The sequence below is a fragment of the Streptomyces sp. NPDC029152 genome, assembly GCF_055564355.1.
This window is the reverse complement of record NZ_JBVHWR010000005.1, coordinates 256,252-311,595: the sequence shown is the minus strand read 5'-3', so window position 1 is coordinate 311,595 and position 55,344 is coordinate 256,252. Positions and strand designations below refer to the sequence as shown.

The following is a 55,344-nucleotide window of genomic DNA, read 5'->3' as shown; positions in this document are numbered from 1 at the left end:
CCCGGCCGCCTCCAGGGCCAGCGACCGCTGCCGTCCGGCGACGGCCAGCCGGTGGGCGACCCCCGCGGTGGTGAACACGGCGGACACGAGGAACGCGAGCGCGGACGGCCGGCCGAACGCCGTGAAGCCCTCCTCCACGACGAGCCCCGCCAGCCCGACCGCGAGCCCCGCGACCGCGAGCCGCGGCTGCCGCCACACCCAGTACAGGGCCGCCACCAGCACGACGGCCGTCCCGAGGCCCGGCCAGTCGGTGCCGCACGGCGCGGCGGAGGTACAGGGGGCGACGGGACCCGCCTCCAGTTCCCACACCAGCGAGACGACCGACGCCAGGAACGCCCACAGGGGGTGCGCCCACGGGGCGGGTACGGCGGCGAGCCAGCGCTGGGCGTCGGGAGTCCGCCAGTCGGCGGTGCCGGGCGGTATGTGCTCGGCGGGCAACGGCACGGGGTGTCTGGACACCCGCGCATTATGATCACACGCCCGGTCCGCCCGGTTCAGCCCTCGACGGCGTACGGCACGAAGCCGGCCCAGGCGGCGGGCGCGAAGGCCAGACGGGGACCCTCGACGTTCTTCGAGTCACGGACGTGAACGGTGCCGGGTTCGGTGGCGATCTCGACGCAGGAGTCGGTCTCGGCACCGCTGCTGTAGCTGCTCTTGAACCACGCCAGGTCGGAGGCGTCCCCGGACGAGGTCGTGTGCATCATGTCTCCCCCAGCAGTCGGTCGATGAAAGCAGTCGACTCACGCGGTGTGAGGGCCTGCGCCCGGATGATGCCATACCGAAGTTCCAGGATACGGAGGTGCCTCGGATCGGTAACCGGCCGTCCGTTGGCGACTGCCGGGGAACGCCCCACCGCCGTTCCGTCGTCGAACTTCAGCACCTCGATCCCACCGTCCGCCCCGGCGTGCTCTTCGCGGTCCATCGGCATGACCTGGATCTCGACGTTGGGCAACTGTCCGACCACCAGAAGGTGTTCGAGCTGCCGACGCACCACCTCCGTTCCCCCGAGGCGTCGCCGGAGCGACCACTCGTCCTGGACGAAGCTGAGTTCAGGCGCCGAGTCCCGATCGAAGACCGTCTTACGGGCCATGCGAGCGGCCACACCCCTTTCGACCTCCTCGTCGGCGTACCGGGGCCGACGCATCCGGAACAGGGCTCGCGCGTACTCCGGCGTCTGCAGGAGGCCATGGATGTTCACGGGGTCGTAGAGCTGAAGCTCGACCGCCCGCGCCTCCAACTGCGCCAGATCCCGCACCTTCTTCGGGTACCGGACCTTCTTCACGTCCTCCTGCATCGCCGCGACGAGACCACCGGCGCGCAGCACCTCGTCGGCCACGAGCAGGTACTCGGGCCGGGGGATCCGCTTGCCGGCCTCGATCTTGTAGACGAGGTCCTCGCCGTACCCCACGGCCACCGCGAACTCGCCGACCCGCAGCCCCGCCGCTTCCCGCCGGAGCCTCAACTGGCGTCCCACCGTGGCCACCACGGCGAGCGCCCAGTCGTCGTCCGGGTCCACCTCCCAGCCCGGCTCGTCCGTCCGGTCCGTCTCGGCCCCGGCCCGCACCGCCTCACCGTTCACCGACATGCGCCCCTCCGCAGTGCTGCCGCGTACTGTCCCGCTCCGCTCGCAGGCGCGGACTGTGGCTCTGCGTGACGGGATGGTCACTCATCACGGTACGTTCGGTCGGCCACGCCCGGTGACGTGAATCGGCAAATCACCGGAACCCGCCGCCCCGGCCGCGGTGCGCCTCGACGCCCGCGAGGGGAGCGACCCGCGGCGCCGGGCCCGCGGACCGGCCGGGCGCCTCATAGGCTGGTCCCATGACGGAACTGCCCCCCTCCCGCTCCGGCCGGCGTCTGCTGCTGGTGCACGCTCACCCGGACGACGAGTCGATCAACAACGGCGCGACCATGGCCCGGTACGCCGCCGAAGGCGCCCATGTGACGCTGGTCACCTGCACGCTCGGCGAGCGGGGCGAGGTCATCCCGCCCGAGCTGGGGCACCTGAGCGGGGCCGCCCTCGGCGGGCACCGGCTGGGGGAGCTGAAGGAGGCGATGCGCGCGCTCGGGGTCGAGGACTTCCGGCTGCTCGGCGGGGCCGGGCGGTACAGCGACTCCGGGATGATGGGGCTGCCCGACAACGACGACCCCGGCTGCTTCTGGCAGGCCGACGTCGACCGGGCCGCGGGGCTGCTCGCCGAGGTGGTCCTGGAGATCCGCCCCCAGGTCCTCGTCACCTACGACGACGACGGCGGCTACGGCCACCCCGACCACATCCAGGCCCACCGCGTCGCCATGCGCGCCGTCGAGCTCGCCGCCGAGCAGGGCTGGGACGTCCCCAAGGTCTACTGGAACCGCGTGCCCCGGACCGTCGCCGAGGACTCCTTCGCCCGCCTCGAGCGCGACCTGCCCGGCCTGCCCTTCGAGAAGGCGGCCGCCGTCGGTGACGTGCCGGGCGTCGTCGCCGACGAGCGGATCACCACCGAGATCGACGGCACCCCGTACGCCGCCGCCAAGGCCGCGGCGATGCGGGCGCACGCCACGCAGATCACGGTGGCCGAACCGTACTTCGCGCTCTCCAACGAACTCGCGCAGCCGCTCTTCACCACCGAGTACTACGAGTTGGTGCGCGGCGAGCGTCCCGCGCGGCGCGAGAGCGACCTGTTCGCCGGGACCGGGGGAGCGTCGTGAGCGGGCGTACCGAGCCGCCGGCCTCCGCCCTGGCCCGGCCCCTGCGACCGCCGTCCCCCGGGCGGGCCGCCCTCTACCTCGGGCTGCTCGTCCTCGGCGCCCTGACCGGAGTGGCGGGGGCGCTCGTGCAGGGCGCCTGGTTCCCCGGCGGGCTGCTGCTCGCGCTGGCCGCCGAGGCGGGCCTGTGCCTCGGCGCCGGACGTGCCGTGGGCCGCCGCGGCGGGGCCGTGGCGCCCGCCGTCGGCTGGGCGGTCGCCGTCGTGCTGCTCACCACCAGCCGCCCGGAGGGGGACTTCGTCTTCGCCGCGGGCAGCGGGTCGTATCTCTTCCTGCTCGGCGGCATCGCCGTGGCTGTGATGTGCGCCACCCTCGCGCCGGTGCGGCAACCGGACGGCGGCGACGCCCGACTTGGGAAATGACGTACCACTTCGCCGTGGCGCGGGCGTGCGAGTCCGGTGGGGGTTTCCCCGGCAGTCACGGGATACGCGTGAGAAGTGGCCAGTATGGTGGTGCGCGCCGCCGGGCCGCCCGCTTTCTGGTGTGCCGGGCGGCGGAGCCAACCGGGAGAACCTGCCTTGAGTCGTGAAACTGACAGTCCGTCCTCCGGGCCTCACGGGCGCGGTGGAGCCGCGTACCCGTCGGGCACCCCGCCCTACGGGACCCCCGTGGTTCCCGGAGCCGGCGCGGACGCGGGCCGTTCGGCCGCGCGGCCGGAGGAGCGCAAGACCGAGACGACGCTGACGACCCGGATCCGGATCAACATCCCCGGGTCGCGTCCCATTCCGCCGGTCGTCGTGCGCAAGCCCGTCGCGGACGCCGACGGCGACACCGCGGACACGGAGACGGCCGAGCACTCCGGGCCGGGCGCCACCGCGCCCACGGGCACCGTCGAGGCTCCCGCCGACCCCGCCCGGCAGGCCGAGGAGAAGCCGACCAGCGACTGGTTCGCGCCCCGCAGGTCCACGCAGGGCAAGGGCGGTCAGGGCGGTGGCTCCACCAACGGCGCCGGTCTGCCCGGCGGTTCCGCCGCCGGCACCCCCGGCGCGGGCACCGGCCCGGCCCCGGCGGCCCCGGGCGCCGGAGCCTCCGGCGGTGCGCGACCGGGCGGCGGGAGTGGCCGGCCCGGTGGCGTGGCCGGCTCCGTGAACGCTCCCGGCGGCCCCCGGCCCGGCTCCACCAACGGCGCCGGTCTGCCCGGCGCGACCGGCGGTCCCGTGGCGCCCGGACACGGCGGCGGCACCGGCTCCTTCGACGTGACCGAGGCGCTGGCGGCGGGACCGCTCGGCGGCAACGGGACGCGTCCGGGCGGCGACGACACCGCCGAACCGGGCCGCGACGCCCTGCCGTTCTCCCCGCAGAGCGGTCGCGGCGAGCAGAACGTCCTCGGCGGACCGGGCGGCCGGAACCGGCAGAACGGGCAGTCCGCTTCCGGCGGCCCCCAGGCACCCACGGGCCCGACGACCGGCCCCGTCACCGGGGACGGCCCGCCGGTGCCGCCCGCGCTCGCCGGGCCGGGCGCACCGGCGCGGCCCGGCGGACAGCGCGGCCCCGCGCCCACCGGTCCGCACGGCCCCGGCGGCCCCGGCGTACCGGGCGGGCCCCAGGGCCCCGGGCACGGCCCCGGCGCCGCACGTCCCGGTCCCGGCGGCGGGCTGAGCGACGACACCGCGATCCTCACCCCGCAGCGGCCCGCCCCGGAACCGCCGGGCGGCGCCCGCTTCGGCACCCCGGACAACGTCTCCGGCAACACCGTCACCAGCGGCGTCCCCGTCGTACCGGGCGACCGCGACACCCCGTTCCCCGGCGCTTCCCCCGACGGACCGCGTCCGCACACGCCCGCGCCGGCCCCCACGCCCCCGGCGGCCTCCGCCAAGCCGGCCGCCAGGAAGAAGGGCCGGAAGAAGCTCCCGCTGCTCGTCGGCGGCCTGATCGTCGTCGCCGGCGGTGCCTACGGCGCCGGTCTGCTGATGAACCACTCCGACGTGCCCAAGGGCACCACCGTGCTCGGTGTCGACATCGGCGGCGGCACGCGCGACGACGCCGTCGAGAAGCTGGACGCCGCCCTCGGCGACCGGATGAACAAGCCCCTGAAGCTCACGGTGGGCGGCGACACCGTCTCCCTGAAGCCGGACCAGGCGGGGCTCCAGTTCGACACCCAGGCCACGGCCAGCGCGGCGGCGACCAGCGACTACAACCCGGTCTCCGTGATCGGCTCGCTCTTCGGCAACCACCGCGTCGTCGAGCCGGTGATGCCCGTCGACGAGGAGAAGCTGCACGCCGCGCTCCAGGACGCCGCGGGCGGCGCCGGCTCGATGACCGAGGGCACGATCGAGTTCAGGTCCGGCAAGGCCGTTCCGGTGTACGGCAAGGCGGGCAGGAGCATCGACGTCGCCAAGTCCACCGAGGCGGTGGAGAAGGCGTACCGCACCCAGGTGGAGACCGGCACCTTCACCGCGGTGAACGTGCCGACGACCGAACGGCGGCCGACGGTCTCCGACGCCGAGGTCGACCGGGTGCTCAAGGAGTTCGCCCAGCCGGCGATGTCCGGCCTCGTCACGGTCAAGGCCGACGCGGCGCACAGCATCCCGTTCGGCCCCGTCTCCCTGCCGAAGATCCTCAGCTTCAAGGCCGTCGACGGCAAGCTCGTGGAGAAGTACGACCTCGAGGAGCTCAAGAAGGCGTACGGCAGCACCTTCGACGGAGTGCAGATCGAGGGCGCCAGTGGGAAGCGCGACGTCATGCCGCAGGACGTCGTCGCCGCGCTGCGCAAGGCCCTGCGCGGCGACACCCCGGCGGAGCGCGTCGGAGTCATCGAGACCAACCCGACCTGACGCCCGGTCGCCCGTGCGGACGGGGCCGCCGCCCGGCCGGGCGGCGGCCCCGTCGTCGCACCCCGGCGCGACAGCGGACCGCTGTGCCCGCGGGAGACCCTGTCGCGCGCATGAGCGGCGAAGGCGGCCGGCGGATGCCCACGGCCACCTTCCCCGGCCGGTTGCGGAACACCGCCGAACGGCTGCCCACGCACGCGTACGCTGCCCCGGGGCGGTCGATCGAACGGAGTCACGCCCCGCACGCGAAGGATCTCGCCGTCCTCGCCGTCTCCTTCGTGTTCCTCGCGGGTGGCGCGGCGTGGCTGTACCGGAAGGACACGCTGGAGGAGTGAGCGGCGTCGGCATCGGGCAACGCCCGGAGAAACTCAGGCAGAAGGCCGTCAAGTCGCTGTGGGCCGGCATCTGGCTGGTCTACCTCAGCGCCCCCGTCGTCGACCTGCTGAACGGCGGCCACGGCACGGGCGCGCGGATCCTCGGCTGGACCGGCCTCGTCGGCTTCGTCGTCTGGTACATGCTGCTGATCTTCCGCACCGGACGCGGCGACCGCACCGACGTGGTCCTGGCCTCCCTCACCGCCCTCGCGGCCGAGTCCACGCTCCTCGCCCTCACCCTGGGCCGGGAGTGGCTGGTCCTGTTCGTGTACGTCTCCATCGCCTCCGGCGCCGCCCTGCCGCTGCGCCTGGCCCGCTGGACGATTCCCGGCGCGTCCGCGCTGATGACGGCGCTGGCGTTCGTCGTGCCGGACGCCCGCTCCTTCCTCGGCGGGCTGCTCGTCCCGGCGCTGCTGGGAGGCTTCGCCATGACCGGCGTGCGCGAGCTGATCCGGACGACGATCGCGCTGCGCGAGGCCCGGGCCACCGTCGCCCACCTCGCCGCCAACGAGGAGCGGCTGCGGCTCGCCCGCGACCTGCACGACCTGCTCGGCCACTCGCTGTCCCTGATCACGCTGAAGAGCGAACTCGCCGGCCGCATGCTCCCCGGCCACCCGGAGAAGGCCGCCCAGCAGGTCGCCGACATCGAACAGGTCAGCCGCCAGGCCCTCGTCGACGTCCGCGAGGCCGTCACCGGCTACCGGCGCGCCCGTCTGGCCACCGAACTCGCCGGTGTCCAGGTGGCGTTGACGGCCGCCGGTGTGGTCCCCGAGCTGCCCGCCGAACCCGACCTCACCGGTGTCCCCGAGGAGTCCGAGGCGGCCCTCGCCTGGGCGCTGCGCGAGGCGGTCACCAACGTCGTACGGCACAGCGGCGCCCGGCACTGCACGGTGGAACTGCTCGGACGCCGGACCCCGGACGGGCGGGTGCTCGAACTGTCGGTGGAGGACGACGGCTCCGGGGGCCCCGGGCCCGGAGCCCCCGGAAACGGTCTGACCGGACTGGCGGAGCGCCTCGAGAAGGCGGGCGGCGAGCTGGAGACCGGCCGGACCCGGCGCGGATTCCGGCTGGTCGCCCGCGTGCCGGCCGGCGCGGTCGCGGACGTAGGATCCGGGGCATGAGCCGCACGATCAAGGTCCTGCTGGCGGAGGACCAGGCGATGGTCCGCGAGGCACTGGCCGCCCTGCTCGGCCTGGAGGAGGACATCGAGGTCGTCGCCCAGGTGGCGCGCGGCGACGAGGTACTGGACGCCGCCCGCGCGCACGGCGTGGACGTGGCGCTGATGGACATCGAGATGCCGGGCGCGACCGGCATCGAGGCGGCGGCCCTGCTGCACCGCGAGCTCCCCGCGGTGAAGCTGATCGTCCTCACCACCTTCGGCCGGCCCGGCTACCTGCGCAGCGCCATGGAGTCCGGCGCCGACGCCTTCCTGGTCAAGGACGCCCCGGCGGCCCAACTGGCCGAGGCCGTGCGGAAGGTCCTGGCGGGGGAGCGGGTCATCGATCCCACCCTGGCGGCGGCCGCCCTCGCCGAGGGCGCCAACCCCCTCACCGACCGCGAGCGGGAGGTCCTGCGCGCCGCGTCCGACGGCTCCACCAACGCGGAGCTCGCCCAGGCCCTCCACCTCTCCCAGGGCACGGTCCGCAACTACCTCTCCACGGCCATCCAGAAACTGGCCGCCCGCAACAGGACGGAGGCGGTCCGCATAGCGCGGGAAAAAGGCTGGCTGTAACCCCGGCCACCTGCCTATCCGCCCCCCAGCCTGCGGGCGATCGTGCCTTCCCCGGTGCCTGAACGGCCTGGGAAGCATCCCCAGGGACGGGCACGGGTGGGCGCTGGGGTACCCCTCCGGGGGAGACACCCCGTGACGCCGGGCCGTCCTCCCCGCCGTGACGCCGGGCCGTTCCCCCGCGACGCCGGGCCGCCATCGCGCACCGGCGCTCAGTTCAGCAACGCCCGCGCCGCCCGCGCCTCCCCCCGCGCCTTCTCCGCCGCCCCCTCGTCCACCGCCCCGACCACGTCGGCGTACGCCTCCAGCTCCACCGCCCCCGCCACGAACTCCCCCCGCAGCACCAGCAGCCGCGCCCGCTCGTACCGCAACCGCGCCGCGTGCGAGGGCAGCAGCAACGCCAGCTCGATCGCCCACAGCCCCACGTCCGACCGCTCCGGGCGGGCCGCCGCCCACGCCCGGACGTTGTTCAGGATCCGCGTCACCACGTCCAGCGGCGCCGCGGGCTCCAGCATCGACGGACGCAGCCCCGCCCCGGTGGCCCCCGCCACCAGCACCTCCGCGTCGTTCCCGCTGAGCACCCGCCCCCCGTCGAACGGATCGGCGAGCACCCGGTCCCCCTCCGGCCCGAACCCGACCACGAAATGCCCGGGCAGCGCGACCCCGTACACCGGAGCCCCCGCCCGCCGGGCCACCTCCAGCCACACCACCGACAGCAGGATCGGCAGCCCCCGCCGGCGCCGCAGCACCTCGTGCAGCAGCGACGACTCCAGGCGCCGGTAGTCCGCCGCGGTCCCGTGGAACCCGTACCGCTCGCCGAGCAGGTCCCGCAGCGCGACCGCCCAGGCGCGGGGCGACCCGGGCCGGAACGGCACCTGCCCGGCCAGCCGGTCGAGCTCCATCTGCGCGGCGTCCAGACCCGCCTCGTCCAGCGCCCCGTCCGCCACGGCGCCCACCAGGAGGCACAGCGTCGACAGATCGGGCCGCTCGGACCGCGCCTCTTCGGCGAACCGGCGCCGCACCTCGGCGGAACGCTCGGGGGACGGCGGGTGGGGGAGGTGACGCATATCAGGCTCGTGCCCTCTCACGGCGATCGGCGAACGACGGACGGCGTGAGGCGGGCCGGGGCTCAGCCCCGGCCCGCCCCGGCGCCGCCCTCCGGCGCGCGGTAGTGGTGGTACGCATGGTGCGCCGAGAACCCCATCCCGGCGTACAGCGCCCGCGCCCCCGCGTTGTCCGTCTCGACCTGCAGCAACGCCGCCGAGGCGCCCTCGTCGAGCGCCCGCCGGGCCAGCGCGGCCATGACCTCGGTGGCGAGCCCCCGTCGCCGCTGCCCGGGATCGACCTCCACGGCCGCGAAGGAGGCCCACCGCCCGTCCACGGCACACCGCCCGATCGCGGCCGGCGCCTCCGCTCCGGGCACCGCCGCGAACCACACCGACGGCCCCGCCCCGCGTCCGGCTCCGCTCGCGCGGGAGGACCCCGAGCCCAGCACCCGCAGCGCCGCCTCGCTCACGCCCTTGCGCCGGTACCGGGCGAGCCACGCCTCGTCGGCCTCCCGGGACAGCACCACACCGGCGCCCCCGGCCCGGTCGGCGACCGGCGCCAGGGGGCCGGTCCACACCTCGGCCGTCACCTCCCGCACCCAGCCCCGCCGCTCCAGCTCCGCGCACAGCAGCTCCTGCGTGCCCTCGGCCCCGGTGGCGGTCTGGACGTACGCGGGCAGCCCCCGCGCGCCGTACCAGCGGCGTACGGCGGCCAGCGCGTCGTCGAGCGGCAGCCCCGGATCGCCGAGCGGCAGTACGGAGTTGGCCCGCCGGGTGAACCCGGCGGCGGCCCGCAGCTCCCACTCGCCGAGCCACTCGCTCTCGACGGGCCGCCAGGCCCGCGCGGCGACCCGCGCCAGCTCCTCGTAGGACGCGGCGGGCCCGCGCCGACGCGCCGGGGCGGCGGGCACGACCTTGCCCGCCACCAGTGCGGATTCCGCGATCCGGACCGACTCGCCGCTCTTCCGTGTGATCAGCAGCACACCGTTGTTCCATGATGTGAGAACACCGACCGTGTCGGTGAACTTCTCACCCGCGACACCAGGATCGCTCAAGCGCCGCACGGAGACTCGTTTGCCCACGTCAGCAGCCGTAATGCGGACCTCGAGTCGGCCGGCGGCAGAGATTTTCACGGGTCGGTCCACCCCTCCTGTTCGGATCATGCCCAAGAACGGAGATACTAGGGGCGGGCATCGACGACGCCGCGCTCCCGCGCGCCAGGCGGCGGAGCCTGAGGAGGCCCGCCAGCGCCCAATCGAGGAGGAACGACAGCGTGACCTACGTCATCGCGCAGCCTTGTGTCGACGTGAAGGACAAGGCGTGCATCGAGGAGTGCCCGGTCGACTGCATCTACGAGGGCCAGCGGTCCTTGTACATCCACCCGGACGAATGCGTCGACTGTGGTGCCTGTGAGCCGGTCTGCCCGGTCGAGGCGATCTTCTACGAGGACGACACTCCGGAGGAGTGGAAGGACTACTACAAGGCGAACGTCGAGTTCTTCGACGAGCTCGGCTCGCCCGGCGGCGCCAGCAAGCTGGGTCTGATCGAGCGCGACCACCCCTTCGTCGCCGCGCTGCCGCCGCAGAACCAGTAACGGCGGCCCGCACGCGCGCCGCCTCGGTCCCGTGCGGCCCGGTCACCCCGACCGGCGCCGCACGGGACCGAGGCGTTTGCCGTACCGGGCGCCCACGACGAAAGTGAGCCAGTAACGTGTCCGCAGTCTCCGACCGCTTGCCCACCTTCCCCTGGGACAAGCTGGAGCCGTACAAGAAGACGGCCGCCGCGCACCCGGACGGCATCGTCGACCTCTCCGTCGGCACCCCGGTCGACCCGGTCCCCGAGCTGATCCAGAAGGCCCTGATCGACGCGGCGGACTCCCCGGGCTACCCGACCGTCTGGGGCACCCCGGCACTGCGCGACGCGATCACCGGCTGGGTCGAGCGCCGCCTCGGCGCCCGTGACGTCACCCACCGCCACGTCCTGCCGATCGTCGGCTCCAAGGAACTCGTCGCCTGGCTCCCCACCCAGCTGGGCCTCGGCCCCGGCGACCGCGTGGCCTTCCCGCGCCTCGCCTACCCGACGTACGAGGTCGGCGCGCGCCTGGCCCGTGCGGAGTACGAGGCGTACGACGACCCGACCGAGCTGGACCCGGCGGGTCTGAAGCTCCTCTGGCTCAACTCCCCGTCCAACCCGACCGGCAAGGTCCTGTCGCAGGCCGACCTGACCCGGATCGTCGCCTGGGCCCGCGAGCACGGCGTCCTCGTCGTCTCCGACGAGTGCTACCTCGAACTGGGCTGGGAGGCCGACCCGGTCTCGGTCCTGCACCCGGACGTCAACGGCGGCTCCTACGACGGCCTCGTCGCCGTCCACTCCCTGTCCAAGCGGTCCAACCTCGCGGGCTACCGCGCGGCCTTCCTGGCGGGCGACCCGGCCGTCCTGGGCCCGCTCCTGGAGATCCGCAAGCACGGCGGGATGATGACCTCGGCGCCGACGCAGGCGGCCGTGGTGGCGGCCCTCGGCGACGACGAGCACGTCCGCGTCCAGCGCGAGCGGTACGCGGCCCGCCGCGCGGCCCTGCGCGAGGCGCTCCTCGGCCACGGCTTCCGCATCGAGCACAGCGAGGCCAGCCTCTACCTGTGGGCCACCCGCGACGAGTCCTGCTGGGACACGGTCGCCCACCTGGCCGAACGCGGCATCCTCGTGGCCCCCGGCGACTTCTACGGCCCGGCCGGCGAGAACTTCGTCCGCGTCGCCCTCACCGCCACGGACGCCCGCGTGGCGGCGGCGGTGAGCCGCCTGTAGCCGCACGGCAGAGCGACGGGGCCCGGGAACGAATCCCGGGCCCCGTCGCCGTACGGCCGACCGTCAGCGGAGCGACAGCCCCTTCGCCGGCAGCGCGTCGCCCGCCGGCAGCCCGCCCTTCGTGGCCGTCGCCGTCGTGCCACCGACGACGCCCCCGGCGGAGTCCGTCGCGTCGGCGGCGGCCTTCTGCGCCACGGGCGTGGTCTTCTTGACGACCGAGCCGCCCGTCCTGCCCGCGGCGGGCACGGTCTTCTTGACGGCCTTGCCACCGGTGTCGCCCGCGACCTCGGTGACGTCCTGCGCGGCGCCGTCGACGGCCTCGCCGACGTTCGCCCCGTCCAGCGCGGTCAGCCCGCCGAGGTTCGGGGCGGCCGACAGCTCGGGAGCCGCACTGGCGGAGCCGGCCGCACCGACCCCGGCAGCCGCTCCCGCAGCGACGAGCAGCGCGGCACGGGCGATCCGGCGGGTCAGGGGGAGGGACATGATGCTCCTTCGACGGAAGTCGACGATGGGGTTCCGGCCGTGCCCGGTGGGTGATCGTCGGGCACGGACGCAGTGACTACCGCTCGAAGGCCATGAAGGTTGCGGCGGCGCGACGTAAAGAGTTGGCAATGCGTCGCATTATCGGTTACGCGGAAAAGCGGGCAAAAGGGTTCCGGCCGGGAAGCCCGCCGCATCCTCGCAGCCCTTTGTCCTCCCGGGTTCCGGCGGCTTCGGGGGTGGGGACGCGAGAACCCGCGCACCCCGTCGGCCTCCGCCGGTGCGGCTCCCTCCCGCGAGTGACGCCTCGTACTACCGCGCGGACGTGATCCGCACCGGGCCCGTGCCCCGTTCCGCGCCGTGGGCGCTGCCCGCGCCCGTCGGGGACCATGTGCTGTCGGTGTTCCCGGCGGTCCACTGCCGGCCGGCGTAGGCGACCCGTTCGATGCGCAGGGCGGAGGCGTTGGCCACCGCCCAGTGCGCCAGCTGCCAGCCGCGCCGCTCGGCGTCCCGGTTCCCGCCCGAGCCGTTGCCGTCGCCCACGGGCAGTGTCACGGTCCGCCCGTCGGAGCCGGCGCGGGCGCTCGGGGACGGTGCGGCACCGGGCTCCTTCGCGGCGCCCGCCTCCGCGCCGGCCGGCTGGAGCACCTCGCGCCCGAAGTCCCGCACGAGCGCCGCGCGGACCGCGTCCGGCCCCTCGGCCCGGTGCGCGCCGGGGCGCCCGTCGCAGGTCAGCGTCGCCGCGGACCGCCCGGTCAGGGCGGCCGCCAGCAGCGCGGCGTCCGGCTCGTGCTTGGCGTACGCGTCGGGGAAGGCGCTGCGCTGCACGCGCTGCGCGGCGACCGTCAGGGGCAGTCGCGTGTAGCCGGGCACCTCGACCAGGTGGTCGTAGAACATGCCCGCCGAGTACGCCGGGTCCATGATCTCCTTCGCGCTGCCCCAGCCCTGCGAGGGCCGCTGCTGGAACAGACCGAGCGAGTCGCGGTCGCCGTAGTCGATGTTGCGCAGCGCGGACTCCTGGAGGGCGGTCGCCAGGGCGATCGTCACCGCCCGTTCGGGCAGGTTCCGCGCGGTGCCCACCGCGGTGATCGTCGCCGCGTTCACCGCCTGCTCGGGCGTGAACTCGTAGGCGGTCCGGCCGTCCTCGCCCGAGACGACCTTGCAGCCCGGCGCGCCGGCGCCGCCGGTGACGTACTGGACCGCGAGGTAGCCGGCGACCGCGAGCAGGACGACGGAGGCAGCCCCGGCACGGAGGAGACGGCCGCGGCGTTTGCGGGGGGAGGACGGCTCAGGCACGCGTACAAGGTACTGGAGAGTAGGGCTCCTGGGGCGTCGGGTGCGGACGATGCGCGGGGGGACCGCCCACGGCCCGGCGGGTAGGGTCGACGGCATGGCCGATACCCCGCTTGACCTCACGCTGGACGCCGCGGAGCTCACCGCGCGGCTCGTCGACTTCCCCTCCGAGAGCGGCTCCGAGAAGCCGCTGGCGGACGCGATCGAGAGCGCGCTGCGCGCCCTGCCGCACCTGACGGTCGACCGGTACGGCAACAACGTCGTGGCCCGCACGGACCTGGGCCGCGGCGAACGCGTGATCCTCGCCGGTCACATCGACACCGTGCCGATCGCCGGCAACGTCCCCTCCCGGCTGGACGAGGACGGGGTGCTGTGGGGCTGCGGCACCTGCGACATGAAGGCGGGCGTCGCCGTGCAGCTGCGCATCGCGGCCACGGTCCCGGCCCCCAACCGCGACCTGACCTTCGTCTTCTACGACAACGAGGAGGTCGCCGCCGAGCTGAACGGCCTGAAGCACGTGGCCGAGGCCCACCCCGAGTGGCTGGAGGGCGACTTCGCGGTCCTCCTCGAACCGTCGGACGGCCAGGTGGAGGGCGGCTGCCAGGGCACGCTGCGGGTGCTGCTGAGGACGACGGGGGAGCGCGCGCACTCCGCGCGGAGCTGGATGGGCTCCAACGCCGTCCACGCGGCCGCCCCGATCCTCGCGCGCCTGGCCGCGTACGAGCCGCGGTACCCGGTGATCGACGGCCTGGAGTACCGCGAGGGCCTGAACGCGGTCGGCATCACGGGCGGGGTCGCGGGCAACGTCATCCCCGACGAGTGCGTGGTCACCGTCAACTTCCGCTACGCCCCCGACCGCAGCCCCGAGGAGGCCCTCGCCCACGTCCGCGAGGTCTTCGCGGACTGCGGGGTGGCGGAGTTCGTGGTCGACGACCACAGCGGCGCGGCCCTGCCGGGCCTGTCCCACCCCGCCGCGGCGGCCTTCATCGAGGCGGTCGGCGGCACCCCGCAGCCCAAGTACGGCTGGACGGACGTGTCGCGCTTCTCCGCGCTCGGCGTTCCCGCGGTCAACTACGGCCCCGGAAACCCCCACTTGGCGCACAAGCGGGACGAACGGGTGGAGACCGCGAAGATCCTCGCGGGGGAGGAGCGGCTGCGGTCCTGGCTGACGGCATGATCCGCTCCGGGTTTACACCGCTGCGTGCCGGACATGCTGAGGTCCCCCGTACGTAACCCGCGTAGATCTACGCTGAGGTGGAACCACCAGCAAACGGAGGGAGCGCACATGCCCACAGGCAACCCCGAGGGCAAGAAGCAGCCGCCGGAGGAGCAGCGTCTGGGCCCGGTCCTCCGGCGGCGGGGCCAGGTCCAGGGGAGCACCACGGACCAGCGCCTGCTGGACGAGCGTGCCCCCACGGACTGGGTCCACACCGACCCCTGGCGCGTCCTGCGGATCCAGTCGGAGTTCATCGAGGGCTTCGGCACGCTCGCCGAACTCCCGCCCGCCATCAGCGTCTTCGGCTCGGCCCGCACGCCGGCCGACTCGCCGGAGTACGACGCCGGCGTCCGGCTGGGCCGCGGCCTGGTGGAGGCGGGCTTCGCCGTCATCACCGGCGGCGGGCCGGGGGCGATGGAGGCGGCCAACAAGGGCGCGCTGGAGGCGAAGGGCATCTCGGTCGGCCTCGGCATCGAACTGCCCTTCGAGCAGGGCCTCAACCCGTACGTCGACATCGGGCTGAACTTCCGTTACTTCTTCGTCCGCAAGATGATGTTCGTGAAGTACGCCCAGGGCTTCGTGGTCCTGCCCGGCGGCCTCGGCACCCTCGACGAGCTCTTCGAGGCGCTCACCCTGGTGCAGACCCAGAAGGTCACCCGCTTCCCCATCGTCCTGTTCGGCTCCGAGTACTGGGGCGGCCTGGTCGACTGGCTCCGGGGCACCCTGGTCGCCCAGGGCAAGGCCGCGGAGAAGGACCTGCTCCTGTTCCACGTCACGGACGACGTGGACGAGGCGGTCGCCCTGGTCTCCAAGGAGGCGGGGCGCTAGCGCCGAGCCCCTGGGGACGGGAACAACGGGAAAGGGCGGCGGGGGCGAGGACCCCCACGCCCGCCCCGCGCGCCGCTCACGCCCCTACGCCAGCCCCCGCCGGGCCACGGCAGGTGCCCGGTGCCCGGCGATCGTCGCCACCATGTCCAGCACCTGCCGCGTCTCCGCCACCTCGTGCACCCGGTACACCCGCGCCCCCAGCCACGCCGACACCGCCGTCGTCGCCAGCGTCCCCAGCACCCGCTCCTTCACCGGCCGGTCCAGCGTCTCGCCCACGAAGTCCTTGTTGGACAGGGACACCAGCACCGGCCACCCCGTCTCCACCATCTCCCCGAGCCGCCGCGTCGCCTCCAGGCTGTGCCGCGTGTTCTTGCCGAAGTCGTGCCCGGGATCGATCAGCACCGACTCCCGCGGCACCCCCAGCGCCACCGCCCGCTCGGCCAGCCCCACCGTCACGTCGAGGATGTCCGCCATGACGTCGTCGTACGTCACCCGGTGCGGCCGCGTCCGCGGCTCGGCGCCACCGGCGTGCGTGCACACCAGCCCCACCCCGTACCGCCCCGCGACCTGGGCGAGCTTCGGGTCGACACCGCCCCACGCGTCGTTCAGCAGGTCCGCCCCCGCCTCGCACACGGCCTCGCCGACCTCGTGCCGCCAGGTGTCCACGCTGATCACGACGTCCGGGAAGCGCCGCCGCACCTCCGCGACGAACCCCACGGTCCGCCGCGCCTCCTCCTCGGCCGACACCTCGTCGCCGGGCCCGGCCTTCACCCCGCCGATGTCGATGATCGCCGCGCCGTCGGCCACGGCCTGCTCCACGCGCGCGAGCGCCGGCTCGTCGCGGAAGGTGGCGCCCTGATCGTAGAAGGAGTCCGGGGTCCGGTTCACGATCGCCATGACCACCGGCTCGTGCGCCGCGAACTCACGCCTGCCCAGCCTGAGCATCCCCTGTGACATCTCCTCGTCCCTACCGTTCCTCACGTCCCGCTCCGGCTCCGACGTCCCGCTCTTCCGCGTTCGTCCGCGTCCCGGGACCGCCTGCGATCCCGACCGCCAGACTCGCATGGCACGATCGGACCCGACACAACCGACTACGATCCAACCAGCCGACGCGATCCGTCCGACGGACCCTGCGATCGCGGCGCTCGTTCCGACCATGGGGGCCCAGCGGTGGTCATGTTCCTCTTCCTCGTCGTCGCGCTCGCCGTCGTGGTCGCCGCGGTGACGCTCGCCGTGGTGAGCGGCGGCGACGGCGGGCCGTTGCCCGAGGCCGACCCCGAGCGGCTGCGGGACTCCCTGCCCCCGGACCGCCCGGTGGCCCGCGCGGACGTGGAGCGGCTCCGCTTCCCGCTCGTCCTGCGCGGCTACCGCATGGCGGACGTCGACGACGCCCTCGGCCGCCTCGGCGCCGAGCTCTCCGAGCGCGACGCCCGCATCGCCGACCTGGAGTCCGCGCTGGCGGGCGCCCGGGCCGCCGCCCACCACGTCTCCACCCAGGAGCCGGACCGGGAGGAGCGGCAGTGAGCGCCGGCGAGGCCGTCACCGGCCCGGACGGCGCGCCGCGCTGTCCCTGGGCCCTGTCCGCCGCGGACTACGTGACGTACCACGACGAGGAGTGGGGCCGGCCGGTCCACGGCGACGACGCCCTGTTCGAGAGGCTCAGCCTGGAGGCCTTCCAGTCCGGTCTGTCCTGGATCACCATCCTGCGCCGCCGCCCCGGCTTCCGTGCCGCCTTCGCCGGCTTCCGGATCGCCGAGGTGGCGGCCTTCACCGACGAGGACCGCGAGCGGCTGCTCGCCGACCCGGGCATCATCCGCAACCGCGCCAAGGTCGACGCGACCCTCGCCAACGCGCGCGTGCTGGCCGAGTGGGCCCCCGGCGAACTGGACGAGCTGATCTGGTCCCACGCCCCCGACCCGGACGGCCGCCCGGTGCCGAAGACCCTCGCCGACGTCCCGGCCCTCACACCGGAGTCGACGGCCCTGTCGAAGGCCCTGAAGAAGCGGGGCCTGCGCTTCGTGGGCCCCACGACGGCGTACGCGCTGATGCAGGCGTGCGGACTGGTCGACGACCACCTGGCGGCCTGCGTGGCCCGACGGACGTGAGCGGCGCGGGCGGGCGACCGCGGCCGCCCGCCCGCGCCGGGCTCAGCGCCCCAGGTACACGGGCTTCTCCTTGTCGACGAACGCCCGCACCGCGATCCCGTGGTCCTGCGAGGCCCCGGCCCGCGACTGCAGCTCGTCCTCCTTCTCCAGCGTCTCGGAGAGCGAGTGCGTCAGCCCGTACGCCATCGACTCCTTCAGCGCCGCGTAGGCCACCGTCGGCCCCTCGGCCAGCGCCCGCGCCGTCCGCTCGGCCTCGGCGCGCAGGTCGGCGGCCGGGACCACCCGGTTGGCGATGCCCAGCTCGTACGCCTCCTGGGCCTTGATGCTGCGCGGGAACAGCAGCAGGTCCGCGGCGCGCCCGGGGCCGACGACGCGCGGCAGCGTCCAGGAGACGCCCGAGTCGGCGGTCAGCGCGACGCCGGCGAACGACGTGTTGAACGCCGCCGTCTCCGCGACGATCCGGTAGTCCGCGGCGAGCGCGAAACCGAGGCCGGCCCCGGCCGCCACCCCGTTCACGGCGGCGACCACCGGCTTGGGCGCCCCGGCCAGCGCCCGCACGATCGGGTTGTAGTGCTCGCGGACCGTGCTCATGGTCCGGCCCTCGCCCCTCTCCCGGTCGGAGGCCAGCAGCCCGATGTGCTCCTTGAGGTCCTGGCCGACGCAGAACGCCCGCTCCCCGGCCGCCGTCAGCAGCACCGCCCGTACGGCGTCGTCCGCCGCGGCGGCCTGCGCCACGTCCCGGAGCGCGACCTTCGTCTCGATGTCCAGCGCGTTCATCGCCTCGGGGCGGTTCAGCGTGATCGTCGCGAGCCCGTCGCTCACCTCGTAGAGCACGGTGTCGGCCATGGAAATCCCCTCCGCGTCGCGGCTTGTGTCTGCAGGACAGCATGACGGAGATCACCGGTGGCGGACCGCCGCGGGGATGTGACCTGCGTCAAAGAATTCCGGTCCGTATCCATTCGGCGGAAGTGGGGCGGGGCGCGCAGTATCGCAGTCACATCGCCGAATTGAGTGGTTTTGCTCGCGCGCGTTGCCCAAGCGATGCAGACCGATGTTGGTCATCGGGTCCTGGGATGCGGGATAATGACTGGGAAGCAATGTGTTCGATGCCGGTGTCGCGCGTCCCGTGCCGGACTGCGCGTGCCCTCACGGGCCGTCGGCGGTGACGGTGAGCTGGTATCAGGAAGGGGAACGAGCATGGCGGCCATGAAGCCGCGGACGGGCGATGGCCCGCTCGAGGTGACCAAGGAGGGGCGGGGCATCGTCATGCGCGTTCCGCTCGAAGGCGGCGGTCGACTCGTCGTCGAGCTGACCCCCGACGAGGCCGACGCGCTCGGCGACGCCCTCAAGAAGGTCGTCGGCTGACGCGCAAGCGACCATACCCGTTCAGTCGCCCCGGTGCCGTACCTGGTGCCGGGGCGATTGTTTTCCGGGTTTTCCTCCGGATTTCCGGGTTTCCCCAGGCATTCCCGGTGCGTTTTCGCGGTGCCGGCCACCGCTTCCCGGAGCCGGCCACCGCCGCCCGCTCCGGCTACCGCTTCACCGCGCACAGCAGCCCGTCGCCCACCGGCAGCAAGGACGGCACCAGTTCCTGGCTCTCCCGCACCGCGCGCAGCACCTCCCGCAGGCGCAGCACCTCGGTGGGCTGCGGTCCCGAGTCGATCGTCCTGCCGGTCCCGAAGACGCCCTCGAAGGCGACGAGACCCCCCGGACGCAGCAGGCGCAACGACTCGGCGAGGTAGTCCAGGTACTCCAGCCGGTCGCCGTCGCAGAAGACGAGGTCGTAACCGGCGTCCGCCAGCCGGGGCAGGACGTCCAGGGCGCGGCCCGGGATGAAGCGGGCCCTGTTGCTGGCGAAGCCCGCGGCCCGGAAGGCCTGCCGGGCGAACTGCTGGTGCTCCGGCTCCGGGTCGACGGTGGTCAGCACCCCGTCCGGCCGCATGCCCTGCAGCAGGTGGATCCCCGACACCCCGCAGCCGGTACCGATCTCCGCGACCGCCTTGGCGTCCACGGCGGCGGCGAGCAACCCGAGCGCCGAGCCCGTGCCGGGCGTCACCGAGCGCAGGCCCGCCTCGCAGGCCCGGTCGCGCGCCCAGCGCAGCGCGTCGTCCTCGGCGACATAGGCGTCGGCGAACGCCCAGCTCGTCTGCCGGTTGCCGGTAATGACCCTCTCCTGTCCCCGTCGTTGCCTCGGCGTGACTGTATCCGTTGCCGTCGGGAACCCGCAGATGGGACCGGTCGTTCCAAGGGGTACGGGAAGACACGACGGAGCGACGGGGGCGGCGGATGGGCAAGGGCACCGAGCAAGTGCTGACGCAGCCGTACGAGCGGTACGAGCTCAGATCAAATTCTCGTAAAACCGCTTATCCGGAGCTAACGGGCGAGGTGGCTATGGTAGGGGCTCCACTGGACACCACCAGAGCCGACAGGGGAGGTGCGGCCGTACCTGTGGATCGGGGAGGAGTGCTGCGGCGCTTTCTCGGATCGGCGGGCAGGCCGAAATCCGTGAACGACACCGCTGCTGACCACAGCCACGCCACCGGTCCCGCCTCGGGACCCGCCCAGACCGCGACCTTCGCCGGCGACGCGGACGGGCAGGCGTGGACTCCGCCCACCTGGGAGGAGATCGTCAGCACACACAGCGGCCGGGTCTACCGTCTCGCCTACCGCCTCACCGGCAACCAGCACGACGCCGAGGACCTCACCCAGGAGGTCTTCGTCCGCGTCTTCCGGTCCCTGTCGACCTACACGCCGGGCACCTTCGAGGGCTGGCTGCACCGCATCACCACCAACCTGTTCCTGGACATGGTGCGCCGCAAGCAGCGCATCCGCTTCGACGCGCTCGGCGACGACGCGGCCGAGCGGCTGCCCAGCAAGGACCCCAGCCCGCAGCAGGTCTTCCACGACGCCCACTTCGACGCGGACGTCCAGCAGGCGCTGGACACCCTCGCCCCCGAGTTCCGCGCCGCCGTCGTCCTGTGCGACATCGAGGGGCTGTCGTACGAGGAGATCGCCGCGACCCTCGGCGTCAAGCTCGGCACCGTCCGCTCCCGCATCCACCGTGGCCGCTCGCAGCTGCGCAAGGCCCTCGCGCACCGTTCCCCCCGGGCCCGTGCCGAGCGCCGCTCCTTCGCGGCCCGCGTTCCCGCACTGGGAGGAGGGGGCACGAGCGCGTGAGTGGGTCACGGCCGAAACCGGAGGGACACCTCGCGGAGCAGCACCTGGGAGACCGACTCTCCGCCCTCGTGGACGGTGAGCTCGGCCATGACGCGCGTGAGCGCGTGCTGGCGCACGTGGCGACCTGCCCGAAGTGCAAGGCGGAGGTCGACGCGCAGCGCCGTCTGAAGAACGTCTTCGCCGAGGCCGCCCAGCCGACCCCGTCCGAGAGCTTCCTGGCCCGCCTCCAGGGGCTTCCGGGAGGCGGTGACGCGGACGGCCGCTGCTCGCCGCCGAGAGGCGGCGACTTCTCCAGCGGCATGCCCGGCATGTCCGGGAAGTTCGAGTTCGGTTACGTCCCCGCCCGGCCGCACTCCTCCCTGCTGCCCTCCTCGTCGGCGGGCCGGGGTTTCCGGATCCACGACGTGAGCCGGCACGAGTCGGAGCGGTCGGCGTCGCGGGGGATGCGGTTCGCGTTCGTCGCCGCGGGAGCGGTGTCGCTGGCCGCGATCGCGCTGGGCGGTGTCACCCTCGGCACACCCGACATGACCACGGAGGCCAGGGGTTCCGGCACCGGCAGCAACGTGACGCCGCTGGGCACCCCGAGTGCGGGAGCGGGCAAGAACCCCGAGAGCCAGCGCCGCCGTTCGGTCGGCCCGCTGCTCGGCCAGGCCCAGGGCCGGCAGGCGCTCGGCGAGTCCCCCGTGGTCCCCACCGAGGCGTCCGCGCCGCTGGTGCCCGGCCCGTCGGCCCTCACGGCCGGCGACCCGCGGCAGCGGGCCGTACGGGCGCTGACCACGCCGGTCACGGCCGTCGCGGTCAGCGTGCCCCCGCTGATACGGCCGCTGGACGCGGTTCCGCCGCTCGCCCTGTCCGCCTGGCCGTCGCCGCCCGTGATCGAGCGGCCCGGTCTCTTCGCCGCGCCCGTCCCCGACCCGCTCTCCTCCCCCGGGGCCCCGCCGTCCCCCGCCGTGTCCCACCGTCCGGCTCCCTGACAGGGATCTGCGCACCGGCACGCGGACCTGATTGAATCCGGGAAGGCGCCAGAGCCCTTGGAGCCGACGATCCGCGGCCAGGTGTGGGGAGAACATGAACGAGGGGAAGCCCACGAAGGCGAAATGGTGGAGCCGTCCTCGCCCGTCCGGGGCCGGCTCCGAAGGGGACTTCGAACTGGCACGTCCCCATGCCGCCCACGGCACCGGCGACACCGGGCACGACGGGGGCGACTTCCCGCCGGCGCGCCCCGGGGAGGCCCGGGCGGCCGACGGGCGGGACCACGACGGCGACTACGAGCTGGTCGGTCCCGCGGCCCGGCCCGCCGGCCCGAGCGTCCCGGCCGCCGTCCCGGAACCACGTGCCACCACCGACGCCCCGGACGCGCCCGACGCCGGGGCTCCTGGCGTCGATGTCGCCCCGGGTGTTTCCGGTGTCGGCGTCGAGGGCGGCCTTCGTGCCGACGGCACCCTCACCCCGGCCTCCGCGCCCGACGCCGGGACTCCTGGCGTCGACGTCGCCCCGGGTGTCTCCGGCGTCGGTGCCGAGGGCGGCCCTCGTGCCGACGGCACCCTTGCCCCGGCCTCCGTCCCGGAACCACGTGCCACCACCGACGCCCCGGACGCGCCCGACGCCGGGGCTCCTGGCGTCGATGTCGCCCCGGGCGTCCCCGGCACCGGTGCCGAGGGCGGCCCTCGTGCCGACGGCACCCTCGCCCCGGCCTCCGCGCCCGACGCCGGGCGTCCCCGGCCGCTGCACGACCCCGACCCCTACAGCACCCCGCCGTACGGCGAGCCCGGCCCCTGGGCCCCCGCCCCGCCCGTCCAGCACCCGGCGACGACACCGGCTCACGGCACGACGGCGTCCCCGCCCTCCGCAGGGGTGCCGGCGGCACCTCCCGGCGCTCCGGTGCCCGACCCCGCCTTCGCGGACGCCCCGCCCCCCGCTCCGCGGCCCCACCACCCGCCGACGGCGCCCCTCGCGCCCGCCGCGCCCGGTACGTCCGCGGCGACGCCCCCGGACGCCCCCGCGCCCGACCCCTGGCGGCGCTACGACCCGTGGGCCGTCGCGGCCGCCGGCCCGCTCCAGCAGAGCGGCGCCGCCGTCGGGACGCGGGAGCAGCGCCGCAAGCGGGCCCGGCGGACACTCGTCGTCGGCGTCGTCCTGACCGCGCTGGTCTCCGGCGGCGTGGGCGGCGCCGTGGGGACCTACCTGGAGCGTCACGGCGGCATGGGCACCGTGGAACTGCCGCAGGCCGGGAGGGAACCGGCCGGCCGGGCCCCGGACAGCATCGCCGGGATCGCCGCCCGGGCCCTGCCCAGCGTGGTGACCCTGCACGTGAGCGGCAGCGACGCGGCGGGCACCGGCACCGGCTTCGTCCTCGACGGGCGCGGCCACATCCTCACCAACGACCACGTCGTGGAGCCCGCCGGGAACGGCGGCGAGATCACCGTGACCTTCAACAGCGGCGACACCGCCGAGGCCACGGTCGTCGGCCGCGACAGCGGGTACGACCTCGCCGTGGTGAAGGTGAAGGGCGTCGACGGACTCACCCCCATGCCGCTCGGCAACTCCGACAACGTGCAGGTGGGCGACCCCGTCGTCGCCATCGGCGCCCCCTTCGACCTGGCCGGCACGGTCACCTCCGGCATCATCAGCGCCAAGGAACGGCCCATCACGGCCGGCGGCGAGGAGAGCGACGGCAGCGACGTGTCGTACGTCGACGCCCTGCAGACCGACGCGCCCATCAACCCCGGCAACTCCGGCGGCCCCCTCCTGGACTCCCGGGGCCGGGCCATCGGCATCAACTCCGCCATCCGGTCCGCCGACGGCGGCGGCACCGACTCCGACGGCGGCCAGGCCGGCTCCATAGGCCTGGGCTTCGCCATCCCCATCAACCAGGGCAGGCGCGTCGCCGAGGAACTGATCAACACGGGCCGGGCGACCCACCCGGTCATCGGCATCACCCTCGACATGAGCTACGCCGGCGACGGCGCCCGCGTGGGCACGCGGGGCAGCGACGGCGGACCCCCGGTCACCGCGGGCGGCCCCGGCGCCGAGGCCGGCCTCGAGGCCGGGGACGTGATCACCGAGGTCGACGGCCGGCGCGTGCACTCCGGTGAGGAACTCATCGTCAAGACCCGCGCCCACCGCCCCGGCGACCGTCTGGAGCTGACCGTGGAGCGCGACGGCAGGGAGACGAACGTCTCGTTGGTGCTCGGCTCCTCCGGCGGGGACTGAACCACCCGGACGGGCCCGTACGGCCGGGAAAGGGGGGTCAGGAAGGCAAACAATGCGGAAAGCGCTCGCATACGCGCGGTCGGTGGTCACGGGACGGTACCGGCCGGACAGGATCGGCGGGTACCGTGGTTGCGGCCCGGACATCCCAAGGAGCTTCAGGTGTTCAATGACATAGGCGCACTCGAGCTGGTCACGCTCGTGATCCTCGCCGTGCTCGTGTTCGGTCCGCACAAGCTCCCGAAGGTCATCCAGGACGTGTCGCGGACCATCCGGAAGATCCGGGAGTTCTCGGACAGCGCCAAGCGGGAGATCCGGGAGGAGCTGGGCCCCGAGTTCAAGGACTTCGAGTTCGAGGACCTCAACCCCAAGACGTTCATCCGCAAGCAGCTGGACAACGACGAGCTGGGTCTCAAGGAGATCCGCAACAGCTTCGACCTGAAGAAGGAGATGGCCGAGGTCGCCGACGCGGTCCACGGCCGTGAGCCGGAGGCGTCGTCGTCCACCTCCTCGGGCGGTGCCATCGACATGACCAAGAAGATCGACATGTCCAAGAAGCCCGCGGCCCCCGCCCTCGACGACCGCCCGCCGTTCGACGCCGACGCCACCTGAGCCCGGCCCGCGGACCGCCGCGGGGGAGACGGGCGCCCACGCCGCCGTACGTGACGCGTCTCATACTCCGAACCGGTCGCGCACGGCCTGAAGAGGGCGCCGGTGCGCCCCACGCGCCGGGTGCTTTCCCGGCTGTCCGCACAGGTGTGGTTATGCTGCCGAGTTGTTGTGCGGAGCGGACGAGTGCGCCCGAAGGGGGGTGGGCCGATCCGCTCCGACGAGAGCGAGGAGGCGTCCGGGCACATGGAGACGACGAACGCGGCGGTCGCGCAGGCGCCGGCCGTGGAGGACGGACCACCGGTCCCCTCCGCCCGGCGTACGGTCGACGGCTATCTGCGGGCGCAGTTCCCGTGGTACGGCCTCGACGAGGCGTTCACGGGCCGGCGCTGGCTGATGCAGGTCGGCACGGCGGCCGACGGGGCCGTGGAGCACGGCTCGATCGGGCACGGCGACGAGCCGTCGGTGCGCAACGAGCACGTGGCGGGCGACGGGCAGGACGCCAAGGAGAAGTTCGCGGTGGTCGTGACGGTGGCAGCCAACCCCGACCGGCGCAGTGCCGACGGCACGGGCCTGCTGGAGGCCACCTCGGTGTCCTCGGCGGCGTGGCTCGCCGGTGTGGGGCTGCTGTCCTTCACCTGGCCCGGCCAGATGGACCACTCCCTGCGCGACGACTGGCTGGAGCAGCAGACCGAGACCGCCTGGGTGCTGGCCGACGACCTCGACGGGGAGGACTGGACGACGCTGTCCCTGCCCGTGGACGGCGTGCCGACGTCCTTCCACTACCGGGAGTCCGAGTTCGGCTGGGTGCTCGCCGGCTCCACCGACCGGGGCGTCCACCTCGGGGCGTACGGCCGGGGCATGAGCGCCTACGGGCTCGCCTTCTCCGTGGTCAAGGACATCACCGACTACGACGCCTGAGCGGCGGCCGGGCGTACGACACGGGGCGCCGTCCCTCAGGACAGCGCCCCACGGCCGTGCGGAACGTCAGAACTTGTTCTTCGGCGTGATTCCCAGCGACAGCCCCGACAGGCCGCGCTGACGGCCGCCCAGCTTGCCCGCGATCGCGCGCAGCGCCGCGCCCGCCGGGGACTGGGGGTCGGACAGGACCACGGGCTTGCCGTCGTCGCCGCCCTCGCGCAGGCGCACGTCGATCGGGATGGAGCCGAGCACCGGGACCGGGGCGCCGGTCGTGCGGGTCAGGCCGTCGGCGACCGCCTGGCCGCCGCCCGTGCCGAACACGTCGACCATCTCGCCGCAGTGCGGGCAGGGCAGGCCCGCCATGTTCTCGACCACGCCGACGATCTTCTGGTGGGTCTGCACGGCGATGGCGCCGGCCCGCTCCGCCACCTCCGCGGCGGCCTGCTGAGGGGTCGTCACGACGAGGATCTCGGCGTTCGGGACGAGCTGCGCGACGGAGATCGCGATGTCGCCGGTGCCGGGCGGCAGGTCGAGCAGCAGGACGTCCAGGTCGCCCCAGTACACGTCCGCCAGGAACTGCTGGAGCGCGCGGTGCAGCATCGGGCCGCGCCAGACGACCGGCGCGTTGCCCGGGGTGAACATGCCGATCGAGATGACCTTCACACCGTTGGCCGAAGGCGGCATGATCATGTTCTCGACCTGGGTGGGCCGCCCGTCGGCGCCCAGCATGCGCGGCACGGAGTGGCCGTAGATGTCGGCGTCGACGACACCGACCTTCAGACCGTCGGCCGCCATCGCCGCCGCCAGGTTCACCGTCACCGAGGACTTGCCGACGCCGCCCTTGCCGGAGGCGACCGCGTACACCCGGGTCAGGCTGCCCGGCTTGGCGAAGGGCACCTCGCGCTCGGTCTGACCGCCGCGCAGCGCGGAGGCCAGCTCACGGCGCTGCTCGTCGCTCATCACGTCCAGCTCGACGTCGACCCGCGTGACGCCCTCGACCCGCGAGACGGCGTCGGTCACGCGCTGCGTGATGGTGTCCCGCATGGGGCAGCCGGAGACCGTCAGGTACACGGCGACCGAGACCGCTCCGTCCGCGCCGATCTCCACCGACTTGACCATCCCGAGCTCGGTGATGGGCCGGTTGATCTCGGGGTCGTTCACCGTCCCCAGTGCCTCGCGCACCGCGTCTTCCGTAGCCATGGACACGATGGTACGGCGCCACCCACGGGGCACGGAAAGCCCCGTCAGCGGTCGTGTACGTCACGCCCCGTGGTCCGGTCCGCCGGGAATACGCCGTCACCGCGACGGTGGCCGTCCTGCCGCTCCTCCAACTCCTTGATCAGGTCCTGGAGCTCGGAGCGGATCCAGTCCCGCGTCGCGACCTCGCCGAGTCCGATGCGCAGGGCGGCGATCTCCCTGGTCAGGTACTCGGTGTCGGCGATCGACCGCTCGTTCTGCTTGCGGTCCTGCTCCAGGTTGACCCGGTCCCGGTCGTCCTGCCGGTTCTGCGCGAGCAGGATCAGGGGGGCCGCGTAGGAGGCCTGCAGCGACAGGGCCAGCGTCAGGAAGATGAACGGGTACTCGTCGAAGCGCAGCGGGCCCGGCACGGACACGTTCCACAGCACCCAGACGATGATGACGACCGTCATCCAGACGATGAACCGCCCGGTGCCCAGGAAGCGCGCGATGCGCTCCGACAGCCGTCCGAAGGCCTCCGGGTCCCACTCGGGCAGGAGACGGCGCCGGGGCGGCCGGGGCTGGTCCAGGCGGGCACCGCGGGGGCGGGAGGCGGCGGTGGCCCCCGACACCACGCGCTCACGGGCCGTCGTCTCACGCTCAGGCGCCATCGGCACTCACCTCCCTCTCCCCGGCCGCCTCGTCGAGGTGGTACTCGGTCTCCCGCCAGTCGTCGGGCAGCATGTGGTCCAGTACGTCGTCCACGGTGATCGCGCCGAGCAGCGACCCGGACTCGTCGACGACGGGCGCCGCCACCATGTCGTACGTGGCGAAGAACCCGGCGACCACGGGCAGCGCGGCGTCCGGTGCCAGGGGCTGGAGGTCGTCGTCCAGGATCGAGCCGACCAGCGTGTACGGGGGGTCGCGCAGCAGGCGCTGGAAGTGGACCGTGCCCAGGTACTTGCCGGTCGGGGTCTCCTCGGGCGGGCGGCAGACGTAGATCTGCGCGGCGTGCGCCGGCGACAGGTCGGGATTGCGGATGCGGGCCAGGGCGTCGGCGACGGTGGCGTCGGGCCGCAGCACGATCGGCTCGGTCGTCATCAGGCCGCCGGCCGTGTGCTCCTCGTACGCCATCAGGCGCCGCATGTCGGCCGCGTCGCCGGGCTGCATCAGGCTCAGCAGGCGTTCCTTGTCCGCCTCCGGCAGCTCGCCGAGCAGGTCGGCCGCGTCGTCGGGGTCCATCGCCTCCAGCACGTCCGCGGCGCGCTCCTCCTTGAGCTTGCCGAGGATCTCGATCTGGTCGTCCTCCGGCAGCTCCTCCAGCACGTCGGCCAGGCGGTCGTCGTCGAGGGCGGCGGCGACCTCGGCGCGGCGCTTGGCGGACAGGTGGTGCAGCACGTTGGCGAGGTCGGCGGGGCGCAGCTGCTCGAACGTGGCGAGCAGGCTCTCGGCGCCCTGCCCGTGCTCCTCCAGCGAGAAGCCGGTGACGCCGGACCACTCCACGGTCAGCGTCTCGCCCTTGTTGCGCCGGAACGCGCCGCTCTTCCTGCCCTTGCGGACGAAGACCTTGTCGATCTCCCAGTCCCGGCGGGCCGGGAGCTGCTGCACGGACAGGTCGAGGACGGTGGCCTCCTCGCCGGTCTCGGTGAGCGTCACCCGCCGGTCCAGGAGTTCGCCGAAGACGAGGCGTTCGGTGGGCCGCTGCTCGAAGCGCCGCACGTTGAGCACCCCGGTCGTGATGACCTGGCCGGAATCGATGCCGGTGACCCGGGTCATCGGCAGGAAGATGCGGCGGCGGGTGGACAGTTCGACGACCAGGCCGAGCACCCGCGGGGGCTTGCGGCCGACGCGGAGCATGACGACCAGGTCGCGCACCCGCCCCACCTGGTCGCCGGCCGGGTCGAAGACGGCGATGCCGGAGAGGTGCGAGACGAAGATCCGGGGGGCGCCCGCTGCCATGGCCGCGGCTCCTTTTCGTCAGTCAGTCCGTGAGAGGTGTTTCGTACTGTGTCTCTTTTCCGAATTGCCCGCTCGGACGGCCTTCAGGCTAGCCCGTCCCGCAGAGGTCCGCCCTGGCGGCCGGTCCGGACGGACCGGCGCCGGTCACCGCGTTCGTCCCCGGTACGCTGCGGTACGCCGCTTGGACCTCGCCAGAAAGGCAGCCCCACCTGTGACCGTGACTCCCCGGCGCCGAATCCGCAGGGCCGCCTGGCTGGGCGCGGTGTGCGCCCTGGTCGTGACGGGGGCGGGGCTGACGGGATGCAGCAGCGAGGACCCGGACGCGGGCACCAACGGGGTGGGCAGGCTGCCGGCCGAGGAGATCCACGCCAAGACGCGTGCGGCCGCCGACTCCGCCCGCGCGGTCCGGCTGCACGGCACGGTGGCCGCCGGCGGCAGCACGTACACCCTCGACATGCGCCTGAAGACCGACGGCGGCACCGGGTCGGTCGTCGCCGAGGGGGCGACCTTCCGGCTGCTGAGGGTCGGCGAACAGCTCTTCCTCAAGGCCGACGCCGGGTTCTGGAGCCACGACGGCGGCGACGCCGCGGCCGCCGACAAGCTCGCCGGCAAGTACGTGAAGGTGCCGAAGGGCGACCCCTCGTACCAGAAGTTCAGCGGCTTCACGGACAAGGACGTCCTCCTCGACGGGCTGCTGACCCTGCACGGCACGGTGGAGACGGACGGCCGGCACGAGCAGGCGGGCGTGCGCGCCGTCCGCATCACCGGCGACCAGGGCTCCGGCGGCTCGCTGGACGTCTCCCTGGAGGGCACGCCCTATCCGCTGCGCCTGGTGCGGGCGGGCAGCGCGGGCACGCTCAGCTTCTCCGACTGGAACGAGGACTTCGCCCTCACGGCACCGGCCAAGGACGAGACCCTGGACTACGGCAAGCAGCTGCCGACGTCCTAGGACGCCGGGTCCCGGGACGGCACACCTAGGGCCGGCTCTTCCTCCGGCGCTTCAGCAGCAGGCGCGGCAGGCCCGCCGGGACCGGTCCGCGCGTCGTCGCCGGGCTCGGAAGCGGTGCCTCGGCCAGCGAACCGTCGGGCAGCGGCGCGAGCGTCCCCGTCGGCTCCAGACGCAGCACCCGGCACTCCCGGGCCCAACGGCCGGTCATCGCCTCCCCGTCCGGGGCGTTCAGCCGCTTGCCCTTGAGGTCGGCGACCGCGGCCTGCCACGCCTCGGAGCCGGACGGCAGCTCCACGACCTTCGCCGTCCAGGAGACCAGCCGGCCCCCCTTGTCCTTGCTGCGCACCGTCACCTCGGCCGCGGCCCCGTCGGCCAGGCCCGGCAGCGGCTGCTCGCCGGGCCCGTCGCCGACGACGCAGGCCGCGCCCTCGTGCCAGACGTGCCACAGCGCGCGGGCGGGCGCCCCGGGTCCCCTGACCCAGATGAGGCCGGACTTCTTGGTGGCCTCCTCGACGAGGGCCTGGTCGAGCAGCTCGCTTGTCATGCGGTCAGCCTATCCAGGCGCCCGAGGACCGCTTCAGAGCCAGCCGTTGCGCTTGAGCGTGCGGTGGATGCCCAGACAGAGGGCGACCGTGACGGACAGGACCAGCGGGTAGCCGAACTTCCAGTGCGTCTCCGGCATGTAGTCGAAGTTCATGCCGTACACCCCGCACACCATCGTCGGCACGGCGATGATCGCCGCCCACGAGGTGATCTTGCGCATGTCCTCGTTCTGCGCGACGGACGCCTGGGCCAGGTTGGCCTGGAGGATGGAGTTCAGCAGCTCGTCGAAGCCGATGACCTGCTCCTGCACCCGCGCCACGTGGTCGGCGACGTCCCGGAAGTACTTCTGGATCTCCGGGTCGATCAGCCGCATCGGACGCTCGCTGAGCAGCTGCATGGGCCGCAGCAGCGGCGACACCGCCCGCTTGAACTCCAGCACCTCGCGCTTGAGTTGGTAGATCCGGCCGGCGTCCGTACCGCGCGGCGTGCCCTTGCGGCCCGGCGAGAACACCTCCGTCTCGACCTCGTCGATGTCGTCCTGCACCGCGTCGGCGACCGCGATGTAGCCGTCGACGACGTGGTCGGCGATGGCGTGCAGCACCGCCGAGGGACCCTTGAGCAGCAGCTCGGGGTCGTCCTGCAGTCGGTGCCGCAGCGCGCGCAGGGAACCCTGCCCGCCGTGCCGGACGGTGATGAAGAAGTCCCGTCCGGTGAAGCACATGACCTCGCCGGTCTCGACGACCTCGCTGTTGGCGGTGAGCTCGTCGTGGTCGACGTAGTGGATGGTCTTGAAGACGGTGAACAGGGAGTCGTCGTAGCGCTCCAGCTTGGGTCGCTGGTGGGCCTGGACGGCGTCCTCCACGGCCAGCGGGTGCAGCCCGAACTCCCGGGCGATACCGGCGAATTCGTCCTCGGTGGGCTCGTGCAGGCCGATCCACACGAACCCGCCGTCGCGGCGGACCTGCCGCATCGCCTGCTGCGGGCTGAGCGGCGCGTCGGACGCGACGCGCGTGCCGTCGCGGTAGACGGCGCAGTCGACGACGGCGGAGGCGGTCTCCGGGTCGCGGGTGGTGTCGTAGGCGCCGTTGTCCTTGCGCAGTGAGACGCGGGACGGGCGGACCGCGGCGCGCAGGTCACGGATCATCGACATGGCAGGCTCCTTCGCGACGGGCAGCGAGCGTGCCGGCGGCGGGTGGAACCACCCGGAATGAGGACGTCCAGATCACGTGTGCGCGGCGCGTCCACAAAGCGGGGGGCACCGCACCGTCGCGGTGGCCGGCTTCACTGCTGATTCAGCGCTGCTGTTGCAGGCAGGCAGATCAGACAAAACGAGACGAAGTGCTCTTCCGAGGAGAGGCGCGCGAGCGGGAAGCGGCGGCGGGAAGAACCGGAGCAGCTGCGTCAGCGGCCGGAAGAGCGAGTGGTACTGCACGGTCGACTTCGGTCCATGCCGCCCACCTCCTCCGGCCGGTCCCTCGTGAGGGACGATCCATACCCCTGTTTGGAGGGGTTCCCCGTAGGGGAGTGTTCATAGCGTCGGGGCGATGATCGCATCGCTTCTGCGTGCTGCCCCAGAACCGCTGGCCCAGAGTATCAGTCGCTCGACGTGTCAAGGCGCCGCTTTGCCACGTACTGACGAGTTCTATGCTCGCCGCATGGCTGATGTTCTTCCTCTGGTCGAGGCCCGGTTGCGTACGGCGCTGGGCGAACCGGACGCGCGCGCGGCGGTCACCTTCCTCGGCGCCGACCGCATCGAGGTGCTGCGCTTCCCCGGCGGCGGCCCGGAGGGCGACATCGTCCGCTACGCCACCCTCGGCATGTCCGCGCAGCCCATGGCCGATCCCACGGCGGTGCTCGCCGACCCGGTCGAGGGGCCCCGCGCCGAGCTGGTCCTCTCCGTCCGGGCGGGTCTCGCCGACACCGGCAAGGTGCTGCGCCCCCTGGCCGTGCTCGCCGCGTCCCCGCAGGTCGAGGGCGTGGTCGTGACGCCCGGTGCCTCGCTGGACGTCGGTGAGCCGCTGTGGCCCGGCGCCCCGTTCACCTCGGTGCTGGTCGCCGAGCCGGGCGGTCTGGTGGAGGACCTGGAGCTGGACGCGCCCCTGGACCCCGTACGGTTCCTGCCGCTGCTGCCGATGACGCCGAACGAGGCCGCCTGGAAGCGGGTGCACGGCGCCCAGGCCCTCCAGGAGCGCTGGCTGACGCACGGGACGGACCTGCGGGATCCGTCCCGCGGGTCCGTCCCGCTGGAGTGACGCAACTCACCGGCTGCGTTCGTCAGTTGGCGAAGACGGTGACTCCGTCCTCGGTCGCGTGCCGCGGCTCCAGCTCCTCCGCCTCGTGGGTGAGCGCGCGACGCCGCACGAGGACCACGAGGGCGCCCAGCACGGCGCTGACCGCCGCCACCACGAACGGGACGTGGATGTCGGTCCACTCCTCGATCTTCGGCGCGAAGTAGGGCGCCGCGGCCGCCGCGAACCAGCGCACGAAGTTGTACCCGGCGCTCGCCACCGGGCGCGGCGCGTCCGACACGCCGAGGGCCAGTTCGGTGTACACGGTGTTGTTCACGCCGATGAAGGCACCGGACAGGATCGTGCAGACGATCGCCGCGGTGTGGTTGCCGTACCCGAGGACCAGCACGTCGGCGGCGAGCAGCACCAGTGAGCCGCCGAGCACCTTCAGCGAGCCGAACCGCTTCTGCATGCGCGGCGCCACGAGCACCGAGAAGACGGCGAGCAGCACGCCCCAGGCGAAGAACACGGCACCGGACCTGTACGGGGTCATGTCCAGCACGAACGGCGTGAAGGCCAGCACGGTGAAGAACGTGTAGTTGTAGAAGAACGCCGAGACCGCCGCCGAGGCGAGGCCGCCGTGGCCCAGCGCCTTGACCGGGTCCAGCAGCGAGGTCCTGCGGGCGGGCTTCGGCTGCTCCTTCAGGAACACCGTGATGCACAGGAAGCCGATCGCCATCAGGAACGCGGTGCCGAAGAACGGGTAGCGCCAGCTGGCGTCGCCGAGCAGCGCGCCCAGCAGCGGGCCGCAGGCCATGCCGAGGCCGAGGGCGGACTCGTACAGCAGGATCGCCGCGGCACTGCCGCCGGCCGCCGCGCCGACGATGACGGCGAGGGCCGTCGAGACGAACAGGGCGTTGCCGAGGCCCCAGCCGGCCCGGTAGCCGACGAGCTGGCCGACCGTGTCGGAGGTGCCCGCCAGCCCGGCGAAGACGACCACGAAGGCGAGGCCGAGCAGCAGGGTCTTGCGTCCGCCGATGCGGCTGGAGACGAAGCCCGTGACCAGCATGGCGACGGCCGTGATCAGGAAGTACGAGGTGAACAGGAGGGAGACCTGGCTGGCGCTCGCGTCCAGGCCCTTGGCGATGGACGGCAGGATCGGGTCGACGAGCCCGATGCCCATGAAGGCGACGACGGACGCACCGGCGGTCGCCCACACGGCCTTGGGCTGTCGCAGGATGCCGCCCGCACCCGCGTCGAAGGGGTCCATGGTTGCTCCAATGCCGACAGAGAATGGTTGGCGTATGCACATAGTAAGTTAGCGTGGCTAACTAGTGCAACGTACATTTAGATTTCCCCGGTCGGGTCCGCCGCCCGGACGGGTGATCGTCCTTGACGTGGGGGAGCGAGGGTAGGACCGTGGGGCTGTATGAGGGGCGAACCCAGTTGCCCGAAGTGTGGTGGCCGGGTCAGGGCTCCCGGCCTCTTCGCCGATTCCTGGCAGTGCGCCGTGCACGGCACGGTGCATCCGGTACAGCCCGTGATACCGCCCAGCGTCGAGGCGCTAGGCGTCGTGGTGCACCGCACCCAGGTCCCGGTGTGGATGCCGTGGCCCCTGCCGGTCGGCTGGCTGTTCACCGGTGTGGCCTGCGCGGGCGACGACCGCAGCGGCGGCCGGGCCACGGCGGTGGCCTGCTCGGGGCCGGGCCCGCTCGGCGGCGCCGGTGAGCTGATCCTGGTGGCCGAGGAGCTGGGCGTCGGGCTCGGCGCGCGGTACGCGGGCATCGACGCCCCGGACCCCGGCCCCTATCTGGACGTCGAGAAGCCGCCGCAGGCCAAGGTCCTCGCCGCCGGCCGCCCGACCCCGCTCTGGCACGTCACCGGCGTCCCGGACGACCGCGCCGTGTTCGCCGGAGAGGCCCTCGGGATGTGGCTGTGGGCCGTGCTGTGGCCCGAGCAGTCGGGGCTGCTCATGTACGACGAGCTGGTGCTGACCGACCTCCGGGACGCCGGTGCCGAGGTGGACCTGGTGCCGTGCGGCGCCCTGTCGCCGCGGCTGATCGAGCCGTAGGGCAGGGGCGGAGGCGGGTGCGGACGCCGTGGAGGTAGGGGGCGCGAGGCTGCTTCGGGTGTGACATCGGGGTATGAAATTCCGGTTATCCTTGAGCGTCCCCTTCCGTCCCGTCATCGCCTGGAGTCAGCGTCGTGCGCATCGATCTGCACACCCACTCCACCGCGTCCGACGGCACGGACACCCCGGCCGAGCTGGTGCGCAACGCCGCCGCCGCCGGACTGGACGTCGTCGCGCTGACCGACCACGACACCACCCGCGGACACGCCGGGGCCGTCGCGGCGCTGCCCGAGGGGCTGACGCTGGTCACCGGCGCCGAACTCTCCTGCCGTCTCGACGGCGTCAGCATGCACATGCTGGCCTACCTCTTCGATCCCGAGGAGCCCGCCCTGCTCGCCGAGCGCGAGCTGGTCCGGGACGACCGGGTGCCCCGGGCCCGGGGCATGGTCGCCAAGCTCAACGCGCTGGGCGTCCCCGTCACCTGGGAGCAGGTCGCGCGCATCGCCGGCGACGGCTCGGTCGGGCGCCCGCACGTGGCCTCCGCGCTCGTGGAGCTGGGCGTCGTGCCGACCGTGAGCGACGCCTTCACCGAGGACTGGCTGGCCGACGGCGGCCGGGCCTACGTGGAGAAGCACGAGACCGACCCCTTCGAGGCGATCCGCCTGGTCAAGGGTGCCGGTGGCGTCACCGTCCTCGCCCACCCGGCCGCCGCCAAGCGGGGCCGTACGGTGCCGGAGGCCGCCATCGCCGAGCTCGCCGCCGCCGGGCTGGACGGCATCGAGGTCGACCACATGGACCACGACGCGCCGACGCGGGCGCGGCTGCGCGGGCTCGCCGCGGAGCTGGGACTCCTGGTGACCGGCTCCAGCGACTACCACGGCAGCCGCAAGACCTGCGAGCTCGGCGAGTACACGACGGACCCCGAGGTGTACGGGGAGATCACGCGGCGGGCGCACGGGGCGTTCCCCGTGCCGGGGGCCGGCGGAGCCTGAGGCCCGCGCGGGCCGCTCCCGCTCCGCACCCCGTTCCGTCCCGCCCCCCGTTCGTCGTTCCTGTCACCGCAAGGCTTCGTCACGCTCATGTTCGACCTCGCCGTCTTCGGCTCCCTCTTCCTGACCCTTTTTGTCATCATGGATCCCCCCGGGATCACCCCGATCTTCCTCGCGCTGACCGCGGGCCGGCCCGCCAAGGTGCAGAAGCGGATGGCCTTCCAGGCCGTCTGCGTCGCCGGCGGCGTGATCACCGTGTTCGGGGTGCTCGGGCACCAGATCCTGGACTACCTGCACGTGTCCGTGCCCGCGCTGATGATCGCGGGCGGGCTGCTGCTCCTGCTGATCGCCCTCGACCTGCTCACCGGCAAGACGGACGAGCCCAAGCAGACCAAGGACGTCAACGTCGCGCTGGTGCCGCTGGGCATGCCGCTGCTGGCGGGGCCCGGAGCCATCGTGTCGGTCATCCTGGCCGTGCAGAAGGCCGACGGCGTGACCTCGCAGGTGTCGGTCTGGACGGCGATCCTCGCCATCCACGTCGTGCTCTGGCTGGTGATGCGGTACTCACTGCTGATCATCCGCGTCATCAAGGACGGCGGTGTCGTCCTGGTGACCCGCCTCGCGGGCATGATGCTCTCCGCGATCGCCGTGCAGCAGATCATCAACGGCGTCACCCAGGTGATCCAGGGCGCGTGAGCGCCGGACACGGCAGAGCCCCCGTGCGGCACCGGTGACGGTGCCGCACGGGGGCTCTGCCGTGGGAACGGTCCGCGTTACAGGGCCGAGGTGTCGGCGGGGCGGATCCACAGGCGCTGCCCGATGGCGGCGGCCTGCTGAACGATGCGGTTCACGGAGGCGGCGTCCACGACGGTGGTGTCGACGGGCGTTCCGTCGACGTCGTCGAGTCGCATGACTTCAAAGCGCATGGGCCTCTCCCTTGATCTGGTCATCCTCCTGAGGAGAACTACTGGTGGGGCTCCCGGGTCGTCGGTGCCCGGGGTTCCGTACATAGTCAACCGGCCGCGTGTTACGAACATTCCCTACGCTAAGGAAATTTTTCGAACAACTAATTACTGACACGTAAGAAGACCGTGTCGGAGCGATCGGTGAGCCGCACGGGACCGAACGGGACCGGTTGTGTTCGCAGCGTGACCGCCGGGACAATGGAGGTGATGAACGACGACCTCGCGTCCCTGAACGCCCGCATCGACCGCACCAACGAGCTGCTCCAGCGCATGCTCGCCGAGGTGGCGAAGACGCCCTCGACCCACGCGATCTTCGTCGACGCCGGGTACCTCTACGCGGCGGCGGGGCGGCTGGTCGCCGGGACCGAGGACCGCAGGGCCTTCGACCTGGACGCCGAGGGACTGATCGAGGCCCTCATCGACAAGGCCCGCACGATCTTCGCGGACAGCCGCCTGCTGCGGGTCTACTGGTACGACGGCGCCCGGCGCCGCATCCACACCGCCGAGCAGCAGTCCATCGCCGAGCTGCCGGACGTCAAGGTCCGCCTGGGCAACCTCAACGCCAACAACCAGCAGAAGGGCGTCGACTCCCTCATCCGCTCCGACCTGGAGTCCCTCGCCCGGTACCGCGCCATCAGCGACGCGGCACTGCTCGGCGGCGACGAGGACCTGGTGTCGGCGGTCGAGGCCGCCCAGGGCTACGGCGCCCGCGTCCACCTGTGGGGCGTCGAGGCCCCCGAGGGCCGCAACCAGGCCGACCCGCTGCTCTGGGAGGTCGACAGCCAGCGCACCTTCGACCTCGGCTTCTTCAAGCCGTACGTCTCCCGGCGTACGGTGCACGCCTTCGAAGCGGGGGGCGCGGCCCGGCCGGCCCGCGAGGACGTCCGCTTCGTGGGCGCCCAGATCGCGGCGAAGTGGCTGGCGGCACGGGGGCGCGACACCCTGCTGGAACTGCTCCCCGGCCACCCCTACCTCCCCGGCTCGGTGGACCAGGACCTGCTGGTGGAGGCGGAGGGGCTGCTGCAGTACTCGCTGCGCGGCCAGGCCGACCTGCGCCGGGCGCTGCGGGACGGGTTCTGGGAGCACCTCCGGGCGCAGTACTAGGACGGGCCCCGGGACCGGTCCGGCCCGTCGTCGGGGCGCGGGACGGGGACGTCGTCCCAGAAGTCGGCCAGGGCGCGGGCGGTCGGCAGCGGCTGGTCCGTGTTGGGCGAGTGCTCGGCCCCCGGGACGACGGTCCGGCGCGCGTCCAGCCGTACGGCCATCTCGTCCAGGAGGGGCACGGGCCAGGTGTCGTCGTAGACGCCCGACAGCACGTGGAACGGCAGCGGCACGGCGGCGAGCTCGGCGACACGGTCCGGCTCGGTGCACAACTGACGCCCCGTGGCCAGCAGTTGGGCCGGCCGGGTGCCCAGCCAGCGCTCACGCAGCCGTTCCGGACCGTCCGGGCCGTGGGCGGGGACCGGGGCGCCGGCCTCCTCCGGCGGCCCCATCGTCTGCATCACCTCCCAGACCTGGGCCATCGTCATGGTGTCGAGCGCGTCCCGCAGGAGTTTCACGCGCTGCTGCTGGGAGACGGAGATCCGCGCCGGGCCCGACGACATCAGCGTGAGGGAGAGGAAGGGGGAGTGGTCGAGGAGAACGGCGGCACGGGCGATCTGGCCGCCGAGCGAGTGCCCGACGAGGTGCACGGGCGTCCCGAGCACGGCGACCTGGGCGAGGACGTCCCGGGCCAGCTCGGCCTGCGCGTAGCAGGACTCGTCGTGCTCGGGGCCGTCGGACTCGTACTGTCCCCGTCCGTCCACGGCGACCGTACGGTACCCGCGCGCGGCGAGCGGCTCGTGCAGCAGCGTGAAGTCCTCCTTGCTGCCCGTGAACCCGGGCAGCATCAGCACGACCCCCTCGGGCGCGCCACCGTCGGCCACGGGCGAATCGACGACGGCGAACTCACCGCGCGCGGTACGCAGCCGGTAGGTGCGGGCGTCGGGCGGCGGGGTGAAGCGGGCGTTCGTGCTCACGGGCAGAGATTATCCGGGGCCGGGACGCGGGGCTGACCCGGCGGAGCTGCCCCGGCCCGCACAGCCCGCGGGCGGTCGTGCCGCTGGGGCGCAGGCGGCGCCCTGTCGGCGCGGGCGAGCGGCCCCCGGCCCCCCGGCGCCGCCCGACACGGCGGGCGGCGGGTACGCCGTCGGCCCGGCCCCGCCTGGGTGGCGGGACCGGGCCGACGGCCGGACGAAGCGGCGGGATCAGCTCTCGGCCGGCTCCGCGGACTGCTTGGCGGCCGTGACCGCCTTGCGGGTACGGCGGACCTTCGGCTTCGTCTCGGCCGCGTCGGCGGCCTCGGCGGGAGCCTCGGCAGCCGCGGCGGCCGCGGCGGCCTTGCGGGTCCGACGCCGCGGTGCGGCCTCCGGCTCCTGCGAGGCCTGAGCCGGGATCTCGGCGCCGGTCCCGGCCGGTTCGGAGGCCTTGCGGGTGCGGCGGCGCGGCTTGGTCTCCGTGCCCTCGGCCGTGTCGACGGCGGCTTCCGCCTTGGCGGCCGCGGTCTTGCGGGTGCGGCGCGGCTTGGTCTCGGCTTCCGGAGCCTCGGTGGCCTCGGTGGCCTCGGTGGTCTCCGGGGCCTCGGCGGCGGTCTTGCGGGTGCGTCGGGGCTTCGGCTCCGCCGTCTCCACCGGTGCCGTCGCCTTCTTGCGGGTGCGGCGCGGCTTCGGCTCCGCCTCGGCGACGGGCTCGGCCGCGCCCTCGGCCGTGTCGACCGCCGTCTCGGCGGCGGCCGTCTTGGCGGCCGCGGTCTTGCGGGTGCGGCGCGGCTTGACCTCGGCCGCATCCGGCGCCTGCGTCGACTGGGCGGGGATCTCGGCGGTGACCTCGGCGCCGGTCCCGGCCGGTTCGGCGGCCTTGCGGGTGCGGCGGCGCGGCCTGGTCTCCGTGCCCTCGGCCGTGTCGACGGCGACTTCCGCCTTGGCGGCCGCGGTCTTGCGGGTGCGGCGCGGCTTGGTCTCGGCTTCCGGAGCCTCGGTGGCCTCGGTGGTCTCCGGGGCCTCGGTGGCGGTCTTGCGGGTGCGTCGGGGCTTCGGCTCCGCAGTCTCCGCCGTCTCCACCGGTGCCGTCGCCTTCTTGCGGGTGCGGCGCGGCTTCGGCTCCGCCTCGGCGACGGGCTCGGCCACGCCCTCGGCCGTGTCGACCGCCGTCTCGGCGGCGACCGTGGCCTTGCGGGTGCGCCGACGCGGCTTCTCGACGGGCGCCTCGGAGACCTCGGCCACCGGGGCTTCGGCCACCGGAGTCGCGGCGGCCGGTTCGACCACCGCAGCGGTCTCCGGCGCGGCGGCCGGCGTCTCGGCCGACTTGCGGGTGCGCCGACGACGCGGCTTCGCCGGGCCCTCGTCGCTGCCGGGCACCTCCGAAGCCGTGCCCTCCGCCGTCGCCACGACGACCTCCGGTGCCGCGGCCTCGGACGCGGCGGCCGTCACCGGCTGCTGCGCCGGCTCACCGCCACGCGTACGGCGACGGCGACGCAGGGTGCGCGGCCCCTGGGCGGCGGCCTCCGTGCCCGTGGCGTCGTCCGCGCCGCCGGTCACGGCCTCGGGGGCGGCGGTCCCGGCGGCCGGCGCGGCCACCTGCGCCCCGCCGCGCGTACGGCGACGGCGGCGCGGCGTCGTAGCGGAGGAGCGCTCGCGGTCGGCGGAGCGGGACTCGTCCCGGCCACCACGGCCGCCGCGGGCGCGACCGCCCCGGCCGCCGGGCTCGCCCAGGTCCTCCAGCTCCTCCGCGTCCAGCCCGGCGCGCGTGCGCTCCGAGCGCGGCAGGACGCCCTTGGTGCCCTCGGGGATGCCGAGGTCGGAGTAGAAGTGCGGCGAGGTGGAGTACGTCTCCGGCGGGTCGTTGAAGTCCAGCTGCAGCGCCTTGTTGATCAGCTGCCAGCGCGGGATGTCGTCCCAGTCGACCAGCGTGATGGCCGTGCCCTTGGCGCCCGCGCGGCCGGTGCGGCCGATGCGGTGCAGGTACGTCTTCTCCTCTTCCGGCGACTGGTAGTTGATGACGTGCGTCACGCCCTCGACGTCGATGCCGCGGGCGGCGACGTCGGTGCAGACGAGCACGTCCACCTTGCCGTTGCGGAAGGCGCGCAGGGCCTGCTCGCGGGCGCCCTGGCCGAGGTCGCCGTGGACCGCGCCGGAGGCGAAGCCGCGCTGCTTGAGCTGGTCGGCCAGGTCGGCCGCGGTGCGCTTGGTGCGGCAGAAGACCATGGCCAGTCCCCGGCCCTCGGCCTGCAGTATGCGCGCCACCATCTCGGGCTTGTCCATGTTGTGCGCGCGGTAGACGAACTGCTTCGTGTTCGCGACCGTCGTGCCCTCGTCGTCCGGCGAGGTGGCGCGGATGTGCGTGGGCTGCGACATGTAGCGGCGGGCCAGGCCGATGACCGCACCCGGCATGGTCGCCGAGAAGAGCATGGTCTGGCGGCGGGCCGGCAGCATGTTGATGATCTTCTCGACGTCGGGCAGGAAGCCCAGGTCGAGCATCTCGTCGGCCTCGTCGAGGACCAGGCACTTGACGTGCTTGAGGCTGAGCTTCTTCTGGCCCGCGAGGTCCAGCAGGCGGCCCGGGGTGCCGACGATCACGTCGACGCCCTTCTTCAGGGCCTCCACCTGCGGCTCGTAGGCCCGGCCGCCGTAGATCGCCAGGACGCGCACGTTGCGGACCTTGCCGGCGGTCAGCAGGTCGTTGGTGACCTGCTGGCACAGCTCGCGCGTCGGAACGACGACGAGGGCCTGCGGGGCGTCGGTCAGGGACTCGGGCGCGGCGCGGCCCGCCTCGACGTCGGCGGGGACGGTGACGCGCTCGAGGAGCGGAAGGCCGAAGCCCAGCGTCTTGCCGGTGCCGGTCTTGGCCTGGCCGATGATGTCCGTGCCCGACAGGGCCACGGGGAGCGTCAGCTCCTGGATGGGGAAGGGACTGACGATGCCGACGGCTTCGAGGGCTTCGGCGGTCTCGGGGAGGATCCCGAGGGATCGGAACGTCGTAGTCAGGGTGCTGCCTCTTCTGTGTGCGTGGTGCGAGGCGAGCGCGCGGGTCGTGCCGGACCGTGTCGGGGACGTCGGCCGCCCTTACGGGTCAGCCGTAGGACACGGGACCTCTGTCGACGCTCCAGCGCTCGTACCACTGAGGGTCCCCCTCCGGGTCCGTACACAGCGTGGTGTACGGCAGGGAGGGCTGTCGGGTCGGAGCCGATCGGGCCACCGACCGGGCATCCTCATGCGTGCGGCCCGACGAAGATGTCACGTACCCGTACGTCACATACTCGGCAGGCGCATTACCACCATACCCCGGATTCGCGCACACGCGATGGCCGTTCCGGTCACGTAGTCGTCGTCACAGTGACTGACCGGGCCCTTACGGTCCGCGGCGGCGGGCTATTGTGCGCTGCATGACGAGCTCTGACAAGCCTGGCAACGCCGCAGACGCCCCCGCCGAAACCACCGGAGCCACCGGAGCCACCGGAGTCGCCGCCCAGGACTGGGCGACCGCAGCCGCCGACCCGCAGTACCGCGCCGCGGTCGTGGACCTGCTCGGCGCGCTCGCGTACGGCGAGCTCGCGGCGTTCGAGCGGCTCGCGGAGGACGCCAAGCTGGCGCCCACGCTGGCGGACAAGGCGGAGCTGGCGAAGATGGCGTCGGCGGAGTTCCACCACTTCGAGCGGCTGCGCGACCGGCTCGCCGGGATCGGCGAGGAGCCGACGGCGGCCATGGAGCCGTTCGTGGCCGCCTACGACGGTTTCCACAGGCAGACGGACCCCTCGGACTGGCTGGAGGGCCTCGTCAAGGCCTACGTGGGCGACTCCATCGCCAGCGACTTCTACCGGGAGGTCGCCGCCCGGCTCGACTCCGACACCCGCGGGCTGGTGCTGGCCGTGCTGGACGACACCGGGCACGCGAGCTTCGCCGTGGAGAAGGTGCGCGCGGCGATCGACGCGGACCCGCGGGTCGGCGGGCGGCTGGCGCTGTGGGCGCGGCGGCTGATGGGCGAGGCGCTGTCGCAGTCCCAGCGGGTGGTCGCCGACCGGGACGCGCTCTCGACGATGCTCGTGGGCGGTGTCGCGGACGGCTTCGACCTCGCCGAGGTGGGGCGCATGTTCTCCCGGATCACCGAGGCGCACACCAAGCGGATGGCGGCGCTGGGGCTGGCGGCCTAGGCTCCGCCGGGCGGCCTGGGCGCTGTCCGCTTCGGGCACCGTCCCGTCCGGCCGCGCCGCGGCCGGACCCGTCGCCGGTCAGGCGGTCGCCGAACGGCGCCGCATTCTTCCCGCCGGACGCAGCAGCAGCGACAGCGAGGCCGCCGAGACGGCCGCCGCGCCCACGAGGACCGGCAGGAGGCCGCCGGCGCCCAGCGCGGTGTGCGTGACGAACGCCCCGAACAGGGCTCCGGCGATGCCCGTCGGCAGGACCAGGACGCGGTCCGGGAAACGGTGCGGCAGGCGGTGGGCGGCGGTCCAGGCCAGAGCGAGGCCGAGAATCGAGGCGCTGAGCGCTTCCAGGAACATGTCGGGGTCCCTCCCACGTGGCCGGCCTGCCCGAAACGGTCCCTGGCCGACTTACCCCTGACCTGCGGAACGCAATCCTCCCCCTGTGGGTGAGCTGTGCTCCGGACGGGGAGACGCGAAGGGCCCGGCGGTCCGTGACCGCCGGGCCCTTCGGGTGTTCCTCGGTGGGCTACAGCGCGCCGAACCCCACCTTGCGCGGGCTCGGCTCGCCGATCTCGACGTACGCGAGACGGTCGGCCGGCACCAGGACCTTGCGGCCGTGCTCGTCCACGAGGCTCAGCAGCTGCGACTTGCCGGCCAGTGCCTCGGCCACCACGCGCTCCACCTCCTCGGCACTCTGACCGCTCTCCAGAACGATCTCGCGGGGCGCGTGCTGCACGCCGATCTTGACCTCCACGGCTATGTCCCTCCGACGGTCAGTGAAGTGCGCGACCTTACGCGCCGTACCCAGCACACATTAGCCCGGTGAGGGGACGTACACGCTCCGCCCGAGAACGCCAGGAGCGAACAGCCGGGGAACGGACGCCGCCGTACGCCGCCCGCGCGGCGGTCAGTGCTGCTCGCTGCCGTGCAGCGGGAAACCGGCGATGCCCCGCCAGGCCAGCGACGTCAGCAGCTGGACCGCCTGGTCGCGCGGCACGCTGCGGTCGCTGTGCAGCCAGGCGCGGGCCACCACCTGGGCGAGGCCGCCCAGACCGGAGGCCAGCAGCATCGACTCGGCACGGGACAGGCCGGTGTCCTCGGCGATGACGTCGCAGATCGCCTCGGCGCACTCGTTCGTGACCTTGTCGACGCGCTCGCGCACGGCGGGCTCGTTGGTCAGGTCCGACTCGAAGACCAGGCGGAAGGCGCCGCCGTCGTCCTCGACGTACGCGAAGTAGGCGTCCATCGTCGCCCGGACGCGCTGCTTGTTGTCGGTCGTCGACGCGAGCGCGTGCCGCACGGACTGGATCAGTGCCTCGCAGTGCTGGTCCAGCAGCGCGAGGTAGAGGTCGAGCTTGCCCGGGAAGTGCTGGTAGAGCACCGGCTTGCTGACGCCGGCGCGCTCGGCGATGTCGTCCATCGCGGCGGCGTGGTAGCCCTGCGCCACGAACACTTCCTGGGCGGCGCCCAGCAGCTGGTTGCGTCGGGCACGGCGGGGAAGGCGTGTGCCCCGCGGGCGTACCGCCTCTGTCTGCTCGATGGCGCTCACGCCGCCTCCCAAAGTCGTCCTCGTGCGGTGTGCGCCGCGTCGCCATCGTACTTTTCGGTAACCGTGGTGTGCGCGGTGCGAGCGCAGAATTTCACGGACCGGACGGTGGCGAAAGCCGCACAACAGGTTTCAAAAGATCTCAGGGCGGGCAAAAATCGGCCTCCCTCCTGCTCGGCGGCCCCCCGCCTCAGCGGTAGTCGTCCTCGTCGTGCGAGACCACCCGGGCCTGTTCGGCCAGGTCGGCCTCGTTGGCGCGGTCCGGCTCCACGTCGGTCAGCGGGTCGTCGCGGTCGGGCGTGATGTCCGCGCGCTGCTCGGCCGCGTCGGCGTCCGGGGCCTCGACACCGAGCTCCCGGAGCTCCCGGTCCTCGTCGTCGAAGGTCTCCGGATCGGTGGGGTCGACGGTCATGCTGGGCTCCCTTCCTACGGACGTCCCTGGAGATGCAGGGGCCACATGCGGGTGCCCTCTCCATGAGCCTAGGAGACACCCGATCCGGCCGCCAGGCGTCACCGTGTGCCGACCACAGGTACCCGCCCTCCCCCGTACCGCACCCGCCCCTGTGACGGCGAACACATGAACCACTGCGTGATCGTCTCGTAACATTGCCGCATGTCTTCGACCGAGCTGCCGTCCGTGCCGCCCGCCAACGTGCTGCCGAGGGTGGCGGCCGTCAAGGTCGCGGAGGGCGAACGGCTCGGTTCGGTCCACCTGCCCGGGATCACCATGACGGTGCGCTCCCGGCGGCCCGCGCGCGAGGGGCTCCCGCCCGCGCTGTACGTCCACGGCCTCGGCGGTTCCTCGCAGAACTGGTCGGCGCTGATGCCGCTGCTGGACGACGTCGTCGACAGCGAGGCCGTCGACCTGCCCGGCTTCGGCGACTCGCCGCCGCCGGACGACGGCGACTACTCCGTCTCCGGCCACGCGCGCGCGGTCGTCCGCCACCTCGACGCGGCCGGGCGCGGCCCCGTGCACCTCTTCGGCAACTCCCTCGGCGGCGCGGTCGCCACGCGCGTCGCCGCGGTGCGGCCCGACCTGGTGCGCACGCTGACCCTCGTGTCGCCCGCGCTGCCGGAGATCCGCGTCCAGCGCAGTGCGGTGCCGACGGGGTTGCTGGCGCTGCCGGGAGTGGTGTCGCTGTTCACCCGGCTCACCCGGGAATGGACCGCCGAGCAGCGGGTCCGCGGGGTGACGGCGCTCTGCTACGGCGACCCCGCGAGGGTCTCGCCGGAGGGCTTCCGCAACGCCGTGGAGGAGATGGAACGCCGGCTGCAACTGCCGTACTTCTGGGACGCGATGGCGCGTTCGGCGCGCGGGATCGTCAGCGCGTACACCGCGGGCGGCCAGCACGGGCTGTGGCGGCAGGCCGAACGGGTTCTCGCGCCGACGCTGCTGGTCTACGGTGGACGGGACCAACTCGTCGGCCACCGCATGGCCCAGCGGGCCGCCCGCGCCTTCCGTGACTCCCGGCTGCTGACCCTGCCGGACGCGGGACACGTGGCGATGATGGAATATCCCGAGACCGTGGCCACGGCGTTCCGCGAACTCCTCGCGGGCACCGGGGGGCCGGCGGTCGACGAGAGCACCGCCGGGCCCGTGGACGACGAGCCCGCCGACCAGACCACAGGAGGCTGAGGCGCGAGTGGGACGCCACAGCCGCCGCGGACCCGCCCCCGAGGGCGACATCGCGGACACCCCCGCGGCAGCGCGGGAGGACAGGGCCGGACGCCCGGGCCGACGACGCATGCCCGGACCGCCGGCGAACGGGACGCCTGGCCCCGCGCCACACGGCACGACGCCGGGCGGCGGTGCCCGGGACCACGCGGTCCCGCGGCCGCCGGACGGCACGCCCGCGTACGGCGTGCCCCGGTTCCCCGACGGCACGCCCGCGCAGGGCTTTCCAAGGGTCCAGGGCGGCGCCCGGGGACAGGGCTTCCCGAGATTCCCGGACGGGACGCCCGCGCACGGTTCGCCGCGTGCGGGCGGCGGTGCGTCCGCGCAGGGCGCCCCTGGCGGTACGCCCGCGCGGGGTGTGCCCCGCTTCCCCGGCGGAACGCCCGCGCAGGGGATGCCTCAGGTCCGTGGCGGACACCCCGAACAGCGTGAACCCGGCGGCGCCTGGGGCGAGTCGGCCGGCCGGGCCGGTGCCGGTCACGGCGCGCCGGCCGGACCGCGGCCCGGCGCGTCCGCGCCTCCCGGCAGGCCCGCGGGGCCCGGCGCGCCCTTCCCGCGGCAGCGGCGGGCGCCCGCCGAAGGGCCGCGGCGCGACTACCTGGAAGCCTTCGGCGAGGAAGGCGACGACGTCCTCCCGCCCCGCGCCCGGCGCCGTGCCCCCGTCCCCGCCCAGGCGGCCGACCCGTACGCCTCCGCCACCGGCCGGCGGTCCGGCGACGGCCCCGGCACCCCCGGCGCCGACGGCGCGGCGCCCACCGGCGGACCCGTCCCGGCCAGGGGCGGCAAGGGGCGGACCTTCACCGGCATTGCCGCCGCCGCTGTCACCACCGTGCTGGCGGTCGTCGTGGCCGGCCAGGTCGCCGACGGGCAGAACGGCGGGGACGCGCGCTCCCGGTCCGCGGCCGGCCAGGCCCGCGACGTCCGCGACCCCGCGTCCCGCGACGACGAGCGGCCGGTCCCGTCCGCGTCCGGTGCCGCGACGCCGCTGACCTACGAGCAGAAGATGGCCAGGACGTATCCGCTCGGCGCCACGTACAAGGGGCCGGGGAAGTTCGACGCGATCCCCGGCATCGACAAGGCGCCGGGGACGGGGCGGAAGTACACCTACCGCGTGGACGTGGAGCAGGGGCTCGGCCTCGACGGCGAACTCTTCGCGCAGGCCGTGCAGAGGACGCTCAACGACAACCGGAGCTGGGCGCACAACGGCGCCCGTACGTTCGAACGCATCCACTCCGGGGAGCCCGACTTCGTGATCACGCTCGCCAGCCCCGGCACCACGGCCGAGTGGTGCGCCAAGTCCGGCCTGGACACCACCGAGGACAACGTCTCCTGCGACTCGGCCGCCACCGAGCGCGTGATGATCAACGCCTACCGGTGGGCGCAGGGCGCCGAGCCCTACGGCGACCAGATCCACGCCTACCGGCAGATGCTGATCAACCACGAGGTCGGCCACCGCATCGGCTACAACCACGTCTCGTGCGACAAGGACGGCGAACTCGCCCCGGTCATGCAGCAGCAGACCAAGTTCGTGGACCACGACGGGATCGACTGCCGCCCCAACCCCTGGGCCTATCCCAACGGCTGACCCGCCGGGCGCGGCCGAGGCGTCGCGCAGGGTGATCATGCGATCCCTTAGCGCGACCGAACGCGTTCCGTGCGGGAAAGTCACGGCCGTTCACCCCTTCCGGTGGCGCGACGGACAACCGTCCGTCGCGCCACCGCCTTGTCCGCATACCTTCGTCCCGCTGTGAGCCGCCGGGCCAACGGCGGCTCCCCAGACGGGAGATCGGGGGTGCGCGCGTGCGCATCGGACTGCTTACGGAGGGTGGCTACCCGTATGTGAGCGGTGAGGCCGGACTCTGGTGCGACCGGCTCGTGCGCGGGCTCGGGCAGCACGAGTTCGACGTCTACGCGCTCAGCCGCAGCGAGCGTCAGGAGGACGAAGGGTGGGTCCCGCTGCCGCCGCAGGTCGGCCGGGTGCGCACCGCGCCGCTGTGGGACGCCGACGACGGCCGGCGGGGCGGTGTGGAAGGCCTCGTCGGAAGGGTGACGCGGAGCGACCGCTGGGCGTACGGGCGGCGCGCGCGCCGGCGTTTCGCCGAGTGCTACGGCGAGCTGGCCGCCGCCCTGTGCACGGCTGCTCCGCAGGATCCGTCCGGTACGCCGACGGAGGCGCCGGCCGTTGAGGCGGACCGTTTCGCCAGCGGGCTGTACGGCCTCGCCGAACTCGCCCGCGACGAGGACGGACTGGCGGGCGCCCTCCGCTCGGAGACCGCCGTACGCACCCTGGAGCACGCCTGTCGCGCGCCCGGCGCCCCGCGCCCCGCACGCGAGGCGCGCGTCCCCGAACTGCTGGCCGTCGCCGCACGCCTCGAACGGGCCCTGCGCCCCCTGTCGCTCGACTGGTACGGCGCCGACGGGCTCGGCGCCGTCGACCTCTGCCACGCGGCCTCCGGCGGTACGGCGGCCCTGCCCGGCCTGCTCGCCCGGCACTTCCACGGTGTGCCCCTGCTGGTGACGGAGTACGGCGTGCGGTTGCGGACGCACTACCTCACCGACCCCGACGCACCGCCCGCGATACGGTCCCTGCTGGCCGCCTTCCACGGCAGGCTGGCCGCCGAGACCTACCGGCGCGCGGCCGTGATCACGCCCGGCAACGCGCACGCCCGCCGCTGGCAGGAACGCTGCGGGGCCGACCGCGCCAAGCTCCGCACCGTCCCTCCGGGCATGGACGCGACGCCCTTCGCGGCGGCGGGGGAGTCGCCGGAGTGCGCCGACCCGCACACCCTCGTCTGGGTCGGTCGCGTCGAGCCCGCCAAGGACCTGGTCTCGCTGCTGCACGCCTTCGCGGAGATCCGCAAGGAGGAGCCCGCGGCGCGGCTCAGGATCGTCGGCGTCCCCGCGGACCCCGGGGGCGCGGCCTACCTCGCCCACTGCAAGGCCCTGGCCGCACAGCTCTTCCCCGACGAGGCCGCCGGTCCGCATGCCGTCGGGGACAACCCGGTGTCCTTCGAGGAGACCGGCGGACCGGAACTGCCCTCCCGCGCCGACGCGTACGCCTCGGGCGCCGTCGTCGTCCTCTCCAGCGTCGTCGAGGGATTCCCGGCCGGCCTGGTCGAGGCCATGTTCTGCGGCCGGGCGACGGTGTCCACGGACGTCGGCGCCGTGGTGGAGGCCATCGGCGGCACCGGACTCGTCGTCCCCCCGCGCAACCCGCGGGCGCTCGCCGAGGCGTGCGTCGCTCTGCTGCGCGACCCCGAGCGCCGTGAGCGCCTGGGGGCCGCCGCGCGCGCCCGCGCACTGGAGCTGTTCACCGTCGAGCAGAACATCGCGGCATTTAACGGCATTTACCTGGAGATCCTCTCGCGCACGCCGGTCCGCCGCGTCGTGCTCGACGGGACCGGGGAGCCCCTGCCCTTCGCCGTTCCCGCGGAGGCGCAGGTCACCGGCGACTGGACCGGCCCCGCCGACCGGGTCGTGGCCCTGGGCGGCCCCGGCTGGGCGACGGACGCCCCCGTCCGCGCCACGACCGCGGCCCCCACCACCGAGGGGGTCCGATGAGCGGCCTGGGCGAACTGGACCGTCCCGGGACCCCGAGCGGCCCGGGGGCCCGGGACGGGCAGGCGCCACAGCGCCCGCCCGAGGAGGGACCCGGTACGGGAACGCCCGCAGGCGGTCGGCCGGGCACGGGGCGCGCGACCCCGGCCGGCAAGCGGCCGGCCTCCGCCGCCCGCCGCGCCGTCGACCCCGTCAAGGCCCTGATGCACCGCCACCGCGACCTCTGCGAACGGGCCGTGGACCCCCTGGAGATCGCGGCCGGGCTGGAGGCGCACGGCATCACCGACCGGACCGCGGCCCGCTTCCGCCACCGGGACGTCTTCTCCCTCGCCGAGGAGATGTACGCCCGCGTCCCACGCGACGCCGACGCCCCCGCGCGCCCCACCGCACCGTCGGCGCCCCGGATGCGCGGCGCACGGATCGTCCTCGCCCTGCTGCCCGGGGCGCTGTGCGCCGCCGCCGTGGCCGGCCTGCGCCTCACCGAGGGACGGACGCGCCTGACCGTGGCCGTCGTCGGCGCCCTCGCGGTGGCCCTGGCCCTGCGCGCCACCCTGCGCCGGGGCCCGCTGAACGCCGGCACCGGCACCGGGGGGACCCCGGTCTGCTGGCTCGTCGGCTACGCCCTCCTCGGCGACGGCCTGCTGGGCACCGCCCTCACCGGAGGACCCGACGGCCTGCCCGACGGCACCGCGGACGGACCCTGGCCCGTCACCGTCGTCCCCGTCGTGGCACTAGCCCTGGCCTGCGCACCCGCCGCCGTGAGCGCCCACCTGTTCGCCCTGGGAGCCCGCCGCAAACTGACCGCCAGCCGCGGACTGACGGACTTCTCGGCCTCCGTGCGGCCCCTGCTGATCGGCACGTTCGCCCTGTTCCTGGGTGCGCTGACGGTCCTGCTCGCGCTGACCGGCGCGGTCCTCGGCGAGCCGGCCGCCTACCCCCAGGCGCTCACCCTCGGCGCGCTCCTGCTGCCGGCCCGCCTCCTCGCCGTCCACGGGTTCACCCGCGCCCTTGGGCTCGTCCTCACCGCCACGGCCGCCACCGAGGCGGCCGCCCTCGCCACGCTCTTCGCCGGCCGCCTCCCCGGCTGCGGCCTCCTGGCCGCTCCCGTGGAGGCCCTCGTCGCCGCCTGGGGCCCGGGCGGCGTCCCGGCGACGGCCTGCGGCACCGGCGCCCTGGTCCTCCTCGCCCACGCGACCCGCCGCCTCACCAGGGCGTCCGCCCACGCACCCATGGAGCGTCCGCGATGACCGCGCGTTCCGCGACCCCCCACGCCCATCCCGCACCACCCCCTGAAGGAGACCCCCAGATGACCACCTCCCGACCGGACGCATCGGCCCCGGGAGCCGCGCGATGAGAGTCCTGCTGATCGGGGCCAACGGCTACATCGGCCGGTTCGTCGCCGACCGTCTGCTCGCCGACCCGGCCGTCCAGCTCACCGCCCTCGGCCGCGGCGACGACGCCGACGTCCGCTTCGACCTCGCGACCGGCAGCCCGGGCGCCCTCACCCGCTTCCTCGACGCCGTCCACCCGGGCGTCGTCGTCAACTGCGCGGGCGCCACCCGGGGCGGCGCCCGCGAACTCACCCGGCACAACACCGTCGCCGTCGCCACCGTCTGCGAGGCCCTGCGCCGTAGCGGCTGCGGCGCCCGCCTGGTGCAGATCGGCTGCAGCTCCGAGTACGGACCCAGCCAGCCCGGCTCGTCCACCGCGGAGGACGCCGTGCCCCGCCCCGGCGGCCCCTACGGCGTCAGCAAACTCGCCGCCACGGAACTGGTCCTCGGCTCCGGCCTGGACGCCGTCGTCCTGCGGGTCTTCTCGCCCGCCGGCCCCGGCACCCCCGCCGGCTCCCCGCTGGGGCGCCTCGCCGAGGCCATGCGCCGCGCCATGCAGTCCGGCGAGGGCGAACTCAAGCTCGGCGGCCTCGGCGTCCAGCGCGACTTCGTCGACGTCCGCGACGTGGCCCGCGCCGTCCACGCCGCCTCGCTCTCCGCCGCGCAGGGCGTCATCAACATCGGCTCCGGCCGTGCCGTCCGCCTGCGCGACGCCGCCGCCACCCTCGCCCGCGTGGCCGGCTACGGCGGCGCCCTGCACGAACTCGACACCCCGCCCGGCGCGCTGCGGCCGGTCATCGGCCACCCCCGCACCGAATCCGTCGGCCACCGCATGGACGCCCTGCTGCACCCGCGCACCGAGTCCGTCGGCCACCACCGCCCGGATTCCCCCGGCCACCGCGGCGACCACCGCGCCGACACCGAACACGCGGCCTCGGTCGCCCATCCCTACCCCGACGGCTGCGGCGGCTGGCAGCAGGCCGATGTGCGCACCGCACGCGACCGGCTCGGCTGGCGTCCCCGGATCAACCTGGAAGAGTCCCTCGCCGACATCTGGATGGAGGCGGCATGCCGTATCTGACCAGTGCGCAAGCGGGCACCGTGAGCACCGGCGTCCGCACCGGGCTCGGTGTCCCCGGTCTGGCCCACCCCCTCGTCGCGCCCGACGAGTGGGCCGGCCTCACCCGCCCCGGCACCCCCCTGCACTGGGTCGTCCTCGACGTCGCCGACGGCCCCGGCGCCCAGCCCGACCCGCACTGCCTGGAGGCGTCCGGCCGACTGCGCAACGCGGGCGTCCGCGTCCTCGGCCGCCTCGACGCCGCGTACGGAGCCCGTGACTTCGGGGAACTGATCTCCGACGCCCACCGGTACCTCGATTGGTACCAGGCCGACGGCTTCCTCCTCGACCGCTGCCCGTCCGAACGGGCCGCGCTCCGTGAGGTCCGCCGCACGGTCGGCACGCTCCGCGTCGTCCGCGACGACGCCCACATCGTCCTCGGCCACGGCACCCACCCGCATCCCGGCTACGCCGAGAGCGCCGACCAGCTCGTCACGTTCTCGGGCGCCTGGAGCGACTACCGCTGGTCCCAGGCGGCCGAGTGGAGCGCGGACCACCCGCCCGAGCGCTTCTGCCACTTCGTCCACGGCGTCCCCCGCGGCCATCTGGAGGAGGCGCTGCGCATCGCCCGCTGGCAGGGCGCCGCGACCATCTACTTCACCGACCGCACGAACCGGTCCGGCCGGGGGGACCCCTGGGAGACGATGCCCGGCTACTGGGACGAAATCGTCTCGCGTGTCGGGACGGGTGTCTCGGAATGAAAAAGGCCGTGGCAGTGTTACGGAGAGAACAACCCGTAATGATTGACCGACCAACGGAGTCCCCGTGTCGCTGCCACCCCTGGTCGAGCCGGCCGCCGAGCTCACCGTAGACGAGGTCCGCAGGTACTCCCGCCACCTGATCATCCCCGATGTGGGGATGGACGGGCAGAAGCGGCTGAAGAACGCCAAGGTGCTCGCCGTGGGCGCGGGCGGCCTCGGCTCGCCGACCCTGATGTACCTGGCGGCAGCCGGTGTCGGCACGCTCGGCATCGTGGAGTTCGACGAGGTCGACGAGTCGAACCTGCAGCGTCAGGTCATCCACAGCCAGGCCGACATCGGCCGTTCCAAGGCCGAGTCCGCCCGCGACACCATCAAGGGCATCAACCCGTACGTGGACGTGGTCCTTCACCAGGAGCGGCTCGAGGCCGACAACGTGATGGACATCTTCAGCCAGTACGACCTGATCGTCGACGGTACGGACAACTTCGCGACCCGTTACCTGGTCAACGACGCCTGTGTGCTGCTGAACAAGCCCTACGTCTGGGGCTCGATCTACCGCTTCGACGGCCAGGCGTCCGTCTTCTGGTCCGAGCACGGTCCCTGCTACCGCTGCCTCTACCCGGAGCCCCCGCCCCCCGGCATGGTCCCCTCCTGCGCCGAGGGCGGCGTTCTGGGCGTGCTGTGCGCGTCCATCGGCTCCATCCAGACCAACGAGGCCATCAAGCTCCTCGCGGGCATCGGCGAGCCGCTGGTCGGCCGTCTGATGATCTACGACGCCCTGGAGATGCAGTACCGCCAGGTCAAGGTCCGCAAGGACCCGAACTGCGCGGTCTGCGGCGAGAACCCGACCGTCACCGAGCTCATCGACTACGAGGCCTTCTGCGGCGTCGTGTCCGAGGAGGCCCAGGCGGCGGCCGCCGACTCCACGATCACTCCCAAGCAGCTCAAGGAGTGGATCGACGACGGCGAGAACATCGAGCTCATCGACGTCCGCGAGCCGAACGAGTTCGAGATCGTCTCCATCCCGGGTGCCCGGCTGATCCCGAAGAACGAGTTCCTCATGGGCTCGGCCCTGGAGAGCCTCCCGCAGGACAAGAAGATCGTCTTGAACTGCAAGACGGGTGTCCGCAGTGCGGAAGTCCTGGCGGTCCTGAAGTCCGCGGGATTCTCGGACGCCGTCCACGTCGGCGGCGGCGTGATCGGCTGGGTCAACCAGATCGAGCCGGAGAAGCCGGTCTACTGACCGACCCGCTGGCTGACCAGCGACGCAGAGGAAAAGCCCACGGCTCCGACTCGCTCGGACGCCGTGGGCTTCTGTCGTTGACGGTCGACGTCGGGCGGCCGACCTGTGTGAAGTGCTCAGCCTCCACAGACCGCGGGCTCGCAGTGTGCACCTCAGCACTGCCGAAGAGGATGAATGAGTGATCGGGGACGCGACACGGGTCTCTGAGGGGAGATCCACTCCATGCGTATGTACGGTGCGTAATCATCCCATTCCCATGGGTAACGGATCTGCACTGCAGACGCACGGAGGACGAGATCTCATGCGCATGCTCCAGAAGGCCGTGATCACCGCTGCGACGGTTGGCGGTCTGGCCGCTCTCGGCTCGGGTGGCGCCTACGCCGCCGACTACAGCGTCTCCCATTGTGGAGGAACCCAGTCGTTCGTCGCGGCCGGCGCCACCCCGCAAGCACAGCAACTGGCGGAGGGGAAGAGGGGGGCGGGGAAGAAGAAGGCGTCGAAGAGCGTGCACGGGACGACCGTGCGGCAGGTGAAAGCGCAGCCGGGGCGTACTCTCCGCGCCGCCGGCCTGCTGGACGGGCTCTTGGGGGTGCCGCTCCGGGTGGTCACGACCACCGGCGGCGTCAACCAGAACAATCAGGCGAACGGCGCCTCCGGTGGTACCAACCAGAACAACCAGGCGAACGGTGCTTCCGGCGGCGTCAACCAGAACAACCAGGTGAACGGCGCCTCCGGTGGTACCAACCAGAACAACCAGGCGAACGGTGCTTCCGGTGGCGTCAACCAGAACAACCAGGTGAACGGCGCCTCCGGTGGTACCAATCAGAACAACCAGGTAAGCGGGCCCACGATTGCTATCGGCTTGTTCGCTCCGGCCATCCAGCAGTCGAATCTGCAGCAGTCGCAGACTACGTAGGGCAGTCGAAGACGCCGACCCCGCCGATCGCTTCGACGACGCGAACCCGCCACGGTCACGTGGCGGGTTCAGTCGGTTTCAGGGTGGGACCGGCGAGCGAGCCCCGGCCCGGCCCCCGGGGGGCGTGCGCATTGAGGGCGAGCATCGGCGAAGGCCACCAGTCCTGTCACGGCAGCGTCACGCGACGGTGATGCCCAGGACCCCACGATGGCTGGTGCAGGGAGACACAAATCTGCTTTCGTAGGCAAGGAAGCCACCATGATGAGAAACATTCGGCACCGCATACCCCGCCTGATAGCCGCGTCCGGCGCGGCCGCAGCGCTTGCTCTCGGGGCAGGCGTGGGGACCGCCACAGCAGCACATCAGGAGGTGGCGAAGCCAAAGGCCGCGCCTACGGCACCGTGTGGCAATAAGAAGGTATGCACGGGCGTGAACCAGAACAACCAGGCGTCCGGCAACAGGGGCGGGAATCAGAACAACCAGGCGTCCGGCAATACGGGCGGGAACCAGAACAACCAGGCGTCCGGCAACACGGGCGGGAACCAGAACAACCAGGCGTCCGGCAACACGGGCGGGAACCAGAACAACCAGGCGTCCGGTAACACGGGCGGGAACCAGAACAACCAGGCGTCCGGTAATACGGGCGTGAACCAGAACAACCAGGCGTCCGGCAACAGGGGCGGGAATCAGAACAACCAGGCGTCCGGTAATACGGGCGGGAACCAGAACAACCAGGCGTCCGGTAATACGGGCGGGAACCAGAACAACCAGGCGTCCGGTAATACGGGCGGGAACCAGAACAACCAGGCGTCCGGCAACAGGGGCGGGAATCAGAACAACCAGGCGTCCGGTAATACGGGCGGGAACCAGAACAACCAGGCGTCCGGTAAGTA

The 55,344-nt window shown here is 73.4% G+C and carries 55 protein-coding genes and 2 pseudogenes (1 of these 57 only partly in view); 34 read left to right on the top strand and 23 right to left on the bottom strand.

Translation table 11 applies throughout. The annotated features are described in order from the left end of the window. The 3 genes in view from ACZ4V6_RS13675 to ACZ4V6_RS13665 are tightly spaced (at most 35 nt apart) and all read right to left on the bottom strand, a layout consistent with a single transcriptional unit that may run on beyond the window. Positions 1–459: the beginning of a hypothetical protein gene (locus ACZ4V6_RS13675; RefSeq protein WP_467826246.1), read on the bottom strand. It extends 1,428 nt beyond the left edge of the window; only the first 459 of its 1,887 coding nucleotides appear in the window; it begins with the start codon at positions 457–459; its stop codon lies beyond the left edge, outside the window. A gap of 35 nt (positions 460–494) precedes the next feature. Beyond that, entirely contained in the window at positions 495–704 is a 210-nt protein-coding gene (locus ACZ4V6_RS13670; RefSeq protein ID WP_467826244.1) for a DUF397 domain-containing protein, read from the bottom strand. After that, the gene (locus tag ACZ4V6_RS13665) at positions 701–1,585 is read right to left on the bottom strand and encodes a helix-turn-helix domain-containing protein (RefSeq protein WP_467826242.1); all 885 of its coding nucleotides are present in this window, start codon (positions 1,583–1,585) and stop codon (positions 701–703) included. The genes ACZ4V6_RS13670 and ACZ4V6_RS13665 overlap by 4 nt, the downstream gene beginning before the upstream one ends. A gap of 236 nt (positions 1,586–1,821) precedes the next feature. Between ACZ4V6_RS13665 and mshB the strand changes: the two genes are divergently transcribed. The 6 genes and pseudogenes from mshB to ACZ4V6_RS13635 all read left to right on the top strand — a co-directional run bounded on the left by mshB (position 1,822) and on the right by ACZ4V6_RS13635 (position 7,625). After that, positions 1,822–2,691, top strand: coding sequence for an N-acetyl-1-D-myo-inositol-2-amino-2-deoxy-alpha-D-glucopyranoside deacetylase (gene mshB, locus ACZ4V6_RS13660; RefSeq protein ID WP_467826240.1), 870 nt, complete (start codon positions 1,822–1,824; stop codon positions 2,689–2,691). Continuing rightward, entirely contained in the window at positions 2,688–3,110 is a 423-nt protein-coding gene (locus ACZ4V6_RS13655; protein ID WP_467826238.1) for a DUF6113 family protein, read from the top strand. The genes mshB and ACZ4V6_RS13655 overlap by 4 nt, the downstream gene beginning before the upstream one ends. A gap of 156 nt (positions 3,111–3,266) precedes the next feature. Further along, positions 3,267–5,522 carry a hypothetical protein gene (locus tag ACZ4V6_RS13650; RefSeq protein ID WP_467826236.1) on the top strand — a complete coding sequence of 752 codons (2,256 nt, stop codon included), beginning with the start codon at positions 3,267–3,269 and terminating at the stop codon, positions 5,520–5,522. 122 nt (positions 5,523–5,644) lie between these two features. After that, a pseudogene (locus ACZ4V6_RS13645) lies at positions 5,645–5,854 on the top strand (ABC transporter permease); the annotation flags it as partial. Continuing rightward, positions 5,851–7,014 carry a sensor histidine kinase gene (locus ACZ4V6_RS13640; protein ID WP_467826234.1) on the top strand — a complete coding sequence of 388 codons (1,164 nt, stop codon included), beginning with the start codon at positions 5,851–5,853 and terminating at the stop codon, positions 7,012–7,014. The pseudogene ACZ4V6_RS13645 and the gene ACZ4V6_RS13640, both read left to right, overlap by 4 nt. Next, a complete protein-coding gene (locus ACZ4V6_RS13635) occupies positions 7,011–7,625 on the top strand; it encodes a response regulator (RefSeq protein WP_467826231.1) in 615 nt (204 codons plus the stop codon). The genes ACZ4V6_RS13640 and ACZ4V6_RS13635 overlap by 4 nt, the downstream gene beginning before the upstream one ends. A gap of 209 nt (positions 7,626–7,834) precedes the next feature. On the opposite strand, the gene ACZ4V6_RS13630 is transcribed toward ACZ4V6_RS13635, so the two are convergent. Both ACZ4V6_RS13630 and ACZ4V6_RS13625 read right to left on the bottom strand, forming a co-directional pair. Further along, complete coding sequence (locus ACZ4V6_RS13630; protein WP_467826229.1) at positions 7,835–8,689, bottom strand: transglutaminase-like and tetratricopeptide repeat-containing protein; 855 nt, start codon at positions 8,687–8,689, stop codon at positions 7,835–7,837. Positions 8,690–8,751: 62 nt separating this feature from the next. Continuing rightward, positions 8,752–9,801 (bottom strand): GNAT family N-acetyltransferase, encoded by a 1,050-nt coding sequence (locus ACZ4V6_RS13625; RefSeq protein WP_467826227.1) that lies wholly within the window; start codon positions 9,799–9,801, stop codon positions 8,752–8,754. 140 nt (positions 9,802–9,941) lie between these two features. Here ACZ4V6_RS13625 and fdxA point away from each other — a divergent pair, with 140 nt between their 5' ends. Then, a complete protein-coding gene (gene fdxA / locus ACZ4V6_RS13620; RefSeq protein ID WP_003973842.1) occupies positions 9,942–10,262 on the top strand; it encodes a ferredoxin in 321 nt (106 codons plus the stop codon). 116 nt (positions 10,263–10,378) lie between these two features. Then, the gene (locus ACZ4V6_RS13615) at positions 10,379–11,470 is read left to right on the top strand and encodes a bifunctional succinyldiaminopimelate transaminase/glutamate-prephenate aminotransferase (RefSeq protein WP_467826224.1); all 1,092 of its coding nucleotides are present in this window, start codon (positions 10,379–10,381) and stop codon (positions 11,468–11,470) included. A 63-nt stretch (positions 11,471–11,533) separates the two neighbouring features. On the opposite strand, the gene ACZ4V6_RS13610 is transcribed toward ACZ4V6_RS13615, so the two are convergent. Together ACZ4V6_RS13610 and ACZ4V6_RS13605 are read right to left on the bottom strand one after the other, a co-directional pair. After that, on the bottom strand, positions 11,534–11,953 hold the full coding sequence (locus ACZ4V6_RS13610) for an ATP-binding protein (protein ID WP_467826221.1): 420 nt from the start codon (positions 11,951–11,953) through the stop codon (positions 11,534–11,536). Positions 11,954–12,262: 309 nt separating this feature from the next. Continuing rightward, positions 12,263–13,246 carry a VldE C-terminal domain-containing protein gene (locus tag ACZ4V6_RS13605; protein ID WP_467826219.1) on the bottom strand — a complete coding sequence of 328 codons (984 nt, stop codon included), beginning with the start codon at positions 13,244–13,246 and terminating at the stop codon, positions 12,263–12,265. Positions 13,247–13,340: 94 nt separating this feature from the next. Here ACZ4V6_RS13605 and dapE point away from each other — a divergent pair, with 94 nt between their 5' ends. Next, a complete protein-coding gene (gene dapE / locus ACZ4V6_RS13600) occupies positions 13,341–14,420 on the top strand; it encodes a succinyl-diaminopimelate desuccinylase (protein WP_467826217.1) in 1,080 nt (359 codons plus the stop codon). Positions 14,421–14,528: 108 nt separating this feature from the next. Beyond that, positions 14,529–15,287: an LOG family protein gene (locus ACZ4V6_RS13595; RefSeq protein WP_467826215.1), complete on the top strand. Its 759-nt coding sequence runs from the start codon at positions 14,529–14,531 to the stop codon at positions 15,285–15,287. Between the two features lie 84 nt (positions 15,288–15,371). On the opposite strand, the gene folP is transcribed toward ACZ4V6_RS13595, so the two are convergent. Continuing rightward, positions 15,372–16,232, bottom strand: a complete 861-nt coding sequence (gene folP / locus ACZ4V6_RS13590) for a dihydropteroate synthase (protein ID WP_467826497.1) — start codon at positions 16,230–16,232, stop codon at positions 15,372–15,374. Between the two features lie 231 nt (positions 16,233–16,463). Between folP and ACZ4V6_RS13585 the strand changes: the two genes are divergently transcribed. Beyond that, positions 16,464–16,811, top strand: a complete 348-nt coding sequence (locus tag ACZ4V6_RS13585) for a DivIVA domain-containing protein (RefSeq protein ID WP_467826496.1) — start codon at positions 16,464–16,466, stop codon at positions 16,809–16,811. Then, positions 16,808–17,392, top strand: coding sequence for a DNA-3-methyladenine glycosylase I (locus ACZ4V6_RS13580; RefSeq protein ID WP_467826213.1), 585 nt, complete (start codon positions 16,808–16,810; stop codon positions 17,390–17,392). Before ACZ4V6_RS13585 ends, ACZ4V6_RS13580 begins: the two co-directional genes overlap by 4 nt. A 42-nt stretch (positions 17,393–17,434) precedes the next feature. Here ACZ4V6_RS13580 and chcB read toward each other — a convergent pair whose 3' ends face one another. After that, positions 17,435–18,238, bottom strand: a complete 804-nt coding sequence (chcB, locus tag ACZ4V6_RS13575; protein WP_467826210.1) for a 2-cyclohexenylcarbonyl CoA isomerase — start codon at positions 18,236–18,238, stop codon at positions 17,435–17,437. Positions 18,239–18,589: 351 nt separating this feature from the next. Between chcB and ACZ4V6_RS13570 the strand changes: the two genes are divergently transcribed. Next, complete coding sequence (locus tag ACZ4V6_RS13570; protein ID WP_003966491.1) at positions 18,590–18,757, top strand: DUF3117 domain-containing protein; 168 nt, start codon at positions 18,590–18,592, stop codon at positions 18,755–18,757. 166 nt (positions 18,758–18,923) lie between these two features. Here the strand turns inward: ACZ4V6_RS13570 and ACZ4V6_RS13565 are convergent, their stop codons facing one another. Next, on the bottom strand, positions 18,924–19,622 hold the full coding sequence (locus ACZ4V6_RS13565) for an O-methyltransferase (protein WP_467826494.1): 699 nt from the start codon (positions 19,620–19,622) through the stop codon (positions 18,924–18,926). 275 nt (positions 19,623–19,897) lie between these two features. On the opposite strand from ACZ4V6_RS13565, the gene sigE reads away from it, so the two are divergent. The 5 genes from sigE to ACZ4V6_RS13540 all read left to right on the top strand — a co-directional run bounded on the left by sigE (position 19,898) and on the right by ACZ4V6_RS13540 (position 25,309). Continuing rightward, the gene (gene sigE / locus ACZ4V6_RS13560) at positions 19,898–20,569 is read left to right on the top strand and encodes an RNA polymerase sigma factor SigE (RefSeq protein WP_467826207.1); all 672 of its coding nucleotides are present in this window, start codon (positions 19,898–19,900) and stop codon (positions 20,567–20,569) included. Next, positions 20,566–21,543, top strand: coding sequence for an anti-sigma factor family protein (locus tag ACZ4V6_RS13555; protein WP_467826205.1), 978 nt, complete (start codon positions 20,566–20,568; stop codon positions 21,541–21,543). The genes sigE and ACZ4V6_RS13555 overlap by 4 nt, the downstream gene beginning before the upstream one ends. A 94-nt stretch (positions 21,544–21,637) precedes the next feature. Beyond that, complete coding sequence (locus ACZ4V6_RS13550) at positions 21,638–23,782, top strand: S1C family serine protease (protein WP_467826202.1); 2,145 nt, start codon at positions 21,638–21,640, stop codon at positions 23,780–23,782. A gap of 159 nt (positions 23,783–23,941) precedes the next feature. Next, positions 23,942–24,391 (top strand): sec-independent translocase, encoded by a 450-nt coding sequence (locus ACZ4V6_RS13545; protein WP_467826200.1) that lies wholly within the window; start codon positions 23,942–23,944, stop codon positions 24,389–24,391. A 243-nt stretch (positions 24,392–24,634) separates the two neighbouring features. Then, entirely contained in the window at positions 24,635–25,309 is a 675-nt protein-coding gene (locus ACZ4V6_RS13540; protein ID WP_467826198.1) for a hypothetical protein, read from the top strand. Positions 25,310–25,375: 66 nt separating this feature from the next. Here ACZ4V6_RS13540 and ACZ4V6_RS13535 read toward each other — a convergent pair whose 3' ends face one another. Genes ACZ4V6_RS13535 through ACZ4V6_RS13525 form a run of 3 tightly spaced genes read right to left on the bottom strand, consistent with a single transcriptional unit; the run spans position 25,376 to position 28,444 of the window. Further along, positions 25,376–26,509: an Mrp/NBP35 family ATP-binding protein gene (locus ACZ4V6_RS13535; protein WP_467826196.1), complete on the bottom strand. Its 1,134-nt coding sequence runs from the start codon at positions 26,507–26,509 to the stop codon at positions 25,376–25,378. 44 nt (positions 26,510–26,553) lie between these two features. Next, positions 26,554–27,156: a DUF1003 domain-containing protein gene (locus ACZ4V6_RS13530; RefSeq protein ID WP_467826193.1), complete on the bottom strand. Its 603-nt coding sequence runs from the start codon at positions 27,154–27,156 to the stop codon at positions 26,554–26,556. Beyond that, positions 27,146–28,444, bottom strand: a complete 1,299-nt coding sequence (locus ACZ4V6_RS13525) for a magnesium transporter MgtE N-terminal domain-containing protein (RefSeq protein ID WP_467826190.1) — start codon at positions 28,442–28,444, stop codon at positions 27,146–27,148. Before ACZ4V6_RS13525 ends, ACZ4V6_RS13530 begins: the two co-directional genes overlap by 11 nt. A 211-nt stretch (positions 28,445–28,655) precedes the next feature. Between ACZ4V6_RS13525 and ACZ4V6_RS13520 the strand changes: the two genes are divergently transcribed. Next, positions 28,656–29,393, top strand: coding sequence for a hypothetical protein (locus ACZ4V6_RS13520; protein WP_467826188.1), 738 nt, complete (start codon positions 28,656–28,658; stop codon positions 29,391–29,393). 25 nt (positions 29,394–29,418) lie between these two features. Here ACZ4V6_RS13520 and ACZ4V6_RS13515 read toward each other — a convergent pair whose 3' ends face one another. Both ACZ4V6_RS13515 and ACZ4V6_RS13510 read right to left on the bottom strand, forming a co-directional pair. Next, positions 29,419–29,937, bottom strand: a complete 519-nt coding sequence (locus ACZ4V6_RS13515; protein WP_467826185.1) for a hypothetical protein — start codon at positions 29,935–29,937, stop codon at positions 29,419–29,421. A 33-nt stretch (positions 29,938–29,970) separates the two neighbouring features. Further along, the gene (locus ACZ4V6_RS13510; protein ID WP_467826183.1) at positions 29,971–31,086 is read right to left on the bottom strand and encodes a magnesium and cobalt transport protein CorA; all 1,116 of its coding nucleotides are present in this window, start codon (positions 31,084–31,086) and stop codon (positions 29,971–29,973) included. A gap of 505 nt (positions 31,087–31,591) precedes the next feature. On the opposite strand from ACZ4V6_RS13510, the gene ACZ4V6_RS13505 reads away from it, so the two are divergent. Then, positions 31,592–32,188 carry a suppressor of fused domain protein gene (locus ACZ4V6_RS13505; RefSeq protein WP_467826180.1) on the top strand — a complete coding sequence of 199 codons (597 nt, stop codon included), beginning with the start codon at positions 31,592–31,594 and terminating at the stop codon, positions 32,186–32,188. Between the two features lie 22 nt (positions 32,189–32,210). Here the strand turns inward: ACZ4V6_RS13505 and ACZ4V6_RS13500 are convergent, their stop codons facing one another. Beyond that, entirely contained in the window at positions 32,211–33,434 is a 1,224-nt protein-coding gene (locus tag ACZ4V6_RS13500) for an MFS transporter (RefSeq protein ID WP_467826177.1), read from the bottom strand. Positions 33,435–33,593: 159 nt separating this feature from the next. Here ACZ4V6_RS13500 and ACZ4V6_RS13495 point away from each other — a divergent pair, with 159 nt between their 5' ends. From ACZ4V6_RS13495 to ACZ4V6_RS13485, 3 genes are all read left to right on the top strand, one after another. After that, entirely contained in the window at positions 33,594–34,235 is a 642-nt protein-coding gene (locus ACZ4V6_RS13495; RefSeq protein WP_467826174.1) for a DUF6758 family protein, read from the top strand. A 134-nt stretch (positions 34,236–34,369) separates the two neighbouring features. Continuing rightward, positions 34,370–35,227 (top strand): PHP domain-containing protein, encoded by an 858-nt coding sequence (locus tag ACZ4V6_RS13490; protein WP_467826171.1) that lies wholly within the window; start codon positions 34,370–34,372, stop codon positions 35,225–35,227. An 87-nt stretch (positions 35,228–35,314) separates the two neighbouring features. Next, entirely contained in the window at positions 35,315–35,920 is a 606-nt protein-coding gene (locus ACZ4V6_RS13485) for a MarC family protein (RefSeq protein WP_467826168.1), read from the top strand. Between the two features lie 77 nt (positions 35,921–35,997). Here the strand turns inward: ACZ4V6_RS13485 and ACZ4V6_RS13480 are convergent, their stop codons facing one another. After that, on the bottom strand, positions 35,998–36,150 hold the full coding sequence (locus ACZ4V6_RS13480) for a hypothetical protein (RefSeq protein WP_007444413.1): 153 nt from the start codon (positions 36,148–36,150) through the stop codon (positions 35,998–36,000). A 237-nt stretch (positions 36,151–36,387) separates the two neighbouring features. On the opposite strand from ACZ4V6_RS13480, the gene ACZ4V6_RS13475 reads away from it, so the two are divergent. Further along, positions 36,388–37,293 (top strand): NYN domain-containing protein, encoded by a 906-nt coding sequence (locus tag ACZ4V6_RS13475; RefSeq protein ID WP_467826492.1) that lies wholly within the window; start codon positions 36,388–36,390, stop codon positions 37,291–37,293. On the opposite strand, the gene ACZ4V6_RS13470 is transcribed toward ACZ4V6_RS13475, so the two are convergent. Both ACZ4V6_RS13470 and ACZ4V6_RS13465 read right to left on the bottom strand, forming a co-directional pair. Further along, positions 37,290–38,207: an alpha/beta fold hydrolase gene (locus tag ACZ4V6_RS13470; protein ID WP_467826164.1), complete on the bottom strand. Its 918-nt coding sequence runs from the start codon at positions 38,205–38,207 to the stop codon at positions 37,290–37,292. The two genes, ACZ4V6_RS13475 and ACZ4V6_RS13470, sit on opposite strands and share 4 nt — an antisense overlap. Before the next feature lie 228 nt (positions 38,208–38,435). Beyond that, positions 38,436–41,117, bottom strand: coding sequence for a DEAD/DEAH box helicase (locus tag ACZ4V6_RS13465; protein ID WP_467826490.1), 2,682 nt, complete (start codon positions 41,115–41,117; stop codon positions 38,436–38,438). Positions 41,118–41,608: 491 nt separating this feature from the next. On the opposite strand from ACZ4V6_RS13465, the gene ACZ4V6_RS13460 reads away from it, so the two are divergent. After that, positions 41,609–42,373 (top strand): ferritin-like fold-containing protein, encoded by a 765-nt coding sequence (locus ACZ4V6_RS13460; RefSeq protein WP_467826162.1) that lies wholly within the window; start codon positions 41,609–41,611, stop codon positions 42,371–42,373. Positions 42,374–42,451: 78 nt separating this feature from the next. Here the strand turns inward: ACZ4V6_RS13460 and ACZ4V6_RS13455 are convergent, their stop codons facing one another. The 4 genes from ACZ4V6_RS13455 to ACZ4V6_RS13440 all read right to left on the bottom strand — a co-directional run bounded on the left by ACZ4V6_RS13455 (position 42,452) and on the right by ACZ4V6_RS13440 (position 44,322). Continuing rightward, positions 42,452–42,721: a hypothetical protein gene (locus ACZ4V6_RS13455; RefSeq protein WP_467826159.1), complete on the bottom strand. Its 270-nt coding sequence runs from the start codon at positions 42,719–42,721 to the stop codon at positions 42,452–42,454. Between the two features lie 169 nt (positions 42,722–42,890). Further along, positions 42,891–43,118, bottom strand: coding sequence for a DUF3107 domain-containing protein (locus tag ACZ4V6_RS13450; protein ID WP_019327022.1), 228 nt, complete (start codon positions 43,116–43,118; stop codon positions 42,891–42,893). Positions 43,119–43,271: 153 nt separating this feature from the next. Then, a complete protein-coding gene (locus tag ACZ4V6_RS13445) occupies positions 43,272–43,913 on the bottom strand; it encodes a TetR/AcrR family transcriptional regulator (RefSeq protein WP_467826156.1) in 642 nt (213 codons plus the stop codon). Positions 43,914–44,100: 187 nt separating this feature from the next. Then, positions 44,101–44,322 carry a hypothetical protein gene (locus ACZ4V6_RS13440; RefSeq protein ID WP_467826155.1) on the bottom strand — a complete coding sequence of 74 codons (222 nt, stop codon included), beginning with the start codon at positions 44,320–44,322 and terminating at the stop codon, positions 44,101–44,103. Between the two features lie 201 nt (positions 44,323–44,523). Between ACZ4V6_RS13440 and ACZ4V6_RS13435 the strand changes: the two genes are divergently transcribed. The 9 genes and pseudogenes from ACZ4V6_RS13435 to ACZ4V6_RS13395 form a co-directional block, all read left to right on the top strand. Beyond that, the gene (locus ACZ4V6_RS13435) at positions 44,524–45,546 is read left to right on the top strand and encodes an alpha/beta fold hydrolase (protein ID WP_467826153.1); all 1,023 of its coding nucleotides are present in this window, start codon (positions 44,524–44,526) and stop codon (positions 45,544–45,546) included. 7 nt (positions 45,547–45,553) lie between these two features. Further along, positions 45,554–47,170, top strand: coding sequence for a DUF3152 domain-containing protein (locus ACZ4V6_RS13430; protein WP_467826151.1), 1,617 nt, complete (start codon positions 45,554–45,556; stop codon positions 47,168–47,170). Positions 47,171–47,385: 215 nt separating this feature from the next. Continuing rightward, positions 47,386–49,146: a DUF3492 domain-containing protein gene (locus ACZ4V6_RS13425; RefSeq protein WP_467826149.1), complete on the top strand. Its 1,761-nt coding sequence runs from the start codon at positions 47,386–47,388 to the stop codon at positions 49,144–49,146. Continuing rightward, positions 49,143–50,390 carry a hypothetical protein gene (locus tag ACZ4V6_RS13420; RefSeq protein WP_467826146.1) on the top strand — a complete coding sequence of 416 codons (1,248 nt, stop codon included), beginning with the start codon at positions 49,143–49,145 and terminating at the stop codon, positions 50,388–50,390. Before ACZ4V6_RS13425 ends, ACZ4V6_RS13420 begins: the two co-directional genes overlap by 4 nt. A 103-nt stretch (positions 50,391–50,493) precedes the next feature. After that, entirely contained in the window at positions 50,494–51,555 is a 1,062-nt protein-coding gene (locus tag ACZ4V6_RS13415) for an NAD-dependent epimerase/dehydratase family protein (protein ID WP_467826144.1), read from the top strand. Beyond that, positions 51,543–52,292, top strand: coding sequence for a spherulation-specific family 4 protein (locus tag ACZ4V6_RS13410; protein ID WP_467826141.1), 750 nt, complete (start codon positions 51,543–51,545; stop codon positions 52,290–52,292). Before ACZ4V6_RS13415 ends, ACZ4V6_RS13410 begins: the two co-directional genes overlap by 13 nt. 64 nt (positions 52,293–52,356) lie before the next feature. Beyond that, positions 52,357–53,535: an adenylyltransferase/sulfurtransferase MoeZ gene (moeZ, locus tag ACZ4V6_RS13405; RefSeq protein ID WP_189228775.1), complete on the top strand. Its 1,179-nt coding sequence runs from the start codon at positions 52,357–52,359 to the stop codon at positions 53,533–53,535. 301 nt (positions 53,536–53,836) lie between these two features. After that, a complete protein-coding gene (locus tag ACZ4V6_RS13400) occupies positions 53,837–54,451 on the top strand; it encodes a hypothetical protein (protein WP_467826139.1) in 615 nt (204 codons plus the stop codon). Between the two features lie 429 nt (positions 54,452–54,880). Beyond that, positions 54,881–55,344 (top strand): annotated as a pseudogene (locus ACZ4V6_RS13395) (SH3 domain-containing protein); the annotation flags it as partial.

Bases quoted from the DNA above. Each gene is read 5' to 3' on its own strand.
- ACZ4V6_RS13670 (WP_467826244.1), bottom strand. From the start codon at position 704: ATGATGCACACGACCTCGTCCGGGGACGCCTCCGACCTGGCGTGGTTC.
- ACZ4V6_RS13665 (WP_467826242.1), bottom strand. From the start codon at position 1,585: ATGTCGGTGAACGGTGAGGCGGTGCGGGCCGGGGCCGAGACGGACCGG.
- mshB (WP_467826240.1), top strand. From the start codon at position 1,822: ATGACGGAACTGCCCCCCTCCCGCTCCGGCCGGCGTCTGCTGCTGGTG.
- ACZ4V6_RS13635 (WP_467826231.1), top strand. From the start codon at position 7,011: ATGAGCCGCACGATCAAGGTCCTGCTGGCGGAGGACCAGGCGATGGTC.
- ACZ4V6_RS13630 (WP_467826229.1), bottom strand. From the start codon at position 8,689: ATGCGTCACCTCCCCCACCCGCCGTCCCCCGAGCGTTCCGCCGAGGTG.
- ACZ4V6_RS13610 (WP_467826221.1), bottom strand. From the start codon at position 11,953: ATGTCCCTCCCCCTGACCCGCCGGATCGCCCGTGCCGCGCTGCTCGTC.
- dapE (WP_467826217.1), top strand. From the start codon at position 13,341: ATGGCCGATACCCCGCTTGACCTCACGCTGGACGCCGCGGAGCTCACC.
- ACZ4V6_RS13595 (WP_467826215.1), top strand. From the start codon at position 14,529: ATGCCCACAGGCAACCCCGAGGGCAAGAAGCAGCCGCCGGAGGAGCAG.
- folP (WP_467826497.1), bottom strand. From the start codon at position 16,232: ATGCTCAGGCTGGGCAGGCGTGAGTTCGCGGCGCACGAGCCGGTGGTC.
- ACZ4V6_RS13585 (WP_467826496.1), top strand. From the start codon at position 16,464: ATGTTCCTCTTCCTCGTCGTCGCGCTCGCCGTCGTGGTCGCCGCGGTG.
- chcB (WP_467826210.1), bottom strand. From the start codon at position 18,238: ATGGCCGACACCGTGCTCTACGAGGTGAGCGACGGGCTCGCGACGATC.
- ACZ4V6_RS13570 (WP_003966491.1), top strand. From the start codon at position 18,590: ATGGCGGCCATGAAGCCGCGGACGGGCGATGGCCCGCTCGAGGTGACC.
- ACZ4V6_RS13550 (WP_467826202.1), top strand. From the start codon at position 21,638: ATGAACGAGGGGAAGCCCACGAAGGCGAAATGGTGGAGCCGTCCTCGC.
- ACZ4V6_RS13540 (WP_467826198.1), top strand. From the start codon at position 24,635: ATGGAGACGACGAACGCGGCGGTCGCGCAGGCGCCGGCCGTGGAGGAC.
- ACZ4V6_RS13535 (WP_467826196.1), bottom strand. From the start codon at position 26,509: ATGGCTACGGAAGACGCGGTGCGCGAGGCACTGGGGACGGTGAACGAC.
- ACZ4V6_RS13530 (WP_467826193.1), bottom strand. From the start codon at position 27,156: ATGGCGCCTGAGCGTGAGACGACGGCCCGTGAGCGCGTGGTGTCGGGG.
- ACZ4V6_RS13525 (WP_467826190.1), bottom strand. From the start codon at position 28,444: ATGGCAGCGGGCGCCCCCCGGATCTTCGTCTCGCACCTCTCCGGCATC.
- ACZ4V6_RS13515 (WP_467826185.1), bottom strand. From the start codon at position 29,937: ATGACAAGCGAGCTGCTCGACCAGGCCCTCGTCGAGGAGGCCACCAAG.
- ACZ4V6_RS13510 (WP_467826183.1), bottom strand. From the start codon at position 31,086: ATGTCGATGATCCGTGACCTGCGCGCCGCGGTCCGCCCGTCCCGCGTC.
- ACZ4V6_RS13505 (WP_467826180.1), top strand. From the start codon at position 31,592: ATGGCTGATGTTCTTCCTCTGGTCGAGGCCCGGTTGCGTACGGCGCTG.
- ACZ4V6_RS13500 (WP_467826177.1), bottom strand. From the start codon at position 33,434: ATGGACCCCTTCGACGCGGGTGCGGGCGGCATCCTGCGACAGCCCAAG.
- ACZ4V6_RS13495 (WP_467826174.1), top strand. From the start codon at position 33,594: ATGAGGGGCGAACCCAGTTGCCCGAAGTGTGGTGGCCGGGTCAGGGCT.
- ACZ4V6_RS13485 (WP_467826168.1), top strand. From the start codon at position 35,315: ATGTTCGACCTCGCCGTCTTCGGCTCCCTCTTCCTGACCCTTTTTGTC.
- ACZ4V6_RS13480 (WP_007444413.1), bottom strand. From the start codon at position 36,150: ATGCGCTTTGAAGTCATGCGACTCGACGACGTCGACGGAACGCCCGTC.
- ACZ4V6_RS13475 (WP_467826492.1), top strand. From the start codon at position 36,388: ATGGAGGTGATGAACGACGACCTCGCGTCCCTGAACGCCCGCATCGAC.
- ACZ4V6_RS13460 (WP_467826162.1), top strand. From the start codon at position 41,609: ATGACGAGCTCTGACAAGCCTGGCAACGCCGCAGACGCCCCCGCCGAA.
- ACZ4V6_RS13455 (WP_467826159.1), bottom strand. From the start codon at position 42,721: ATGTTCCTGGAAGCGCTCAGCGCCTCGATTCTCGGCCTCGCTCTGGCC.
- ACZ4V6_RS13440 (WP_467826155.1), bottom strand. From the start codon at position 44,322: ATGACCGTCGACCCCACCGATCCGGAGACCTTCGACGACGAGGACCGG.
- ACZ4V6_RS13435 (WP_467826153.1), top strand. From the start codon at position 44,524: ATGTCTTCGACCGAGCTGCCGTCCGTGCCGCCCGCCAACGTGCTGCCG.
- ACZ4V6_RS13420 (WP_467826146.1), top strand. From the start codon at position 49,143: ATGAGCGGCCTGGGCGAACTGGACCGTCCCGGGACCCCGAGCGGCCCG.
- ACZ4V6_RS13415 (WP_467826144.1), top strand. From the start codon at position 50,494: ATGAGAGTCCTGCTGATCGGGGCCAACGGCTACATCGGCCGGTTCGTC.
- ACZ4V6_RS13410 (WP_467826141.1), top strand. From the start codon at position 51,543: ATGCCGTATCTGACCAGTGCGCAAGCGGGCACCGTGAGCACCGGCGTC.
- ACZ4V6_RS13400 (WP_467826139.1), top strand. From the start codon at position 53,837: ATGCGCATGCTCCAGAAGGCCGTGATCACCGCTGCGACGGTTGGCGGT.